Source organism: Spirosoma jeollabukense (assembly GCF_054777855.1).
This window is the reverse complement of sequence record NZ_BAAHAD010000005.1, coordinates 346029-403699: the sequence shown is the minus strand read 5'-3', so window position 1 is coordinate 403699 and position 57671 is coordinate 346029. Positions and strand designations below refer to the sequence as shown.

The following is a 57671-nucleotide window of genomic DNA, read 5'->3' as shown; positions in this document are numbered from 1 at the left end:
TAACGACGTATACGTTTAAACAGGATTATTACTTTATGATGGGCGACAACCGGCATAATTCGGAGGATTCCCGTTATTGGGGGTTTGTGCCCGAAGATCATATCGTTGGTAAGGCGGTATTCGTCTGGATGTCTATTGATCCGGTGCCCGCCGATATCTGGCACAAAGTCCGCTGGCACCGTCTGTTCCGGTTGATTGAATAAGCTACGTACCAGCGTATTAAAAAAGCAGAACTTTACAGAGGAGAGTTCTGCTTTTTTGTTTCGGGTTAAAACAGCGTCAGCATGTCTAACCGATCGACGGCTGCCTGGTGGTGGGCGTGGGCCATCTTCAGGCATTGCTGGTACGTGCCTAACATTGACCGATAAAGATTGAATCTTCTATCCTTTTGTGAATCATCCCCGAAATTTGCTTCAAGCAGGTTGACTAACTGCTGCAGGTTGACAACCGACTTGTCAATAAACTGGATATAGGCTCTGTAGCGTACTATTCGTTGACGGGTTACCTCAACCAGGAAGTTGTGCGTATCCATGGCTGGCGAAGGTAGTGGCGTTGACAGAATTGTTTCCCATTCCCGTTGCAGTTCTTGCATAGGCACTGCGAAGGGTCTTCCATCAAAAGCCTCTAGGGGCAGATCAATACGTTGTCCTTTATCAATAATGTACGCCCGGTGTATTTGCTGATTTGTAGCCTTTAACTGACTCACCAGTTCAAAAGCGTCTTCTAAGTCCGTATACGTTTGGAAGTGCCGGACTTTGCCAGGGGAATCGACAATACTCAGGAGAAGAAGGACCATCGTAGTTGATGAGCTAATGGTAAACCATTATCGTAAGGTTTATTTAAATAGATTGACTAACAGCCTGTTAAGGACGTAAATTTTGGCTACCTGGTCAAGAGAAACCAAGTGAATAGTGTGTGATACTATGTTTTAGGGCAACATAGACAGGCCGTAACGTAGTATCCTGAATTAGAGTCCTGCAGAATCAGACAATAACCATCCGGTTCTGCGGGACTAAATATAATGCTCAGTTAGCAGCCGGGAGTAGGTACAGGGTTGCCATGGGCACCATCACGCCCTTTTTGTCAGGGTGTGGTTTCTGCCCAAGAAGTGGGGACTGGGCTACGACGACCCGATAAGGCGCTGACTTGCGGTCGGCATTCATCAATGACACCCGGTGCTCAGTACCCGCCTGAAACGTGGGACCAAAAGCCGTATCAAAATCGACCCAGGCATCGGGGGCTAGTTGAGTGGTTAAGGTCTGGGTATTGTCGGTGTATAGCATGAGCCGAAGCAGTACTTCGGGGGCTAATAAGGTAGCGTTTTCGATCGGAATGTTCATATAATATAGTTGTTGTATTGTATTGCAAGTAAAATACAAATAGCTAAAAAAGCTAGCACTATTTTTGAACATTACGTCCGGAAACCAGGCTTCGAAAACGTATTGCCTAGCGCGTATGGTAATCGGATGCCAGTCCCTGATAGAGCCAGTTGGCTAATGCCTGCCGGTTATCGGCCAGCAAAAACCGACGCTGGTCCAGTTGGTTTTGAATGTTGCCGAGTTCAATAAAAACAGTCGGCGCGTGGCTGTTCTTGACAACATACAGGCTACTTCGGCTGCTTACCCGTCCGCAGTAGGGCCGGGCGGGCCGATAGCGTTTGTAATTCGTCTGGAATTTGCGATGGATATGCTGGGCTAGTTTTTGCCCGGCCTTACTGCCTGGATGATGATAGAAAAACACATCAACAGCCTGGCCTTTGCTTCGACTGTCGACATGAAGGGTTACAAATCGTTGATAGCCCTTATGACGGGCAAATTGCTGGTTTACAGCCGTGGTCGTTTGCCGGAGCCGGGTTGTTTGGTGATGCGATATTGCTTGGTTCGGGTAGGCAACTTCATCGTAGTCGATGGGTAGGAGGGCTCCATCCCGAATGCCATCATTGGGGTCCTGCACCAGCATATACACTGATGCGCTATGTTGAAGCAATACCCGGGCGAGCCGAATCGTGACATCATAGGCATACTCATCTTCGGCCAGTAACGATCTGCCCGCATGACCAACGGCCCCGGGGTCCGGGCCGCCATGACCGGAAGCCAGGTAGTAGACACATCCGCTCAGTTTTCTGTCCAGAACAGCTACGTGGGCATCCCGTTTTCCCAGGAGCGGCATGACCACTACGTTAGCTTTAGCTGTGACTTTCCTGGTGGAAGCAGTCGATTTTACTGACTTCGTCATTTTAACCGAATGAGCCGCCGAACGGGTTGCTTTGGCCGTAATCCCTGCCGAACGTTTACTGGCTGACCTTGAGTGGGCAGAAGCATGCCAGGTTGTTTTTTTTGCTTTGGCCTTGAACGGGGCAACGGCTGGATGGCCGGTAACGTCCTGAAAAGTAACTACAATCAGGAGGAAACAGGCGAATGAACGTAGTAAGGAGGGCAAAGGACTAGTCAAAGTAGAGAATGATCAGAATGGAACTATGGATACGTTACGTTAGTACTGCCAGTAGGAAAGCTGCCTTAACTGAATCTGGCAGCCACTTACGTCCCTGTCAAAACGGTAAACGAGCGTATTTCAGTACGTAGTGGCCTAAAGAAACGGCTACCTTTGTGTATGGATTACTTTAAAAACCTGCTTGACTTATTAAAGGCTGAACGAGAAGAAGACCGTAATCAGTATCGTAAACTTACCGAAACGACCTCCATTGCCGAACGCCGGGCCAACGGCCTAACCTGGTATCCCATCGCCATCCGGGGCTCCGAAATGAGTCGGGGCGACTATGTAACGGTCGAAGTGGAACGGACGACCCATCAGGATATTTCGCATCAACTGCGTTCGGGCATGCCCGCTCTATTTTTTAGTAACCACGACCCCAAGACCGACCGGGTCGAAGGTACGATTTCCTACCAAAGCGGTAATCGGCTTAAGATCACGCTGCTAACTGACGAACTGCCCGACTGGTCGCGGGATGGCAAGCTGGGCGTCGAAATGCTCTTTGACGACAAGAGTTATGACGAGATGCAGGAAGCCCTCAAAACGGCCAATGTCCTTAGTGAGAATCCCCAGAATCGATTAATTACTATTTTAACTGGCCAGAAGTCACCCACCTTTCATACCGATGTACCCAGGCTGTCGATTCCGAAATTGAATGAGAGTCAGCTTCGTGCGGTTGAAAACATCCTGGCCGCCAATGAACTGGCTATCGTTCATGGTCCGCCCGGAACGGGTAAGACTACGACGCTGGTGCAGGCCATAAAAGCCTTGATTCAGCAGGATCACCAGAAGATACTGGTCGTGGCCCCCAGCAATACGGCGGTCGATCTGTTAAGTGAAAAACTGCACGAAGAAGGGCTGAACGTATTGCGGGTAGGCAACCCCGCCCGCGTATCAGAGCGGTTGATGGCGCTCACGCTGGACCATAAAATGGCCGAGCACAGCCTGATGAAAGAAGCCAAAAAGCTGAAAAAGCAGGCGAATGAGTTCAAGAACATGGCGCATAAATACAAGCGCAGTTTTGGTAAAGCGGAGCGGGATCAGCGAAAAGCCTTATTCGATGAGGCTCATCGGATTATGAAAGACGTTGGGAATACGGAACAATACATCATCGACGATCTGGTGGCGAAAGCGCAGGTCATCACCGCTACGTTGGTGGGTTCTAACCAGTACATGATTCGTAATCTCAATTTTCATACGGTCGTCATCGACGAAGCCGGACAGGCTCTGGAACCTGCCTGCTGGATACCCATTCTGAAAGGGCAGAAGCTGGTTCTGGCAGGTGACCATTGCCAGCTTTCACCAACCATAAAGTCGGCCGAAGCTGCCCGAAAAGGACTGAGCACCACCTTGCTGGAAAAGTGCGTCACGTTGCATCCCGAAGCCGTTACGTTGCTGGAAGAGCAGTACCGCATGCACGAACACATCATGGGCTACTCGTCGCAGGTGTTTTACGACAATCGGGTAAAAGCCCATGCGTCGGTAGCGACTCATACGCTGTTCTCGGGCGACAGGTCAATCGCGTTTATTGACACCGCAGGGTGCGGATTTGAGGAAAAACTGGAGGGTACCAGTTCAACGAACCCGGAAGAAGCCGCGTTGCTGTTCAAGCACCTAACCCAGTTGGTAGCCGAATTGAGCCCATTTTACACCCCACAGAATTTTCCGAGTATCGCGATTATTTCGCCTTACAAACAACAACTGAACGTACTGAACGAGCAACTGCTGCATTCGCCTGAACTGGAACCGTACCGGGCCAACATCGCAATCAACACGATCGATAGTTTTCAGGGGCAGGAACGCGATATTGTGTATATCTCCATGACGCGAAGTAATGATGCCGGTGAGATTGGTTTTTTATCCGACGTTCGCCGGATGAACGTAGCGATGACGCGTGCCCGGAAAAAACTGGTCATTGTCGGCGACAGTGCTACGTTGTCGAGCCTTGCTTTTTACGCTGATTTTATCTCGTACGCCGAAAGCCACGACGGGTATCACAGCGCCTGGGAATGGATGTGATGGCAGCGAAACGGGCCATCTGCGAAAAGCATGCGCTTATACATTGGGGACTAATGCTTTCAGATTTGGGACATTGACACGATTAAACAGGTAAGGTTTGTTATGTTTACACGAGGCTCTTTACCTCAGCCTTCGAACGTTACCCGATTAATTTACTCCCATCCTTAAACGCAAATGGTCATTTTATGGCAACTCGTGTCCTGCATTATCTGACCTTGCTGGCCCTGGCTGGTGGGTTAGTAACCTGTTCTGATCACCGCTTTCCCGATCTTACGCCCGGCTCCACACCCGCGCATTTACGGGTTAAATCCCTGACGGAGGAACTGCCCAATTCCCTGCCTAAAGTGAGTGCCTTTCGGTATGACCTACAGGGCCGGCTCAGTTCGATCATATCCTATCAAACGCCCGACAGTAGCGTGGCTGAAGTAATCTACAATACCTACTCATACGATGCCCAGAATCGACTGACAGGGCTGGGCCGACAACAAGTTCCATACCCCCGTCCCCAGGGAGGTCAGTTCAATCTAACTACGGGGTATAGCTACACATACAATAGCCTGAATCAGGTGACTAGTATACTCGGACCAAATTATTTGTCATGGTATTATACGTATGACAATGCCAATCAACTGGCGGGAAGCACGGTCTCTTTTTCACACCCGCGGTTCAGTGTTGAGGGGGGCTATCTGTTCACCTTTACTGGAAAAAACCTTACGCAAACGAGAGGTTTTATTGGTATCAGGTATCAGGGGATGCCACCGGGACCGAATAATCCTTTGTCTGGCTTTAGCCCGACTACCTACACGCACGATGATAAAATAAACCCCTTCTACGGTGCGTTTGTGATTCCTTCAGCGGTAGGCGGGTTTGGCAATATTTTATTATCATCAGGTGCACTGATGACTAATGCGCTGTTTGGCGGATCGGACAACATACTTTCGTTAAGTCAAAACAACGTATTGTCTGAAACGCCACCGTCCGGGTCTACCGACAACACAATCACGTATCAGTATCAGTATAATGTGGCCAATCTGCCCACGGTGCGCATAAAGACGATCACGCCCAGTAACCCAAATTACCCTGTAACGACGGAGACGTTGCGCTTCGAGTATGAGACGTATTGACCCTGCATAAATTCTGATTCAGTTATTTCCAGTAAAGACACAGATTTTCAAACCTGTGGCCTTATGAATGCGTACCATCAAGTAAGGCACAAAATGGGCAAAAAGTATACTATTAAGCAGTGACTGCATACGCCTAAGTAAGAATCACTAATTTTGGCCTTATTGACTGAATTGGTTTGAATGCAGTTAACAGACTATTTTTTTTGTCATTTTAGCTGAAATAAAAGCCTAAAACGGCTTCTACCTCGTCTGTGTGAAAAATAGTCTGTTTTTTGTACTAATAACCTCCCTGAGTCTACGAATAATAGCTTGCAATGCCCAGGAAAAAACAACCGCGTCCTTCTCAATAACGCAGTACACCGATGAGAACGGATTACCCCAGAATAGCATAAAAGGCATTGTCGCCGATGTCCAGGGCTTCATCTGGCTGGCGACTGAAGGCGGCCTGGTGCGATTCGACGGGCAACGATTCTATACGTTCAGCAAACAGAACGGGGGCCTTCCCACCAAGCGCGTTTACGGCTTTCAACTCAGTCTGGATGATTCCACACAGTATGGGGCCAACCCGACAACGTTTTATGGAATCATCAATGAGAAATACGCCCTTAAACTTCATCAAAGCGTTCCCTCACTGGACTCTTTCTACATGGCTCAGCGTAGCCAGCTGCCTTTCTGGACCAACTACGAAGGAAACACCTTTGTATCGACAGGACTCCCTCTGGAAAGCGAGGCCCACACGCGTATGGACCATTGTATTATCCTGCTACCCAATGGAAAGGGGTGTTATGTCTGTCATCGACAGTCGGTAGCTTTTTATACGCACGGAAAAAAAAGCTACCAAACGCCGGTTCTACCCGATAACCACTGGACTTTTTTTACCCTTGGACAAACGCTTTACCGCTATACCCAAAACGGGGTCGTCTCCCGGATTGACCGGTCGGGTTCAACACCCTGTCACCTGGAAGGGGATATCACCCGGCAGGACGACTTGGATCAAAACCATGGAGAAATCTACTGGAATCCGGTTGCTAATCAAGCTTTTCTTTATAGCCACAAGCGACTTTATGCACTGACTTCGCAAAAAAACGGTCATGTTGCCACACGGTTGCTGCTGGAAGGCTTTGATTTTAAGGAAAAGGGTATAGAAAAAATTTATTATGATGCCCTCGGCCAACGTCTTTTTCTGGGCACCCTTACTCAGGGCCTGTTTGTTCTGACGCCCAAACCATTTCAAACCCTGACCGTACCCGGCGATCGGACCCAGAACGTAATGTATGCCCAAACTCCTTTTGGGACGTCTCAGGTGTTGACGCCTACTGGTCTGGTGCTGGGGCGGGATGGGCAGACGGGTGCGCCTGCCTATACCCAGTTGCCTTCCGTCAGGAAGGCCAATGTAGTTAATGATAAATATAGCCTGCTGATCGATCAGACCGGCTGCATCTGGCTCAAGCAGGGGCACACGCTGGTTCAACTGGACGCCAAAGGTGAACGATCGCTGCGGAGCTGGGATATAGGGGATGAAATCTGGACGATTTACCAGGGACCCCAGGGAGGCCCCATCTGGATTGGTACCAAATACAAGGGGATTTTCCGGATTAATCCATCCGACCCCACTGCCCGTCCAGAACGGGTTTGCTCAGATTCACCTCCATTAATTTCCTATTTTCAACTTGAAACACCCCGGCGCTTGTGGGTGGGCACCCAGCAGGGCTTATATAGCCTGGATGTAGCCACACGCCAGTTGCACCTGATTCCGGGAACTCAGGCGCTCTTTATTCGCAGCGTATATGTGCCGCGCCCTGACGAAGTGTGGTTTACCACCTATGAGGATGGTTTTTTTCTCTACCAGGCCCGTAAGCTTACCCACTTCCCCCTCGACGTGAATCAGTATCTGGCCACCAGTCATTACATCTTTGAAGACAGGCGGGGCTATTTCTGGCTACCGACCAACAAAGGCTTATTTCAGGTGGCCCGCCAGGAGCTGATGAACTATGTCCGAAAGCCGGGTCAGGAACGGCCTTATTACCATTATTATGCCAAAGATCAGGGCTTTCTAACCAATGAGTTTAACGGGGGTGGGCAGCCGGGCATGGTGCGACTCAAAAATGGCTACGTATCCATACCCTCCCTACGGGGATTGGTCTGGTTTATGCCCGAGCAGCTGATGTGGCCAGCTGTCAACCCGACCATACTGATTGACCGGGTTGACGCCAATGATAAACTCCTGAGCGTACGCGGGGATACGGTGCACTTGCCGCTGGAGCCTCAGCAGGTACATATTCAACTGAGCACCCCTTTTTTTGACAACCTGACGAACCTTCATCTGGACTACCGCCTGGCGAATGAACAACCCAGTGATAAGCCTTTTGCCTGGGTTAGCCTCAACAGCCAGTTGCCAACGATCCAATTGTCGAGCTTAGCCTCGGGGACGCACACCCTGGTGATCCGGAAAGCGAATGGGTTTGGTGCCAATCCATTTACCTATAAAACACTTCTTTTAGTTGTTCCACCCCTGTGGTATGAACGAAGCTGGATACTGGTGGTTGGCCTGGTGCTGGTAGGGGCTGCTTTCTATAGTATCATGCAACTCCGATTTCGGTATATTCTCCGTAAAAACAGACAACTGGAAGTGATGATTACTAAACGGACGGAAGAGGTACACCTTACGCTTAGTCAATTGAAAGAGTCTGAACAGGAACTGAACCGGCAACTGCACCTTCAGTCAAGACTGATGGCTTCGATCGCCCACGATATTCAGTCACCCTTACAGTTCGTAACCAATGCCGCCGGTCAGTTGAGCGATTTATTACCACACAATGCAAATTATGCCCTGCGCGAGATAACCGAGACAATAGCTGGTACGACGTCAACGATCAGCAGTCTTTTGAAAGAGTTGTTGAGCTATACAAAGGCAAAAGTGTATGAACGAAGGAAGGAAAATGAGTCTATACCTTTACAGGCGCTGGTGGAAAACAGATATGAAATCTTCAGAAGTATCCTGCGTGTAAAAAATATTACGTTCATGAATGAGGTGCCTGGCGACTGTCAGGTTAACTCAGACAGCCTCCTGTTGGGCATCATTATTCATAACTTGATCGACAACGCCACCAAACACACCGAGAATGGCCATATTCGTGTTTATGTTAGCCAAATCAGCGGAAAGTCTCATTTGGTTATCGCTAACACAAGCACGGCAATGGCCCCCAACATTATGGGCTGGTTCAATCAGGTGGATGCTGATAACGAAAGTGTCACTAACCTGTTGGCGATCAATAAAAGTGGAGTTGGGCTGCTGATCGTGAAGGAAATGGCTGCGCTAATTAAGGTTCGGGTTTTCGTTGAACAAACCCAGACAACCGATGTGCATCTGATTTTCAGCGAACCTACGCAGGCAGGGTTTACAGATGCTTGAAAATGTTAACCTTTTGGGTTAGTTCCATGATGTTGCTGACATCAAGCTTTTCGAAGATTCGTTTTTTATACGTACTAATTGTATTGCCTTTCAGGTTTAGGATGGCGGCAATTTCTTTCGTCCATTTCCCTTCAGTCATCAGGTGCGCTATCTTCTTTTCCTGTTCCGATAACATCTGAAGTGGGTTGTCCGGCAGACTTTTCTGTTGCTCGCCCAGCTTGCTAAGCCACAACTGCTGAATTTCAGCGCTGAAATATTTTCCTTTGCTAAGCAGGGCTCTAATAGCGACCTCAAAATCGGAATACGAGGCCGTCTTCGACAAAAAGCCGTCGGCACCTGTCTGTAGATAAGGCAACGCATATACCGTCTTGTCCAGGCCCGAATAGATCAGAATCAGTACGTTAGCCTGCTTCTCCCTGATCAGCTTCATCATCCTGGTATTCTCCGATCCGGGTATGTCAATATCCAGCACAACCACGTCTACTGCCTGCTGATCCAGGGTCGTCAGTACCTCGGGAAACGTTTCGCACAACAACACGTTTGCTTCCGGAAGAAATTGAGGAATATGATACTTGAGACTCACCCGGATAATCGGGTGGTCATCTGCAATGAGAAACGTCATTCGAGGAAGCAAAAGTAAACGGGCCAAATCTACAACAAATACCTGAGTGCCCTTTCAAGAGATATATCTACACTACGAATCGAGAAAACTCTACACTAATAGTACTGGGTAATTTCTAGGTTTGAGCCGACAAAGTAACAATAGGTTTTAAATCAGCCACTAAAGAAACTCTCTAGTAGATAAGTAAAGCGAAGTCTAAAAATCGACTGATTACAACTGCTTTAGATTATCATTCTTTCGGTAGCATCGATCTTAACCAAGGCTACAAAGTACATCTAGTTTACCTCTCCATTTCTTTCCAAACAAAAAGTAAACCATGAAAAAAAGTCTATTGTCAAAAACAATCGTTGCTGCTACGTTCGCAGTTATGCTATCTGCAGCCACTTCGGTCGTTGCTCAGGTCAAGATTGGCAGTAATCCAACCGTGATTGGTACCAATGAAAATTTGGAAGTCGAAGACGCCAGCGGGACCAAAACCGTCATTACGAAGGACAAAGGTTTTGTGGGTATTGGTACCAATGCGCCCATCGCCAGATTGTACGTGCATGAGACGATTGCGCCCGTATTTGGATCAACGATTGCCGCCTTTGGCAGACCCGGAAACAAACTTTTCTTTTTTGAAACATCAGCCACACTGGGTGCCTATAATGGTCTGGTGAAAGATGGGGATTCCCATGTTATTTTTTCGCCGGATGGTGATCCCTATGCGGCAGCCAACGCTGGCCTTGTCATAGGGCCCTGGAGCACAGACCAGACCTCCCCCGGCCTGAAAATCATGGAAAATGGCAATGTGGGGGTCGGCACTCCGGCACCCCCGGCGAAACTGTCTGTTTATGGGGGAATGGCCTATTTTGGGACTGATGCTGCCCCCAACATCGGGGCAATGACGCAGGGTAACAGCCCCTCAGATGGGATTATATTCCAAAATCAGAATGGAGCGGCCAGTGACGGAGCCATTGTCATTCAACGTAGTGGAGCCTCTAATTATAGTCCTATGTATGTTACCCGCAATGGGGCGCTTGGCTCAGGCGCTGGCTATCTAACAGTTTACTCGGTCAATGGAGCAATCGTTGGGTCCATTTCTACCAGTGGTACAACTACGTCTTTTAATACGACCTCTGATATACGCTTAAAGGAAAATATTAAAGCTACGCACTATGGCTTGTCGGATTTAATGAAGATTAGAGTAGCCGATTATAATTATAAAAACGATACAGCAAAAAAACGTACTACGGGATTCTTGGCGCAGGAACTCTACAAAATTTTTCCAGAAGCGGTTACTGTAGGTAGTGAAGACGTAACCCAGTCCCCATGGGTAGTTGACTACAGCAAAGTGACTCCGCTGCTGGTGAAAGCCATTCAGGACCTGAACGTTAAAGTGGAAAAACTAACGGCTGAAAACGTAACCCTTAAAGCACAAGCATCGGATATGGCTTCCCTGAAGGCAGAAATGGCTAGTATCAAGGCCCTGTTAGAAGTGAATAAAGAGGGAACACAAAAAGTAGCGACCAAATAGGGTGTTGGCCAGCTAACCAGCTAGTTAACAGTCCATCATCTTCTCATTGATAAAAATCGCTCAAATGACTAAATCATATCTTCCTCCTTCCCGCTGGCAGTGGGTCTGGATGAGCATACCCTTTATCCTGGTATTGCTCGTGCTGGCCTTATCCGCCCAGGCCCAGGAAGGCTCCCGAGGCAATACCACCATTTTCAATGGGGCCCAGATGACCTTCTTTGGTAATCATAACTTCCTCACCGGTGGTGGGGGAACCCAGCCGGGCATCGTCGGTACGGTACGTTCGGTTCCTTATGGTGTCCTCAACTTTGCCAGCACTGCTACGAGTCATGTAGGCGCTAACGATGCCAATCACGTCGATGGCTACGTGCGCAAGCTGGGCACCGGATCATTCATCTTCCCCACAGGCGATAATAGCCACTACGGTCCCTTCGGCGCTGCGGCTGATGGCACAACAGGCGCTTACTTTTTTGTCGATCCAACCTTGGCGGTTAGTTCCAATCTGGGCGGGGGCAACTACGGTGTTCTGCCCGCAGGCGGGCCCTTCCCCTCGGTGACCAAAGCGGTTTCATTATCGGCCGTGAGCACGAAAGAATACTGGGACATTAACGGGGCCAACGTCACGACCATTACCCTGACCTGGAGCACCGCCAGCGCTATTGGCACCCTAACGGGGAACGATCTTAGCAAGCTCACCATCGCAGGCTGGAATGGTACACAGTGGGTGGCTATTCCGTCAACGGTCGATGTAACGTCGGTACTGGGTGGGGCCAGTGGCCTGACCGCCGGGTCGATCACCAGCACCAGTACACTGGTCCCTGATACGTATACAGCCTATACGTTCGCGGCTTCTGCCATACTAACGGTTGTCGTGTCGGGTCAGGTCTGGAACGATGCCGATGGTAACCTTGCACTCAATGGGGCTGAAACCGGCACCAATGCCGGAGGTCCGCTCTACGTCAACCTGGTCGATGCCACCGGCACGGTAGTTGGATCCGCTGTCGTAGCCGCCAATGGTAGCTATAGCCTAACGGCTCCAGCCAGCACAACGGGTCTGAAACTGGTGCTGACCAATACTCCAACTGCCAACGCGCCGGGTACCCTCCCGATGGGCTGGGCCAACACGGGTGAGACAGTGGGTACGGGCAACACCGCTGCTCAGTCCACTACGTTAGGCGCAGTTGAATTAAGCACGGGCACCTGGCCTGTAACCAGTGCCAGCTTTGGTATCGAGCAGCTACCTACGGCGGGAAGCGGTACGGCCACGGCCAGCAACGCGGGGGGGGGCAGTCCTGTAACCGTACCTCCGAGTGCTTTCACCAGCACCACCGCCAGCACCGATACCGCACCGGGCAGTGTGACGGCTATCCGCATCACGGCATTCCCCAGCAATGTTACTAGCCTGACGGTCAACGGTACCGTTTATTCCTCGCTGCCTCCTGGAGGTATCGTAGTGCCCACCAATGGTAATGGTGCCCCGACGGTGCCGATGCTGGTGGACCCCACCACGGATGGCAGCCCGGTAAACATCGCCTTCAAGGCCATCGACAATGCCGGAAAGGAATCTGCCAATACCGGTACCGCTACGCTGACAACAACGGTGCCTCCGACAGCCACCAACGACGTAGCCACCAGCAGTGGCTCATCGGTGGTAATTAACATTCTGAGCAACGATACGCCCGGTGCGGCCCCGCTGAATCCTACGACGGTCAAACTGATCGATCCGGCAACTTTTTTACCCGTTACGACCCTGACGGTTGCCAATGAGGGGTCTTATTCAGTTGATCCGGCAACGGGTCAGGTGACGTTTACGCCCCTGCCCACCTTCTCCGGCGTCGCTACGCCCGTTACGTATATGGTCGCGGATCAGAATGGAGTGCTCTCCAATCAGGCCACCATTACGGTAACCGTCGATGCACCTTCAACGGTGTTCCCCTGCTCGAACAAAGCCTACCAGGTAACGGCTACGGGTGCTGGACCATCCTCTCTGTATGAATATGACCTGACAACCGGTACCCGCTCGCTGATTGCCACACTGACCCGAAATGTCAACGCGATTGGCTACAACGGGGGGGACAACCTAATTTGGGGCTTCGATACAGGCTCGGGCCAGGTGGTGCGCCTTGATGCTACGGGTGCCACGGCAGGCTTCACCATTGCCAACCTGCCCAACCAGGGCTACAACGTAGGAGACGTGCTCAACGGGGGCTATCTGTTCCTGTATACCAGTTCAGCCGCTCAGTATTTTGTCGTCGATATCAACCCGGCTCGGCCCGCTACGTACCTTAAGCTGGTCGATCCAACGGCTGCGTATGCCCTGGATACGGCTCCTTTTGGTACCGCCGTCACGCCCCACGCCGTCAACGACTGGGCCTACAGCCCCACGACGGGCTTGTTTTACGCCCTGACCGCACCAGCTGATGCCAACCCCCGCCAGATTGTTACGCTCAACCCCACCACGGCCGTTACGACCCTATCCGGTACGCCGGTCACGGGCAGCACCATTGCCAGCGAAGGCACCGCCTACGGCGCTAGTTTTGTGGATAACGCGGGTAATTTCTACGTCTTTGCCAACGGACTGGGTACGTTTTACCAGATCAATCTAGCGACCAACACAGCGACACTGCTGTCGAGTTCGACCCCTAGTTTTTCCAACGATGGGGCCAGTTGTAACCTGAGTCCCTTGCTGGTTCAGCCGATCCTGAATCCTGACGCCAACGTGACCTACGTGAATATACCCGTGCCAGGCAACGTGAACACCAATGACAAAGTACCAGTCGGTACAACCTATGGTACGCCGACGGCTTCGGGGGGTAATCCATCGGGGGGCACCATCACCCTAACGCCCGATGGCGTGTACAGCTTTACCGGCACCACACCGGGTAGCTATTCCTTCACCGTACCCGTCTGCGCACTGGGTCAAACGACGGCTTGCCCAACCCAACCGCTGGTCATTACGGTCAAGCCCAATCCGGGATCAAACACCCCGGCTCCGCCCGTGGCCAACACCGACATTACATCGGTACAGGGTTCACCCACTACGCCAGCGGCAGTTATCCTCAACGTACGGGCCAACGATGGCCCGGGCAATCCGGGGGGCAGCTTAGGCACGCCGACGATTGTTACGCCCCCGGCGCACGGCACGGTCAGTGTCAATCCTAACGGTAACATTGTCTACACGCCGACACCGGGGTACTATGGCGATGACAGGCTGACGTATCAGGTGTGCGAAAGTCCGAGTGGTCAGTGCACGACGGCTCAGGAAATCATTCACGTCCTGCCACTGGGCGACCCCAACTCCACCCTGGCCGCGGATGACTATGTCGCCACAACGGCCGACACGCCCGTGAGTGGTAATGTGAAGTTGAACGATACCGATCCGAACGGCAACACCCAGACCGTATCGCCCCAGACGACAACTACGCCAGCGGGCTCGTTGACGCTCAATTCGGATGGGAGCTATACGTTCATACCTGCATCGGGGGCATCGGGTCCGGTGAGTTTCACCTACACCACCTGCGACAACGGGAGTCCTCAGGCCTGTGCCAACGCGACGCTGTATATCCTGGTAGCGCCTGGCGTGCCCGATCTGGTTCCCATTATCTATATCCTGCCCACTACGCAGTACGGGACCACCAACTTTACGGTTGCGGTGGATGTCTACAATCTGCTGCCTTCGGCCAGTACGGGGCTCATTTCGGTCTACGTCTCGAAGGATCCGATGGTCGCCTTCAGCTTTAATGGCGGCTTGTCCCTAGTGGGCGGGAAGCTGGTGCAGAACAGTATCTGGACCTTCGATGGGACCTCTAACCCGAATGCGTACATCTTTACCACCAGTGAGGTGATCAATCCGGGCAGCAAAAAGTCGTTTGGTCTGACAGGGATACTGACGCCGGGCAATACGCAGGGTACGTTAAGCATCTCCACCACCATTGTGGGTGGCAGTGGGGGTGAAGTTCGGATTAACAACAATTCAGATGCTGAAAAAATAGACTACTTCAAGAAATAGTCTATCTATCGAAACGTGTAGTTCATAAGCCGGAGTCTTCCCGATTGGCAAAGGGAAGGCTCCGGCTTCGTTTTAATGACTATATAGTCTTCACCTCCATCGCGAACACTGATTCCTGTACCAACAGCGTTGACGGCTGGATTCAATCCCCGATTTCCATTTCCAGCAAGGCGTAACTCAGGCTTTTGCCGTGCGTGTCCATCGTTAAGGACGTAGTGACGCCCCCCGTCAGGGCTTGCTGACACACAAACTGGAGGGCTGGCAGGTTCGGTAGTTCATACCGGATCACATCACCCGCGACGATAGCCCGCAGGTGGTTTTTTACGGCGTCAGCGGTGACCAACTGGCGTAGCACTTCGTAATCTTCAGCTTTGTAAGGAATCAGCGACAGGGTCAGCGTATTGCCTTTGTCGCCTGCCCGGCTGTGGGCCAGGTCATAGAGCTTGCGTTTCATACGTGTAAGAGCGTGACTTGAGGAACTACTTTTGATCGGGAGAGAAGTGTCGAAACAATACCCACCACTTCATGAATGTACTTTCGGGCTCCGCCACCACCAGCGGGGCCGTTGGTATAAAGCGCTTCCACTTCCTCACCCACCAAGGCCGCCTGTTGCGCTGTGGTGGCTTTTCCCGCAACCCGCAACCGAATTTCATAGGGATCAGGGTAGTTGCCAAAGTTCGTCCGATGGACCGACGTACTGCCAATGTAATCGATACGTAGATCCGTAAACCGATCCTGTAGCCGCTCCTGAATGATTGATCCAGCCAGTTTTGCCCGGCCCAGCGCATTAGCTCCGGCGTAGGAAATTTCGCCTTCGCCAATAAACCCAGCGTCATACCCAATGCTTACTTTCAGCGTATCGGGTCGGGTTTGGCCTCGTCCACCCGAAGCGCTTACCTGATTGGGGCCAGCATCAACCAGTCGTACTTGGGTAAAATCAGCAATGACATCGGGCGTGATGTAGCGGCTCGGGTCCATGACTTCATACAACAACTGCTCTTTGGCGGTCGCAATACTCAGGAGGCCTCCGGTGCCCGTGACTTTACTGAACACCGCTGTGCCATCCCGCGTAACATCGGCAAACGGGTGACCCAGGTGCGCCATGTCGGGTACGTCTTTTCGGCCGGGATCAGCAAAATAACCACCCGTTAACTGACCCGCACATTCCAGCAAATGACCAATCACCGTCCCCTGTCCGATCTGGCCAGCCTCGTCCAGCGACCAGCCAAATTCATGCACCAGCGGGGACACAAATAGGGACGGGTCAGCCACGCGGCCCGTGATGATAATATTGGCCGAAGTTGCCAGGGCGGGCAGGATCGCATCGGAACCCAGATACGCATTGGCCGAAATCAGCGGACCGGAATCGGTCAGGGGCTTGCCCGTTTCTAGCGAAGTTTCGTCACCCGAAAGCTGATCGAATACGTCATCGCCCGTTACGGCAGCCACGCTTACCGACAGGTTCAACCGTCGGGCGATATCACAGATTTTCTCGGCGGCTGCCAGTGGGTTAGCCGCTCCCATGTTCGTGATCAGACGAACGTTATTAGCTAGTAAATGTGGTAACAGACTCTCGATTCGGCGTTCCAGCAAGGGGTCGTAGCCTTTGGCTGGGTCCTGGCGTTTGCGTTTCTGAGCCAGCGCAATGGTACGTTCGGCCAGACATTCCAGCACCAGGTAATCCAGTTGGCCCTGCTGAACCAGTATAACCGCCGGTTCGAGCCGGTCGCCGGAAAAACCAGCGCCACAACCAATTCTAATCCGTTCTTTCATAAGTGAATCGACCCGGTTAATAAAGCCGCCAGCGTCATCACTACCGTAGTGCCGAAGGCCCATTTAAGAATAAATTTCTGGTGATCGCCCAGGTCAACTTCGGCCAGCCCCACCAGCAGAAAGGTCGACGCTGTAAGTGGACTGACCGGAAAACCAACCGTCATTTGCCCCAGTAAGGCCGCCCGCCCGATTTCCAGCGGATCGATACCAAACTGAGTGGCCGTCTGACTCAGAATCGGGACGACGCCAAAGTAATAGGCATCGGGCGTAAAGAGCAGACTCGCGGGCATGCTCGTGATGGCCGTAAGCGTTGGCAGCCAGTTGGCATGCTGTTGGGGTATCAACGAAATGACCGACGTTGCCATCGCGTCGATCATGTTGGCACCCGTCAGGATACCCGAAAAAACACCCGCGGCAAAGATCATGCTGGACACCATAAAAATGTTGTTGCCATGACTCCTCACTACCTTCTGCTGGTCACTAAGTTTGGGGTAATTGATCAGCAGCGCGACCACACTCGCCACGATGAACAGGGCCGCTGCCGGTACCCAGCCTTTCATCAACGTAGTGATGAGGGCAACGGTCAGCACGGCATTCACCCAAAAGAGTTTCGGACGACGGAACTGCCGTTGTTCCTCCGTCAGGTTTTCCTGGTGAACGTAGCGGAGGTCAGCGACGCCCAGCCGTTTTCGCTCTTTCAGGCCAAACCAGTATGCGACAAACAACACCCAGGCAACCCCCGCTAAAATCGCCGGAATATTGGGGTTGAAAAGGTGGGGCGCATCGGTTTTTAAGGTCGAAATAGCCCGCGCCGACGTCCCCGACCAGGGTACCAAATGCATCGGCCCAACGCTCAACGCCACGATGCCCGACAACATCAACCGGTTGATACGTAGCTGTTTGTAAATCGGCAGAAAGGCCGACATTACGATCATGAACGTAGCGGTACCATCGCCGTCGAGGTGAACGATCATCGTTAAAATGGCCGTACCGACAATGACTTTCAGCGGGTCACCTTTCACGTAGCGGATGATGGCGGCAATGACCGGATCGAAGAGGCCCACGTCGAGCATCGTCCCGAAATACAATACGGCAAACATCAGCAGAATGCCCGTTGGGGCTACCTGCTTTATGCCCGTCAGTACCATCTCACCCAGCTCTTTCGGGCCGAACCCTGCCAGAAACCCCACGACGACCGGCACCAGAACCAGCGCCGTAAGTACCGATAGCCGTTTGGTGATAATCAACAGCAGGAAAATGCCGATTGTGGCGAAACCGAATAAGGAGAGCATGGTCCGTTTATTTTTTTAACACGTCACTTTGGGTCGCTTTGTCAATCTCCGCCCGGGCGTCTTCGGGAAGCATAAATCCTTCTTTCACCAGGTCGTTGGCCGCTTTTTGAACGGCCGCTACGTAGGCGTCGTGGGTGCCATAGCGTTCCTCCAGCGATAGCCGCGGGTCACCGGCTGCGATGCGTTCGGCTTTTGTGTTTTTGAAGGGAATAAACATACCATTCAGTGACGCCAGATCGCCTTCCCCATAACCCGATCGACGTAAACTCCAGCCCGTATACGTTCCCAGCGGCACCCGAATCGTTGTGTTTCGAATGCCCCCGATTTCGTTGCCATCCTGATCAACTTTAGGAACCAGCACTGTGTAGGCGTTCTCTTTTACCACCTTCGGCGGTTCCTGTAATATACCCGACAAGTATTTCTGCTGATAGCCCGGACCAAAATCCAGCACCGATACCTGATTGACCCGGCCATTATACGGTACCCCCGGAATCGCGGGCCAACCGCTGCTTTTCTGATCGGGGGCGACCAGCGTTTGGGCCGCAATGGTAGGGTAGGCGCTGGCAGGCGGTTGTTTTCCTTCCATCACCCATTGTTCCAGTGCAATCAACAACGCGCGAAGGGTGTACTGAACCGGGTTATGATCCGTCGTGAAGCCGCTGACCGGGTCAACGGCGCTGAAGGGTGAATGCTGAGTGCCGGCAAAAAGATAAATACGCACATTGTCCGGGATGACGAGGTCTTTTTTGCCGTACGAATCGGTAGTTGTCAGCGACGCTCTCGACTGCCGGTATTCCGTCGACGTCAGGGTCTGCATAATTTTAGGACAGGTATTCGTTTGTCCACAGGCCTCCAGCATGCCACCCGAGATGCCCGAAACCGGATCAGTCGTCGTGTCCCAGGTAAAGGGGGCGTCGGTACCCGGAAACCGATGATCTTCGTGTTGCATACCCCCACCGCCGGGTCGCCCGAAACGAATGTTCAGCGTGATACGTCGGGGACCGATGTGGGCGTCGATGCCATCGAAAACCGGCTGTCCTTTTTCGTCCTGATTGAAGCCCAACTGTAAAAAAGAGCGGATGAAATTACTGCACTGCGAAATACCCTGCATGACGGTCGCCCGGATGGGAATCGAGCGAAGGGTCCCCGTTAAAACCGGGCTCTGGCTGCCTGCTTCATCCGTTGTTTCGTGGCGCAGGAACGACGCAATATCACGGATGGAGGCAAAACCCAGCCCGAGTACCAGCGGATTTTTGGCCGTGTAGACCAGTTCATAAATGTAATTCGGATCGAAGCCATCCTTTAACGAAATCTTCGTTGAGCTGGGCGTGCCAGGAAATGGAGCGGTCGTGCAATCGGCAAAGGCCCAGTCGCTGTTCGGAACGGCCATCCGCTCGTCCGCTTCGTGAACCCGTCTGGTCAGTACGAGGCCGGTATTGTCGAGGCTCACGGTTTCGTAGCTCTTGTGTGTCATGCCGCTAAAGGCGCCACTGCTCAAATTCAACGTTTTGGTAGGGGTAACGACCTGAAGTTCAGCCCGGACTTTGCCCGTAATCTCGTTGCCATGCTCCGTAGCAATCGGCACCATCATCGTAAGGCGCTGACTGCCCGGTGAATCGTCGCTGGGTAGGACATCTCCCTGCCAAGCACTCCACAGGTAAACGTAGCCTCGTTTCAACAGCACCGTATCCGCCGGAGCCATGTTGCCCCGGTTTGGCAAACTCAGGAACAACAGGCCGTTGCTTTTGCTCATGTCGGTGGGACGTAGCATCACAAAATCTGATACGTATTCAACTAGGCCACGCGCATTTTTCGGCGCCAGCTGAATATCCTGAATGATTTTATTCTGGGACAGATTTGGATCGACTTCGCCATAGGCCTGCCCGAATACCCGTTCGTAACTCCCGACCGCACCCAGGGATTTTCCGGCCGCATAAGGTTCCGTTCGGGTTATAACCAGCTTTACAATCCGGGCCTGAGCCGAAAAGAACAAGCTTACTCCGCAACTTAAGCAGAACAGGAAACGGTGGATTTGGCGAAATGTCATGGTGTTTAACGTTATTTTCTGACCGGTTCTAAAGCGTTAAAACGCCATTGGCTTTCAGGATTTTGCTGAAAAACAGTAGTTGATAAGGCAGTGCATTTTCCCAGTAGTCCCAGGTGTGCCCACCCGGCCGTTCGGTATAATCGTGGGGCGTCTGGTTGGCCATCAACTGGCGGTGCAGGTCACGGTTCGTTTCGATCAGGAAATCATCCACGCCAATATCGAAAATCAGGGGCAGGTTATTGGCTTTTAGCTTGTCGGCGAGCGTTACCATCGTGTAGCCCGGATAGGGCGCATCGCCTTCTTTCGGCGGGCCGAGCAGTTTGACAAAATTCTCCGATCGGGATTTGGCAAAATCGGCGGGCACTTTCCAGGTGGCGGTGTTGATGTTCATCACTCCGCTCATGCTCCCGGCGGCCGCGTACAACTCAGGATGACGGCTGGAGATGAACATGGCGCCGTGCCCACCCATCGACAAACCCGCGATGATCCGGCCTTTCCGGTCGCGAACCGTTCGATACGTATTATCAATTTTGTCGATCAACTCTTTCGAAATGAACGTCTCAAACTGACTGGTTTTAACCAGTGGACTATCGAAATAATAACTGGTCGGGTCCCCTTCGGGCGTGACAATGATCAGGTTGTACTGATCCGCCAGGCGCTGTAACAGGGTTTTGTCAGGTGTTTTGGTTAACCAATCCCGGAAACTGCCGGTGCCGCCATGAAGCAGATAAAGCACGGGCAACGGTTGTTTTGCTTTCTTGTATCGTTCCGGTAGCACCACGGCCGTGCGGAGCGTTCGATTCATGCTGGCGCTCACTACGTCCAGGGTGTCAACTTTGGCGGCTAACGCGTGCAGCGAAAGCAGCAACGTCATAGAAATGAGTAAGGATTTGACGTAAGTTTTATGCATAATAGCAGTTATTGAGCAGTGGAGCCGTTGGCTTTCAGAACTTTATTGAAAAATAGGACGTGGTTTGGCAGCGAATTGCCCCAATAGTCCCAGGAATGGCCGCCGGGTCGTTCGGAATAGTCATGGGGTGTCTGGTTGAAGACCAGTCGACGGTGCAGTTCCCGATTCGGTTCGATCAGAAAATCGTCAACGCCACAGTCAAAGATGATCTTCAACCCGTTGGCTTTCATTTTGTCGGCCATGTTAATGACCGAATAAGACGCGTAGCGATCCGGCGATTGTTCGATAGGCCCCAGAATCTTTTCGAATTCAAGCTTTATGTTTTTGGCTGCATCGGGCGGCAGTTTCCAGCTATCCATGTCCAGATTCAGCGCTCCGCTCATGCTGCCAGCCGCGCAGTACAGATCGGGATGACGCGTTGCCAGATACAGCGCTCCGTAACCACCCATGGACAGGCCCGTAATGACCCGGCCTTTACTGGTGCGAACGGTTCGATACGTATTGTCAATTTTGTCGATGACATCTTTTGTCAGGTAGGTTTCAAACTGGCTGTCCTTAACAACGGGACTATCCAGATAGTAGCTGAAAACCTCACCTTCGGGCATCACAATGAGCAGGTTATACTGGTCGGCCAGTCGTTGCAGCAGCGTTTTGTCGGGCGTTTGATTGAGCCAGTCATTAAAGTGGCCATAGCCACCGTGGAGCAGATACAACACCGGATACGTTGATTTACTTTTTGCTGTTGTCTGGTAGGATGCGGGTAGTATAACAGCCGCCCGTAGCTTCTTTTTCATCGCAGCACTGGGAATGTCCAGTGAATCAACGGTAGCGGCAGACGCAAAAAAGGATAGAATTAGTAAGCTGGTCGTGAAGAAAAGGCCGAATAAGCGCATGATTGGCGAATTTAATGAGGCTGATGGATTTTTTGACGTCTGCTTGTCAAGGTATTCGGTTCAAAATAATCCACTGCATCACAGAATAAATAGAATCGGTCATAACCTCTGCAACTACCCTGGAATCGTATGTATGAGAACTTTTTTATCTTTACGTCAAAACTACGCAAAGAATCTTTATGTCAGAAAGGCATAAGTCCATTTTGTAGAATTTTATGATTGAATATAATCCTGAGGCCGCCCGATATTATCAGGATGTCTCTGAACAATGCATCCATTACCTGTCGATTGATGGGGTGATTTTTGGCTTTCATCAAAATCAGTTGAAGGTGCTGCTGCTACGTTGGAAAGGAACAGATGAATGGAGTTTGCCGGGGGGATTTATACGAAAAGCCGAATCGGTTGATGTGGCCGCGCAACGCATCATGCAGGAGCGAACAGGCCTGGATGCGCTGTATCTGCATCAGTTTCACGTCTTTGGTGAAGCCGTCCGGTACAATCAGGAAGAAACCTGGCGGAAAATAAACCTGCCGATTCAGAATGTGAACTGGTCTGAGCGGACGATTTCCCTCGGTTACTATGCCCTGGTCGATCACTCAAAGGTTGTTCCAGCCTCCGACTTTCTGACGGAAGAATGCCGCTGGTGGGGTCTGGACCAGATACCGGCCCTTCTTTTCGATCATAACCACATCATTGACGTAGCCCTTGCATCCCTACGGAAACAGCTTAATGGCCAGCCTATCAGCCACTTACTGCCCGAAGCGTTCACGATTCCAGAATTGCAGCGGCTTCATGAAACTATTTTAGGCTATCCATTGGACGCCCGTAATTTTTACAAGAAAATAATGGCGTCGGGCAGCCTGGAGCGACTTTCGGAGCGCCGGGCGGGAACACCCCACAAAGCGCCCTACCTGTATCGATTTAATCGCAGGCCTTTCGCTTAGAGCCGTGCCACGGCTCTAAGCGAAAGGCCTGAATCTGTAACTGATGAATTAATTTGCGCATATACGCATATACGTACCAACGAAAAAAGACACCGGGCTTAAACCCGGTGTCTTTTTTTACTAGGAAGCTGTTTAGGATTTATCTTCTACAGATTCACTATCTCGTTTTGTCAGTCTACTTTACCCCTAAATCCCCTAAAGGGGACTTTATTCAGGCACGAACTAAGTCCCCTTTAGGGGATTTAGGGGTAAAGCAGACTAGAAAGAATAATCCTAAACAGGGTCTATGCTAGCTTTTCTCAATACCCCGGGTTCTGGCCTTTGAGTCCAATGTTGGGGTTGTTATCGATCTCCTGCTGAGGAATGGGCAATAGCTCATGTTTGCCTTTCTGGAAATAGGCTAACGGTTCAGTCTTTAGCTTCCCATTTTTACGCCACCGCAGAATATCCTTGTTGCGAATTTCTTCGCCGTTCAGCTCCACGCGCCGTTCGTGCACAATGGCATTGAATACCTGATCTTTGGTCGACACAGGGTAGTTGGCCGTCGGGTAAGCCGGCATCGCGACACTCGGGCGACTGCGAACCATGTTTAGGTAATTAACGGCACTGGCAATGTTTCCCGCTTCATTTTCACACTCGGCCATGGCCAGCAACGTTTCGGCGTACCGCATGATCCGCTGGTTGATGCCGCCCGTTGTCGATGTGCCCGCTTTGTACATTAGCGTGAATTTCCGCCAGCTGATTTTCTGCTCCTTACCGTCGACTATCGAACTAAAGCCGTTTTGAACCGCATCGGTCAGAACAGATTGATCTTTGTTGTATTTATCGCCCGTCGTGTACACCGATTTTGCGTAGCGTGGGTCGGTTTTGGCATCGCCTTTGGTCGTTTTCTCGAACTCGGCCAACAGACTGTTCGAGGGGATAATGTTCCGCCAGCCGATGCCCGAATACTCCTGGGTTCGCACGGTTTCTTCACCCGCCGAAGCGCCATCGGCATCGGTATTCCAGTTGAATGTACCGCCCGAGGTCAGGAAGTTTACCTCCCAGATCGACTCTTTGTTGAACTCCGTCTCTTCAATGAAATTGTCGTTGTATTCATCAACGAGCTGGTAGATACCCGAACTGATCACTTTTTGAAGTTCAGTCTTCGCGTTTGTGTAATCACCCTGCTGCATATACACCCGCGCCAGCAGCATTTGGGCCGCACCCTTGGTCGCCCGCCCCTGATTGGCCGCATCATACGTAGCGGGCAAGGCGTCCTGAGCCGCTTTTAAATCTTCCACGATGAATGCGTACACCTCCGCTTCCGGTGCGCGGGCTCCCGCACCCGCAAGCGACGTCACATACTTCTTGTAAAGCGGAACCCCGCCCCACATGCTGACCAGTTCGAAGTAAGACCAGGCCCGAAGGAATTTGGCTTCTCCCACCGCCTGGGTAGCAACGGTTGGCGTCAGACCCGTAGATGCGGCTGCGTTATCAATCACGACGTTAGCCCGGTGAATGACCCGGTACGCACCAGTCCAGACGGAACTCACCAACGAGTTGCCAGTATCATGAACGCCCAGCAGGAGCTGATTGCGGGGTGTTTCGAGTTGACCACCGCCCGCGGCTACGTCGTCGGAGCGCAAATCATTGGTGAAAAACCACTCGCGGGCTACCAGATTCGTTGACTGAATTGCGGCATAAACACCATTGATGGCGCTGCGAATCTGGGCGTCAGTTTTAAAGTAACTGTCCGTCGTTACGGCGTTGGGATTGAGCTGGTTGAGGTCTTTGTCGCTACAGCCGATTGCCAGACTAAAGACTAAAATCCCGGTAAAAATATAGGACTTTTTCATAGTGAAGTTCATAATTTGGGTTCGTCAAAACCAGTTAGAAAGTAACTTGAAGACCCGCCAGGAATGTCCGGGCCTGCGGATAGTTTGCGTAGTCGATACCACTTCTGAGCAACGTACCGTTTCGGGAGCCAATTTCCGGATCGTAGCCGGTGTACTTCGTGAGCGTCAGCAGGTTCTGGCTGGATACATACACCCGGACCTTCGTTACGTAGCCTTTCGTCAGGCCGGTGAGCTTGGTCGTTGGGATGGAATAGCCGATCGTCAGGTTCTTGATCCGCATGTAGGAACCATCTTCGATAAAGCGGTCCGATGTGCGGCTGTTGTTGTTGGGGTCGCCACTGACGGCACGGGGTACGTCTGTGTTCGTATTGGTTGGCGTCCAGGCATTTAGAACAGCCGTCCCTGCATTAAACAACCGCAACATACCTTGCGTCACAACCTTGGTTCCGTTATAAATTTTATTTCCCTGAACGCCTTGTAGATAGAGCGTGAAATCGAAATTTTTATAGGACCCTGAGAAGTTGGCACCGTAGTTGAATTTCGGCAAATAACTGCCTAGATACTGGCGGTCGTTGGCGTCAATTTTTCCGTCGCCATTCAGGTCTTTAAACCGGATGTCGCCGGGTGCGGCTTTATCCTGGTAAAGCGTCTTGTCATTGCCGTCCAGGTTGTTAGCCGCGTTGATTTCAGCCTGATTCTGGAAAATTCCATCTACTTTATAGCCGTAGAACGACTGAATGGGCTGACCAACTTCGGTCTTGGTGATGTCGTACCCGCCGAAGTCAGCATTCAGACCGGCGTAAATTGACGCTGTCGGAGTTGCCAAACTTAACACCCGGTTGCGGGTGATGCCGATGTTTGCCGACACATTGCCCCGGAAATCACCTTTCGAGTAATTGTAGCCTGCCTGAAATTCATAGCCCCAGTTTTTCATGCTGCCGATGTTAGCGACGGGCGCCGTGGTGTACCCGATAGAGTTTGGAATGGGAACGGCCAGGATCAACCCATCGGTGAATCGGTTGTACACCTCGGCTGAGAAGGTGAACTTGTTGTTGAACAAGCCCAGGTCAACCCCTACATTAACCATATCGGTGGTTTCCCATTTCAACTCCGTATTGCCCAATGCATTGAAATACGAGCCCAGCGCGTTGGTGCCGCCAAATGGATAGGCGGTAGCGTCGGCCTGCACCACTGATTGCCAGGCATAGTTCGAAATGCCATTGAAGCCCGTTTTACCGTAGCTGGCCCGTAGCTTCAGTTCAGACAGCTGATGGAGCGACTTCATGAAATTCTCCTGATTGATCCGCCAGCCCACCGAGGCCGATGGGAAGTTGCCCCACTTGTTGCCGGGGGCAAACAGCGATGAACCATCCCGACGAATGGACGCGCTCAACAGGTATTTACCCTCATAATCATACGTAACCCGCCCGAGGTAAGAAATCAGATTCGTAATGCTCCGGGTGCTGGTGATGGAAGGATTACTGACCCCCTGAATGACGTCGAGATCGTTGTTGGGCCGGTTGCCCGATCCATTGATGCCTGAATTGAATACTTTTTGATTCTCGGCGGCTACCACGGCGCTGAAGTTATGTTTTCCAACGCTTTTATCGAACGAAAGCTGGTTCGTAAACACCTGGGAGATATTGGTACTTCGCGAATCCGAAACGGTAGCGGAGGTTCGCTGGCCATACCCATCCGAATAAATAGGCAAAAACGTAGTGCCCAGCGAATAGCCTAAATCGACGCCATAGTTAAAGCGATATTTCAGGAAACTGGTGAGCTTGACATCCGCGTAGAACGTAGCGAATGCTTTGAGGAACTTCGTTCGAATAAAATCGATGCTCAGCGCCCGGAGCGGGTTTTCAGGATCGGAGCCATCCAGGGCCGTTGGGGCACTGAAGCCACCAACTTTTGTCGGGTCGGTGGTTGGCCAGTAGGGCATCATGCGAATGGCGTGCATGACCTGCGACCGGTCGCCCGTTGGTTCGCCCCGCTGATTGCTGAAGGCAAAGGTCAGCGTTTGCCCGATGCTTAAGAACTTGGTTGCCTGATGATCGGAATTCAGCCGCAGGGAGCCCCGCTCAAAGCTGGTGCCCTTCATGATGCCGTCCTGCTTAAAATAACTGCCCGAGGCAAAAAAGCGCGATACGGCACCCCCGCCGGTCAACGAAATCTGGTGCTGGGTGATGGGGGCATTGCGGAAAATTTCATTCTGCCAGTTCGTTTCAGTTTGGGCGAACGTCTGGGTGGCACCGGTATAAATGGGCGTTGCCAGATTGCTTAGTCGCGAAGGTACCGGAATACCCGCATTGGTGGTCAGGGCCGTAGCGTATTGAACGTACTGATCGCGGTTGAGCACATCCACTTTACGCCAGGCACTCTGCGTGCCCGTGTAGGTATCCAGCGTGATACGTACTTTTCCATCCCGGCTTCCTTTTTTGGTGGTGATCAGGATAACCCCATTGGCCGCTCTTGATCCGTAGATGGCGGCCGAGCTGGCATCTTTCAGGACTTCCAGCGACTCAATGTCATTGGTGTTGAAGCTGTTCAGGTCGCCGGTTGGGACGCCATCAATGACGTAGAGCGGCCCCGATGCGTAGTTGATCGAACCCACGCCCCGAATCTGTACGATCGGCGAACTGCCTGGCCCACCATTGTTCACTACCGATACACCCGGTACCCGCCCCTGCAACGCGGCTGATACGTTGGGAACGGGCAACGCGGTTAACTCTTTTGGCGTTACCGACGATACGGCCCCCGTCAGTGACGACCGCTTCTGAGTTCCGTAACCAACCACAACGACCTCTTCCAGTGAACCTGCATCGGCTTCCAGCGATACGTTAATAGCCGCTTGGTTATTAACCGTTATCTCCTGTTTTTTGTAGCCAATATAGCTGAATACCAGAACGGCGCTCCCGTTCGGAACGTCAATTCGATACGTACCACGAACATCACTTGTGGTCCCTCGGCTGGTCCCCTTAATTTGGATATTTACACCGGCGAGCGGACTTCCTTTCTCGTCCAGTACGGTACCCGTAACGGGTTGGTCAACGGGCGCAGCGTGTGCCCAGGTAACTGAGGTGAGTGTGGCAACCAGCAACAGCTGATAGAGACCAGGCCGCAGGAATTTTCGGGCCAGGGCATGGAGTAAACATTGATGGAACATAGATTGGAAGGTTTAGTTGCTTGCAATGTGTCTCAGCAACACTATTTCAGGAAGTACGCATGGACGAGCGAGCCTGTTAACTAGTAAATAGTAACGTATTATGGTTTATCGCATCAGAATACAGCCGTAAATAGGGGTGATGAAGACAACCGGTTATATGGTTTTTGGTATAAGTTATTGGACTGTTTAAATTACTGTCTTTTTTTAATCTTTCTTTAACTTTCTTTGAAAATAGCTTAATCCGGCCAATTTTTTTACCGATAAAGCCTGATTAACTAGTTATCAATGAGATTTTTACTAGTTATGGCGCGACTGCTTATACCCCTAATTTTCTGCCTGTTTGGCGCTATTTCGTTCGGTTTTTCCCAACGGGTTGCCCTGCATCAGCCTGATCAATCAAAACAGGCTAATTATGCCGTTGGGGTACTCAGGAAAGCATTAGTGAGAAATAACTACGCCGTAACGACCGGCCCGGCTGATTATGTAATTGATCTGTCAATTGCTCGGGAGACATTAGGAAACGAAGCCTATGCAATAACGTCGCAGGGTAAGCGACTGACCATTACGGGCGGGGATGCGCGGGGCCTTATTTATGGGTGTCTGGCAGTAGCCGAAGACATGCAGAATGGCGTATCACTTTCGGCTATCAAAGCACAGAACGAAAAACCTCATTTACCGTTTCGGGCCATTAAATTTGACCTTCCCTGGGATACCTATCGACACAGCTACTCGCTCGATCAGCACGTAGAGACCTGCCGGGATGTAGCTTACTGGGAACGGTTTCTGGACATGATGGTGAAGAACCGCTTCAATGTGCTCAGTCTATGGAACCTGCATCCTTACACCTACATGATCAGGCCGACGAATTTCCCGGAGGCCAGTCCGTTCACGGATGCGGAACTGTCACAATGGCGAGAGCTGCACCGGGCTATTTTCCGAATGGCCAAAGAGCGGGCGATTGATACGTACCTGATTCCTTTCAACATTTTCGTGAGCCCGGAATTTGCCAAAGCGCATAACGTAGCGATGGATAACCTGGAACACAATTTTTTTGTGAATGGCGATACGTCGGCGATTGTCAAACGCTATACTCGGGAATGTGTCACGCAGGTGTTGCAGGAATATCCCGATCTGACCGGTTTTGGCCTCACCCTGGGCGAAGGCATGGGCGGCATGTCTCCCCAGCAACGCGAAGACTGGATGAAAGAAACGATCATTGAAGGCATGCGTCTGGCAAACCGGAAGGCTAAACTCGTGCATCGCATTCCCTTTTCCAGCACCACCGGCTCGCTGGGCATCACGAGTATCGACACCGAAAAACTCACCCGATGCGCCATTGACGAAGAAGGCGATCTGGATTTTCTGGAAGGCCCCATCTGGGCGGATCTCAAATACAACTGGTCGCACGCGCACTCGACTCCCAGGCTGATAAAAGTACATGGCGGTAAGTTGTATGATACGTATTTCAAGCCCGAGCCTACGAAATACAAGATTACCTGGACGGCCCGAAATGAAGATTTCTTTTGCCTGCGCTGGGGTGTCCCGGATTTCATTCGGGCGCACGTAGCCGCGAACAATCAGGCATATGTGGGTGGGTATTTCATTGGTTCGGAAACCTACATTCCGGCTAAGGATTACTTTACCAAGCCCGGTGGCCCGGTCGACTGGAAATATGCTTTTGAACGGCAATGGCTGTTTTATAAGCTGTGGGGCCGGTTGTTGTACAATCCGGCTACACCCGATGCTGTTTTCAGCGCCGAATTTACGCGCCGGTACGGGAAAGGGGCTGCTCCGTTGCTCGAAGCCTATGCCCTGGCATCCTCGACGCCGTTGCGGTTGGCGGCTTCATTCGATTTTACCTGGGATTTTTCTCTTTATAGCGAGGGAATGATGGCGCACGATGCCAAAAAGAACGTTTCCTACATTTCGGTCGAGCAGCAAATTACGCAACCAACCCTCGACCCCGCTTATGTATCGGTTACCGATTATGTGAAGACACAGCTAGCAGGCCAGTCGTTTGAGTCGACTAAAATTACGCCACCCATCCTGGCCAGCCTGCTGGAGCGGGATTGCCGGAAAGCGTTGCAGCTCGTGAAACCGATCAATACGTCCTCAAATCGCTCGTTGCAGTATGAGGTGGCTGATGTGCAGGTGTGGGCAAATCTGGGTTTGCATCTGGCCGAAAAACTGAAAGGAGCCGTTGCATTGCAGACGTATCGGTTAACTGGTGGAGAGGCCAATAAACAGGCTGCGATTCACCATCTGGAAGCTGCGCTGCGCTATTGGGATGCGGTGGTGGCCATCACCCGCCCGCTCTATAACGATATGCCGCTGGTGCATCTGACGGAGCAGAAAGGCAGTAGATGGGCGGAAAATAACAAACTTCGCTTTCATTGGGCAACGCTACGTCCGGCCGTTGTAAAAGATATTGAGATTGCCCAGCAGGCTCAATTTAGTGCCCGCAACTGAAGGAGACCAATAAAATAGTCGTTGTTAAACATTGGTTAAAAAAATAATTTCCTACCGATGTGAGGTAATAAAGTCCAAACTTGTCTGTATTAAGTACTACCCGCTTAACGGACGTTTGAATGCAACCCGTGCCTTTACATCCTGATCAACCCAAAGCCGACAGCATGCCTCTGCTGCTGGTGAATCATCAATCCGAACACATGGCCCAAGTGACGGACGATGAATTGATGCTTCGGCAACTGTTCGCGCAGGATGCCCGAAAAGGCTGTGCGTTGCTTTTCCGGCGCTACTATCCGAATCTGGTCAATCATGCGGTCCGGTTTGTGTATTCAAAAGAGGTGGCTGAAGATTTGGTGGCCGAAGTATTCACGGTTTTCTGGCAGGACCGCACCTTTGAGCAGATCACTACGTCGTATCGCGCCTATTTCTACAAAGCCGTTCGCCACCGGGCCTACAATTACCTGCGTTGGGAATTGCGACAGTCCGATTCGCTGGAACTGGCTGATGAGCAGTCTATTCCGGTATCGCTGCAACCCGATCAGATGTTGCATTACAGCGAGCTTCACCAGAAAATCGAGTCGATCATTCAGAGCCTGCCGCCCCAGTGCCAGCGGGCTTTTCTGCTGAGCCGTATTGAAGGGAAGAAATACGCCGAAATCGCGCAGGACCTGCAGATCAGCAACAGCGCCGTTGAAAAACTACTCATCCGAGCCCTGGGAAAGCTCCGTCAGGAATTGAAAACGGAGTGGTTTATCGCGCTGGTTTTGTGGCTTTCGATTGGTTCGGCCTCCACCTGGATGTAAGGTAATGTATACGCAACTTGTCTAACTGGCAACCCATACTATAGCTATGAACTCACCGCTTATAAAAAACATCGTCTTTGACTTTTTTGACGGAAAAGCTACGGCCATCCAGCGAAAATACATCGAAGCCTGGCTGGCCGATGAAGCGAATCAGGAAACCTATTTTCAGTACCTCGATGAGTGGGAAAGTCAGCGGCCCCAGTTCTCGCTCGATACGGACAAAGCCATGGCGTCGTTCGAACAGGTATTGCTCAATACGCATCCGCCTGCCCCGCAGCCGAAGATGATCAAACAAAGCCCGGCAACCAGAACGATCCGATGGTGGGGGTGGAGCATGGCTGCTTCGGTATTGTTGATGAGTCTGCTGGGTGGCTGGCTCTTTCGCGCACAATGGTTATATAAATCCTACAAAACCGCTTATGGTCAGACCACTACGTTCCAGTTATCCGATGGTACCTCGGTGACGCTGAATGCCAACTCAAGGCTACAGGTTCCCCGGTTTGGGTTTGGCAATGATACCCGCGACGTGTTTCTGGAAGGGGAAGGCGAGTTCAACGTAACGCACAAAGCCGATAACCAACGCTTCATCGTCAGAACAGACGGTAATTTTCAGATAGAAGTGCTGGGTACTGAATTCGTTGTGTATGCCCGCGAACGAGGCAAACGCGTGTTTCTGAACAAAGGCAACGTGAAGCTCGAATTGCCTCAGGGGCAGCAGCTTTACATGAAACCCGGCAACGTAGTGACGGTGGCCAATTCGGGGCGCTACCACCTGACGCAGAAGGCCCCCGCCCGGCCCTATCTGGCCTGGAAAGAGCATTGGTTTTATTTCGACAATACTACGCTCACCGAAGTCGCTGAGCAAATCCGGGAGCGATTCGGTGTACAGGTAGTGGTTACGGATACCGAACTCGCCCAACGACGGATTGCCGGCAATTTTAAAGCCGAAAAGGCCGACGATCTGCTGCAGATCCTGACTGAATTACTGAATCTAACTGTTGTGAAAACCCGCAACCATATCGAGTTACGAACATCTAAATAACCCTTTAAAATGTCGTGTTTACATCTACCTAAAATGGGGTTGGTTCTGGTTGGTTTGCTGGGTCAGCAACTGGCACTGGCCCAATCGGTTGTGCTGGCGCACCAGCAAAATAAAGCCATTCGGATGACGCAGGTGCTTCCGGCCGAGAGTCAAAAACTGAAAGAAGTGCTCACCGACCTGAGCCGCCAGTATCAGGTCAGTATTTTATTTGAAGAAACGACCGTGCAGGGCATTACGATTCCGGTCGATGCCCGGCTTAAAACGGGGAAATTGGAAAAGCAGCTACAAACGTTGCTGAAACCGTATGGGCTGATCGTCAAAAAAATTAACGAACAGGCGTACTACGTCATTAAAACGCCGACGAAAGAAACGCGTCAATCGGCGAATGCCGGTCAGTCGGAAGCCGCTAGCCTGCCAGCGGTAGAGGGTACGCTGTCGGCCATTCAGCCACTGGCAGCCACATTGCCCACAACGGTAGTGGCCGATATTCGGATTGCGGGCCGCGTAACCAGCGAAAAAGGGGAAGGGCTACCCGGTGTTAACGTCGTGATCAAAGGCGCTATACGCGGGACGAATACAGATGCCGATGGCCGCTACCAATTAAACGTTCCCACTGCAAATACTACGTTGGTATTCAGCTTTGTAGGCTACGCCACGCAGGAAATAGCCGTAGGTAGCCGAACAACACTGGACGTTCAGTTGCTGCCCGATAACAAATCACTGAACGAAGTGGTGGTCGTAGGGTATGGTACGCAATCGCGCAAAAACCTGACCAGCGCTATCAGCACCATCAAGCCGGAAGAACTGAACCGGGGGGCCATCAGTGATGTCGGGCAGCTGTTGCAGGGGAAAGTGCCGGGACTTAATATTTCGGCCAATGGCGATCCTAATACGCCGTCGGCGGTGGTGCTACGGGGCGCGTCAACGATCAACAGTTCGCAGGGACCATTCTACGTTATTGATGGCGTGCCCGGTGCTGATATTTCGATTATTGCGCCCGACGACATTGCGTCGATCGACGTATTGAAAGATGCCGCTGCCACCGCTATTTATGGAAACCGGGCTGCCAACGGCGTCATTATGGTGACGACGAAACGGGGTAAAAAAGGCCAGATGCAGATTTCCTACAGTGGCTACGTTGGTGTGGAGAAAGTGTCCAGCACGTTAAAGATGATGGATGCCACCCAGCTACGGGACTTCCTGACGAAAAACGGACAATCGTTTTCACCCAACGACGACAAGGGCGCCAACACCAACTGGCAGAGCGCTGTTGAGAAAAACTCGGCGATTTCGCAAAACCACAACCTGTCCATTAGTGGTGGAACGGAGCACAGTACGTATAGCGCCAGCATCAACTATCTCGACAAGCAGGGTATTTTGCAGGGGAGTTCACTGAAGCGGGTTATTGCCCGGCTGGCGGTTGAGCAGTACGCGTTTAACGACAAGGTGAAGTTTGGCCTGAACGTGACCAACTCAAACAGCGACGCCAACAACACGCCCCTGCGCAACAACGTACTGTTGCAGATGATCAACCACTTGCCCGTTTCGCCGGTGACGAATCCTGACGGCAGCTACTTCGAGAATTTTCAGAATACCGGCTATTTCAATCCGGTGGCCATGATCAACCATGCCAAGGACAATACGAAATACAATAACCTGGTAGGGTCATTTACGGCGCAGGTGAAACTTCCGTTCGGATTGCAGTATGACCTGAATCTGTCGTACCAGAACAATACGTCCCTCCACGGCGAATCCTACGACAGTTATTATACGCAATATAACAGCGCCAATTTTTACAACAACCCCGATCCACCGAACGTCCACAGTCTGTTGAATTTCGGGACGAACGGGTCGGCGCTACGGAATACGTACCAGACCACGCGGAACGTACTGGAAACCTTTTTAACCTGGAATAAGGAGTTTGGCGACCACAGCATCAACGCGGTGCTGGGGTACTCGTATCAGGGATCGGTTTCGGGCGATGGCTTCCAGACATCCAGTACCAACTTCCCGGTCGATAACATTGGTTACAACAATTTTGCCCTCAGTAACCCCTACGCGGTATCGTCCTATCGGGTCAATTTTGGCGCCGATGGTATCTATCAGGAAACGAAGTTGATCTCTGACTTCGCCCGTCTGAATTATAATTACAAAGACAAATACCTGGTGCAGGGGTCGATTCGCCGGGATGGCAGTTCGGTGTTTGGGGCCAACAACCAATGGGGTTATTTCCCGGCGGCTGGGGTTGCCTGGCGCGTGAATCAGGAGGATTTTATGAAAAATCAGAACCTGTTTGACGATCTGAAACTGCGGGCCAGCTACGGCGTAACGGGTAACTCGTCGGGCTTCAATGCCTACACGGCGCAATTCATTTCGGGAAGTCTCGGGACGTATTACTACAATGGCGTACAAACGGCAGCTTATGGCCCTACCCAGGCCGCGAACCCAAATTTGAAGTGGGAAAAAACAGCAACGACCAACATTGGGCTTGATTTCACCGTCCTGAAAGGCAAGCTGAGCGGTACAGTCGAATGGTACAACAAGGAGACAACCGGCATGATTTATTCATATCGCGTGAATCCCGTTCTCGTACCCGTGGGCAGTATTATTGCCAATGGGGGCAATATGAGCAATAAAGGGATTGAGGTGAGCTTAAGCGCCACACCGGTTCAGACGACGAATTTTAGCTGGTCAACGGGGCTGAATCTCGCGCACAATACCAACAAAATCACCAGCTTAACCAATCCGCTGTTTGTGGGTGGCGACTCGGTACGTACGACGCAGCCTGAGGGAGGTGGACAAACGGGTAGCACGCTGCAAATCCTGAAAGCGGGAATGCCGTTGGGTCAATTCTTCACGCTGCAATACGCCGGAAAAAACGAAAAAGGCGTTTCGCAGTACGTGAATCAGAAAGGCGACCTCACTACAACCCCAGTCATTGGGGCTGATTATAAGTATTCGGGCAGCCCGCAACCGAAACTGCTGCTCGGCTGGACCAATACGTTGCGCTATAAAAACTTCGACCTCAACGTATTCTTCAGAGGGGTGCTCGGAAATAAAATTTTCAACGCTACCCGCGCTGATCTGTTTCGGCCCAGCACCGCCCAGTTTACGAATATTCTGGTCGACGTTGCCGGCGAAACCGCCACGGATGTAAACTCCTACAAATACTCCAGCCGCTTTATCGAGGATGGTAGTTACGTCCGTCTAGACAACGCAACGCTGGGTTACAATTTTAAAAATATGGGTCAGTACGTCCGATCACTACGTGTCTATGCCTCGGTGAACAATGCGTTCGTCATTACCGGCTACAAAGGCATTGATCCTGAAGTCAACCAGGGCGGCATTGCTCCCGGCGTAGATGCCAACAATTTCTATCCGAAAACCCGGACCGTTCTGGTGGGTGTAAACGTATCCTTCTAAACAGCCTAGCCAAAAACACAATGAAAAAAATACTTTCTTCGGGCGCGTTTCTGGTACTGATCGTTTACCTGACGACCGCCTGCCATGATGTCAACGTACCGGTCAATACCGAGTTGACACCCGATATTTTCCCCCAGAATTCGTCGCAGTTCATTCAGGCATCGGGTCCGCCGTATGCCGCTTTTCGGGGTAATTTCTCCCTGGATTACTGGTTCATCCAGTCATTGTCTACCGACGAAGCCATTCTGCCTGCACGCGGAGGTAACTGGTATGACAACCAGGGCTATTTGATGCTGCACTACCATAACTGGACGAAAGATCATGGCACGACGAACAGCGTGTGGACCTGGTTGTCGACCGTTATTGGCACCACCAATCAGGCGCTGTCAATCTTAAATCAGACCATACCGGCTTCTTCGGCGGCCAAACCGACTAATCTGGCCGAGTTGAAAATGGTCCGGGCAATGGCCTATTTCATGATGATGGACCTGTATGGCAACGTACCGATCGACACAACCTATGGCGATTTCACCCCCCATCCCAATTTGCCCCGTGCTCAGGTATTTAGCTTTATTGAAAAGGAAGTAAAAGCCGCACTGCCAAATCTGAGCCGGGTTGTGGGGCAGGCTACCTATGGTCGTGCCAACAAATTCATGGGCTTTTCGCTGCTGGCCAAGATGTATCTGAACGCCGAATATTACACCGGCACGCAACGCTATACGGATGCCGTCGTTGCCTGCGACAGCGTTATCAACTCCGGCCTGTATTCACTGGAACCCAGAGCGTCGTATCTCCAGATGTTTTACCCGAATAACGGGCCAACAGCCAGGGAATTTATTTTCGCCATTCCCTACGATCCGGCGGCTGGTGCGATGCCAGGGACAAACGGGTTTATGTATCACGCCCGTTATGACGTACCGCGTTCGGAGACAAAAAAATTCAATTTGCCGTTTACGCCCAGCGCTCCCAGAAGTACGTTACCCGAATTTTACGTGAACTTTAAAGACCCCAACGATATCCGGAACGGGCAGTGGCTCACGGGTTTGCAATTTATGAACGATGGCGTGACGCCCGTAACCGTGACCACCACGAAGAAAGGATACGACCAATTCTATACGGGTTCCGATGGGGCGGCTGCGTATACGTATCAGGTGAATCTAACCCCGGATATTGTTCTTCGGCAGGACGTCGCTACGTTCGATTTGGGTAACGACGAAATCGCCTGGAACATGGGTTACCGTAATATTAAGTTCTATCCCGATGCATCCTCTACGTCGCGAAATCAAAACAACGATGTGCCGGTTTTCCGCTACTCGGATATTATTCTGATGAAAGCCGAAGCGATACTTCGCGGTGGTGCGCCAACCCAGGGTCAGACGGCACTTTCGCTGGTCAATCAACTGCGGGCCGCCCGTACTACGTCGGCCGCGTTGAGCAGCGTAACGTTAGAGGACATATACTCGGAACGGTGTCGCGAGTTTGCCTGGGAAACCTGGCACCGCAACGACATGATTCGATTCGGGAAATATGAAGGGAAATGGGGTTTCAAAACGGATGCCAGCGTAAACCGCCGGATTTTTCCCATCCCAACAGCGGCTTTCACCGTCAACCCCGCGCTGACGCAAAATCCTGGGTATTAGATTGAAAACCCCCTAAATCCCCTGAAGGGGACTTTACTCACTCACGAACAAAGTCCCCTTCAGGGGATTTAGGGGTATTAAGTTCTTTACTTATCGTCCCGGAATAAGTTTTTATGCTGGCTTGCCTCTACCCCTAAATCCCCTAAAGGGGACTTTGTTTGTGGGTGAGCAAGGTCCCCTTTAGGGGATTTAGGGGCTTTTTTGAGGATTTAGGGGCGTAGCGGCTAAAAAACTATTTTGGTAAATGCTTAGCAATTTTGCTTAATACTGTTGTCAAATTCTGCATAACTTCTTCGTTTCGGAATCGGATAACGGTAAGGCCAAATTCTTCAAGAACGTAGGTCCGGTTAGTATCATACTCTTGCTGATCGAGGGAGTCATGTACGCTCCCATCAAGTTCAATGACCAATCGGGCTGCATGACTATAAAAGTCAGCGATAAAATACTTGATTGGATGTTGTGCTTTGAAACGAAATCCGTTAAGCTTGTTCGTCCGCAAGCTTTCCCAAAGAACCAGTTCAGCAGGCGTCATTGCTTCTCGAAGCTTTTTCGCCTTCTCGAATAGCTGGGAAGGCGCTCCATAAAACATATTACTTGCCATTTACATACAGAATCATACTGTGTTATTCTTTGCGAATTAGTTTGAAGACGCTATACAATGGCTCTAGTCATCTTTGTAGATCAAAAACCCTAAATCCCCTAAAGGGCACTTTGTTTGCGAGTGAGCAAAGTCCCCTTTAGGGGATTTAGGGGTTTTTGATGTTACCCAACAATGTAAACCATGGAAAACATCTCTAGAAAATCATTCCTGCAAATTGCCGGACTTGCCACAATGGCTACGTTTTCACCGTTTCTGGCGAATGCATGGAATGGGGAAACGGACGATGATTTCTATAAAAAAATAGTCACGGCCAATACCAAAGAGGTAGCTAAACTGATAAAAAGTTTAGCGCCTGAAATCACCGACGTGAAAAGGCGGTCGGGCTATGATCTGGCAAATTTAGCTGCGGCTTTTTGCGAGCCAACGTCGGACTATTTCCAGAAAGCCGAACTGGTGCCGTACATGACAAAAATCATCCGGTTTCTGGTAAAGGCCCAACACGATGACGGCACCCTCGATTTTGGGAATTTGGCATCGCCACCCGATACGGCGTTTATTCTGGAACCGCTGTGTGCCGCCGGGACAATTTTGAAAACCAATACCAGCGCAACACTGGATGAAGTAAAAACGCTCCTCAAGCAGTTCGTCGTGAAAGCCGGCGAAGGCCTCCGGACGGGTGGCGTTCATACGCCCAATCACCGATGGGTTGTTTCGGCGGCACTGGCTAAAATCAACGCCCTGTATCCGAATCCTGCCTACGTCAAACGGATTCAGGAATGGCTTTCGGAGGGTGTTTTCTGCGATAGCGACGGCAATTTCCTGGAACGTAGCATGAACTACTCGGCCGTGATTGACCGGGCGCTGGTGACGATGGGCCGTTTGCTTCCGATGCCATCCCTGTTCGAACCAGCCCGCAAAAACCTGTGGCTGGTGTATTTCCATGCCGAACCCAACGGCGAACTGGTCACGGTCGATTCGCGACGGCAGGATCAATATGCGCCCATCAGCATCCTGAATTTTTATCACGATTATTACTACCTGGCCATCCGGGACAACAACCCTGAGTTTGCGGCCATCGCCAGCTACATAGAAACACTGCCCGGTTTTGAGGACCGGGTCCTCACCGATTTGCTGCTTACCTTTCTGGAAGAGCCGCTCTTTAAGAAAACGCTTCCTACGCCGAAAGCACCACCGGCTACGTTTGAAAAGTTCTTCAAAACGACCAACCTGGCACGTATCCGGCGGGGTACGACCACCACCACTATTTTTGGCGGGAACGACTTTCCGATCATCATCGCGTCCGGCCGGTCGAACAGTCCCAACTTTTTTGCGTTCCGAAAAGGGGAGGCTATTTTGACGTACATGCGCCTGTCTACGGATTTTTTCAGTACGGGCTATTTCCACAGTCAGGGCATTACGCAGGCCGGTGGCAAGTATGTGCTGCACCAGAAATTTGCCGCGCCTTACTACCAGCCCTTACCGGCCAAATACAAAAGGGCCGATGGAAATTATCAACTATCGCCCAGCACAGATGGCCGGTTCTGGAACAAAATGGACTTCGAACACCGACCCCAGAGTAACGTGAAAACCCTGGAAACGACCGTCAGTGTAGAAGAGAAAAATGGATCGAATGAGCTGACCATCAATGTTAAAGGAGTCGAAGGTGTACACGTAACCATTGAGTTTTGTTTTAAAGAAGGAGGGACGCTAACCGGGGTACAAAAACTAGATGGAACACCAGAGAATTATTCATTACCGAGCGGTTCGGGGGAATACAGTCACGGAAAAGATTCGATAAAATTCGGGCCGGGCATTTTCAAACACGCCAAGCTCCAGGGGCTGGAAGGAGAAATGTACAGTACGCATTTCGGGAGCTTACGAACCAGCGGCATGCACGTTTATTGTACGGGTCTTACCCCCTTTACCCATACGATGACTATTAGCTAGACGTAGTGGTTGCAGATTTTGAGCATTTGAAACGGCCCGTAGGGCCAAATAAAAATGAATGACCCACGCAGGGTCATTCATTTTTTGTAAATATTAAGGGACTGTCTAAAAATTAGTTTTTAAGCTGTTTCACCCCTAAATCCCCTAAAGGGGACTTTACTCATCGTTAAACCAAGTCCCCTTTAGGGGATTTAGGGGTGAAACAGCCTGATGAAAAGGAGATTTACAGACCTAAAGGAATATTTTTAGACACTCTCTAAAACTCGAAATTTACTTTTTCGCCGAGGCAATCAGATCGTTGGCCATCTTAACGTAATCGGCATTTTTGGCTTCGGTAGCCAGGGCTACCGTCTTCTCAGCACTGGCAATCGCACTGGCTTTTTCTTTTAATTTCAGTTCGATCCGGGCTTTCAGCAACATCACCCAGAAGGCTTTTGGATTTTGCTCGGTGGCTTTCGTCACCCAGCCCAGTGCCTGTTTCAGATCCTTATTGGTGTCGTAATAATAACTGGCGGCTTCAAAATAAGCGGGCTTATCGGATGCCAGGGAAGCCTCGATATTTTTTACGATCGTTTGATCGATATCCGCGGTGATGGCAACGGGAACGCGGGTTTTGTCCCACATAATTTCCAGCACTGCCGAGTTAGGCTGAATATCCGCGAGGTTAATGGTGAAGGTTTCAACTTTATACGGCAACGTAGTGGGTTTCACCTGAACCCGTACGACTTCGTTTTCTTTTTTATAATCACCCACATTGGCGCCCAGGTTCAGGTCTTTGGAAAGCATTACTTCCCAACTGGATTTCCCCGGAATTGTGAACAGCCCATAGGTGCCCGCTTTCACCTCTTTGCCTTCCAGTTTTACGTCCGTAGAGAACGTAATTTTAGAGGTTGCATTGGCACCGGTACGCCATACTTTGTCATAAGGAACCAGATCGCCGAAAATGGTACGTCCTTTGACCGCCGGTCTGGAGTATTCAAGCGTAATATCGCCCAGGGCGAAACTTTGTTTGGTGGTTTGAGCGGGACTGGCGGCAGGTACTTTAAGCTGAGCCTGAACGGTTGAAAGTGAACAAAGTGTAAACAGACTGGCTGCCGTAAGTAGCAGGATTTTTTTTCTCTTCATGATGAAGGAATGATGAAAGTTACGAGTTGTGAGATGGTCTTGTGAACCCCAAAGGTACAGATTCAACCCCATTGTTTGTCAAAAACCTTGGTTACTACGTAGTGCTTTGGTCGAATTCACCAAAGCCGCTTTCACCGTTAAGGAACTGATCGTCGCTTGGGCCATGATGGTTAACATGAAAATCTGAAGTGGCCAATGGCCCTGATTCAAATTAGGTTTCGTAAAATTGGGCTGGCAATCCGTTGATCGACATTGTGCAACACTGGTTTTAGTCCGGTGTACTATACATTCCGCTACACACATGACACGACCCTTTAGACCGCTTCAGACGTCTCCATTACTCACTTTACTCCTTATCGGGCTTCTCCTCCCCACTTTTTGGGGAGTAGCGCCCAACGTGTCTCAGCCGAACGTAGCGGCACCCATTCTGACGGGCGCTGACCAGATAAACCAGTATCTGCCGTACCTCAAAGGCAAGCGTATTGCCCTGGTTGTCAATCAGACATCTATCATTGGCACCCGGCCCAGCGTAGATAGTCTATTAAGCCGGGGTGTGCAGATTGTGAAGATTTTCGGCCCTGAACATGGCTTCCGGGGGAACGCCAGCAACGGCGCCAAAGTGGATAATGAAGTGGACGCCAAAACGGGCATACCAATTATTTCGCTGTACGGCAAAAATAAAAAACCGTCCCGAGAGCACCTGGCCGATGTCGACCTGCTGATTTACGACATTCAGGACGTGGGCGCCCGTTTCTACACCTACATCAATACGCTCGACCACGTCATGGAAGCCTGCGCCGAAAACAACAAGGAACTGATGATCCTGGACCGGCCAAATCCCAATGGATACGTAGTGGATGGCCCGATTCTGGAAGACCACCTGCATTCGGGCATTGGTATGCACCGCATTCCCATCACGCATGGAATGACTATGGCTGAGTTTGCCCAGCTTATCAACGGCGAAGGCTGGCTGCCAAACAAAGCTCAATGTAAACTGCGGATCGTGAAAGTGGCCAACTATACCCACGATATGCCGTATGAATTGCCGGTAATGCCCTCGCCCAATTTAAATTCCCAGCAGTCGATTCTGTTATATCCCAGCATCTGTTTGTTTGAAGGCACCATCATCAGCCAGGGGCGGGGGACGTATATGCCCTTTACGGTGCTGGGCGCTCCGGCGCTCAAAGGAAAGTATAATTTTTCGTTTCGGCCGGTTAGCCTCAAAGGCATGAGCGAAACCCCGCTTCATCAGGATATGGACTGCTACGGCCTGGATCTGCGGAAATACGATGTGGGCAAACTCCGTAAAAGCAAACAGCTTAACCTGGGCTGGTTGATGGAAATGTACAAAGCGTATCCAGACAAAGAACGCTTTTTTGATATGAGCCAGAGCAAGCAAATCAACAGCATCGATAAACTGGCGGGTACTGAGAACCTGAAAAAGCAGATCATCGCCGGTACGTCCGAAGCCGAAATTCGAAAAAGTTGGGAACCGGGTCTGTCCAACTTCAAAACCCTGCGCAAAAAGTACCTGCTTTATCCGTAGTAGCAGTCATTGGGCTCCTGAAAAAATCCTGTTTTAGAGTTTATTAAGCTAGCTCAGTCTGGGCCAGCTTTGACAAAGCTTAGAGCTTTGTCAAAGTTTAAAGCTCCCTTATTCAGGCATAAATAATCAGCTACTTGCGAATTTCTGCGTAAAAAAGGGTACGCAGACGCTTTAGACAGCAACTGCCTGTTTTTACGAACGATGAGAACTGCCCGACGAACATTGACCTATACCATGGCCTTGCTTGGTATAGCTGTCGTATCAACGCATGCTCAGCTACTTGTCCAGCGATTTGAGCCGGTCGGGTTTTCTCAGGTAACCATTACGGATGGCTTCTGGACACCTAAAATGGACAAGGTCGCCACGGCCACGCTACGTGCCTGCATTGTGCAAACCGAGGAAAAAACCGGCCGCATTCGCAACTTCGAAAAGGTCGCCCGCCACAAAAATGAAAAGCACGAGGGCATCTATTACGACGATAGCGATGTGTATAAGGCGATTGAAGCGATGGCGTATTCACTCAAAAATCACCCGGATGCCGCTATTCAGCAGAAAGCGGATGAATGGATTGACAAGATTGCCGCGGCTCAACTGCCGGATGGGTATCTTAATACGTATTATACGCTGACGGGTCTGGACAAACGCTGGACCGATATGGAACGGCACGAAGACTATTGCGCCGGACACCTGATTGAAGCTGCCGTTGCCTACTACAACACCACCGGCAAGCGAAAATTACTGGATGTCGCCATCCGTTTTGCCGACCATATTGATTCAACGTTTCGGGTCAAAAACCGCTCCTGGGTGAGCGGCCATCAGGAAATCGAGCTGGCACTGATGCGCCTGTACCACCTGACCAATCAGGAGCGCTACGTCAAACTCGCCGATTGGTTTCTGGCCCAACGGGGGCATGGATACGGCAAAGGCAAGATCTGGGACGAGTGGAAAAATCCGAAATATTGCCAGGATGACGTGCCGGTGAAGGACCAGAAAGAAATTACCGGTCATGCGGTCCGCGCTATGTACCAATATACCGGAGCCGCCGACGTAGCAGCCGCCACCAACGACCAGGGGTACATGAACGCCATGAAAACCGTTTGGGAAGATGTCGTTTTTCGGAACATGTACCTGACCGGTGGCATCGGGTCGTCGGGTCATAATGAAGGCTTTACGGACGATTATGACCTGCCGAATGAATCAGCTTACTGCGAAACCTGCGCATCAGTCGGTATGGTGTTCTGGAATCAGCGGATGAACACGCTCACGGGCGAAAGCAAATACATCGACGTACTGGAGCGTAGCCTGTACAATGGCGCGCTGGATGGGTTGAGCCTGAGTGGCGATCGTTTTTTCTACGGCAATCCGCTTTCGTCCGCCGGGAATTATGGACGTAGTGAATGGTTCGGCACGGCTTGCTGTCCGTCGAACATTGCCCGGCTGGTGGCGTCGCTGGGTGATTATATCTACGGTCGGTCGGAGGAAGGCATCTGGGTGAACCTGTTCGTTGCCAGTAACACGACCTTCACCCTGGGCAAGACGCCCGTACCGATACAGATGGCAACGAATTATCCGTGGGAGGGTGCCGTGAAAATCACTACCAATCCCGCCAAACCGGTTGAGTATGCGCTTCACATCCGGATGCCCGGCTGGGCGCAGAACGTACCGGCTCCTGGCAATTTATACCGCTACGTTGACAACAAAAGCGCGGCAAAAATTGAGGTGTTGCTAAACGGGAAACCCGTAACGTATCAGGAAGAAAAGGGCTATGCCGTCATCAATCGGAAATGGAAAAAAGGCGACGTTGTGGAGGTGAGATTACCCATGGACGTCCGTCAGGTTGCCTCCCGCAAAGAAGTGAAAGCGGATCAGGACCGGGTGGCCCTGCAACGTGGCCCGCTGGTGTATTGCGTGGAAGGCGCTGATAATGAGGGCAAAGCCTGGAACATTCTGGTGCCGGATAACGCTACGTTCGCGACGCAGTCGTATCGGGTTCTGGACGAGCCAGTGGTTTCCATCAAGGCCAGCGTATCCGTTGCGGAAGCCGCTCCCGACGGCCTGACCGTGCAAATGAACCCCAGAACGATTCTGGCCATTCCGTACTACGCCTGGGCGAATCGGGGGAAAAGTCCAATGCAGGTTTGGTTGCCCAGCCGGATCAAAGACGTAAAAATCACAGAGTAAATTTTTCTGACCGGCTGTCAATCCTGGCAGAAACCCCTTTTTTACACATCACTGCATGCATATCAAGCTTAGGTTATCCGTTCTTTTGCTGCCGCTTGCCTTTACCGCGTTGGGGCAGGTGACAAAGATGACGCCAACTGGACACTACATAACTAGTCGGGCACCGCTCCGTCAGAATCCATATCTGGAATTGCCGTTAGGGGCTATCAAACCGCAGGGATGGTTGCGGGAAATGCTGGTCCGTCAGAAAAACGGGGCCACCGGAAATCTTGATAAACTGTATCCGCTGGTCATGAATGAGCGGAATGGCTGGCTGGGGGGCGATGGCGACCAATGGGAGCGGGGACCGTACTGGATCGATGGATTGTTGCCACTTGCCTATATTCTGGATGACAAAGAACTGATCGCCAAGACAAAGCCCTGGGTGGAATGGGCCATCAGGAGCCAGCAGCCGGATGGGTATTTTGGCCCGTCGAAAGATTACCCGCAGGAACCCGGTATCCAGCGGGACAATAGCCGCGACTGGTGGCCAAAGATGGTCATGCTGAAAATTTTGAAGCAGTATTATTCGGCAACGGGCGACAAGCGGGTGATCACCCTGATGACAAATTACTTCAGGTATCAACTGAAAGAACTTCCGCAGAAGCCGCTCGATCACTGGACATTCTGGGCGCGCTACCGGGGTGGCGACAACCTGATGAACGTGTACTGGTTGTACAACATTACGGGCGATAAATTTTTGCTGACGCTGGGCGATCTCCTTCATAAACAGACATTTGACTACACCAACGCCTTCCTGAACACCGATATGCTGGCCAGGGAGGGCAGTATCCATTGCGTCAACCTGGCGCAGGGAATCAAAGAACCGATCGTTTACTACCAGCATCACCCGGACAAAAAATACCTGCAAGCCACTGTAAAAGGATTTGGTGATATCCGAAAATTCAATGGGCTGGCGCACGGACTTTACGGGGGCGACGAAGCATTGCATGGGAATAATCCAACCCAGGGGTCTGAGTTGTGTTCGGCCGTGGAAATGATGTTCTCGCTGGAGAGTATGCTCGAAATTACCGGAGATGTAGCCTATGCCGATCACCTCGAAAAAATTGCGTTTAACGCCCTGCCGACTCAGGCTTCGGATGATTATATGAGCCGTCAGTATTTTCAGCAGGCCAATCAGGTCATGTTGACCCGGCACACCCGCAATTTTGACGTGAATCACGGCGGGACCGACCTTTGCTACGGTCTGTTGACGGGCTATCCCTGCTGTACGTCGAACATGCACCAGGGCTGGCCAAAATTCACGCAGAATCTGTGGTATGCCACCGCCGACAAAGGGCTGGCGGCCTTGATCTACGCCCCCAGCGAGGTGAAAGCCTACGTAGCGAATGGGACAGAAGTGTCGTTTAAAGAAGAGACAAATTACCCCTTCGAAGAGTCGATAAGGTTTACGCTACGTACCGGCGATGCGGGAACGCCTGTGACATTCCCGTTTCATCTTCGCCTACCCGCCTGGTGCAAAAAAGGATCGATAAAGATCAACGGTAAAGTCTGGCAGGAGGCTTCCGGTAATCAGATTGTTAAGATCAATCGGGCGTGGAAATCGGGCGATGTGGTTGAACTAGAGCTGCCCATGCATATTTTCAGAAACACCTGGTACGAAAATTCAATATCTGTCGAACGGGGGCCGATCACCTACGCGCTGAAAATTGGGGAGGAGGCCAAAAAGATCAAAAACGACAAAGATCCCATCGATTATGGGGACTCATACACGGAGATACGGCCGACAACACCCTGGAATTATGGCTTGCTACGGGTAGCTGAAAACAAGCTGGACGAGCAGTACATTTTTGAAAAGAAAGGCCCGGTTTCGCTCTATCCCTGGAATCCGGAAGGTGCCCCACTGCTCATCAAAACGAAGGCGAAGCGCATTCCTTCCTGGCAGTTGTACAATGACATGGCAGGCCCCATTCCGTATAGCATTACCTATGGGCTGGAAACGGCGAAGGAGGAAGAAGAGATTACCCTGATTCCCTATGGATGTACCAATCTGCGGATTTCCCAGTTTCCGGTTGTCGGCCGGTAACCGGGGCTTTCCTGGTTGTTTAAAACAAACGTACCGACGTCTATGGACGTCGGTATGTTATGAAAACTACAAAAACTCGGCTTGCCATACCCCCAACCCCCTGAAGGGGGCTTTGCTCACTTTCAGATTAAGCCTCCTTCAGAGGGTTGGGGGTCAACGAACTGACAAAAATAGTTTTTGAAAAGGCTAAGCCAGAGCTACTTTAGCCTCAAAAATAGAATCGCTGATTCGTCGGCAAATCACGCCTAGTTCAGTCGCCAGGCCTGCCTCTTCGATCTCTTTCTGCCAGCCGGAGAGGTGCTTTCCCGACGAGCGAAACTCAGGCGTAAGTGTCAGGCTAGTCAGGGCACGTACTAAAAGTGCCTTGACTGATGTCCGCATTTTGGTGATCGATTTATCGCTTAGCGACTGCCCGCGTTCAGCAATGACTAACGTCTCAAAGCCGCGTGCCTGCAGGCTGTACTTCTCACCCAGGCTTCTCACCACCAGGTTGCGGTAGGAACCGACATAGGATCGAAAATCTTCATCGCTCATAAATTCTGTTTTTGCTTAAATAGGGATTGATTGACTAAAGCTAACGAAAAAGAAAGCAATAGGCGGAAAAATTTAAGTAACCTGCGATAAAGGTTTATTTTCAATCCTCATTTCTGCCGAATCAACTCATAAAGACTCGCGCAATATTCTCCGAAATCTCAGGGTAAACCAGACCTGTTTTGTCCTTACCAGTAGGCAAACCTAGTTCCTGTTAATCTCAAACGTACCCACATGAAGGCGAAAAATAACTTGCTTCTTTTGTTGATAGGCGGAGTGTTTCTCCTATCAACAACCGCCTGGATTTCCTCGAAAGACACCTTTGTGACAAATTTCAGCAAACCCGCGCCTAAAGTTCAGCGCTATCTATACGTAGTGACGCCCGGCGTTCGGAACTACCTGGGTTATGGTGGGCATGGCATCCAGGTTTTTGATATTGACAACAATCACAAGTTTGTGAAATTCATCAAAACGGGCGGACTGAGTAAAAATGGGAAACCGTCTAACGTGAAAGGCGTTGATGTGAGTCTGGCTACCAATTGCATTTATATCAGTACGTTAGAAGCACTTCAATGCATCGACCTGACGACCGAAAAGCTGGTGTGGGAGAAAGAATATGAAGGGGGCGTCGACCGGATTTCGATCTCGCCCGATGGTATGACCATTTACATGCCGTCGCTGGAAAAAGAATTCTGGACCGTCGTGGAGGCCAAAACCGGCGAGGTAATCAAGAAAATTGTCACGAACTCGGGGGCTCATAACACCATTTACGGGCCCGATGGAAAGTTCGTTTACCTGGCTGGCCTCAAGTCGACGATGCTCAACGTGGCCGATACCCGCACGCACGCGGTAACCAAACAGGTTGGCCCGTTTGCCGCCGACATACGCCCGTTCACCATCAATGGCGCGCAAACACTCGTGTATGTCAACGTCAATGGCTTGCTTGGCTTTGAAATCGGCGATCTTATCACCGGGAAATTTCTCCATCGGGTCGTTGTCGAAGGGTTCAACATTGGCGAGGTAAAGCGGCATGGCTGCCCAAGTCATGGGATTGGAATGACCCCCGACGAAAAAGAAATCTGGTTGTGTGATGGAGCCAATAACCGTATCCATGTTTTTGACAATACCGTGATGCCACCCGTTCAGAAAACGTCAATCCTGGTGCGGGATATGCCCGGCTGGATTACCTTTAGCGTGGACGGGAAGTACGCTTATCCATCCACGGGCGATATCATTGATGTGAAAACCCGGAAAATTATCACAACCCTGGAAGATCAGGATTATAATGCGGTTCAAAGTGAAAAAATGGTAGAAATCCATTTTAGTAGTGGCAAAGCCGTAGCCGCCGGTGATCAGTTTGGCCTTGGCCAAGTGAAAAAAGTGGCTAAGAATTAAGCCTTGGCTAGCAGTTGAAAACACATTAGATTTTTGTCCTGCTGACGAAGGAAGCATCTTAAAATCCCCTTACTATTCAGTAGAAAAGGTTAAGATGTTTCCTTCGTCAGCAGGACAAAAAAACGGTCAAAACACGCTGAGCTAATTCAGTTTGCCTGATTAATTTCTCTTATCTCCCTACGAATCAACCCTTGGAATGAGCAACAACCCATTTACGATTCGCGATAACCTGAAGGAGGTCTATAGCGATGTATATACCCCCGAAGCTCTTTCGGCTCTTTCGGCTCTGGCCCCCTATAATAAACGTATTAAAGAGGTCATGGCCGCCCGGATGCAGCGACGAGCCGCCCGGATGCAAAACAAAACACGGATCACGTTCCTTGATCCAGCCAGTACCATTCCTGGAACAACCATTACCGTGCAGGATGCGCGCGATGGTAATTTTGAGGGTTCAGCGATCCCCCATGATTTGAAGCGCCAGTGGATTCAGGGAACCGGACCAGCGGCAAAACCCAATGCGCCGGTCGAAAACAGCATCCGGAACGTAGCGTATGCGTTGTTATCCGGGGCTGATGGCTGGATGTTCGATGGAGAGGATGCCCTGGGACAAGTGACAACTATGTCGCTCGACAACCAGCGGAATTTGAAACTGGCCATTCATAAAGACCCGCTATTTCTAAAAGTAGCCGAGAAGGTATCGGAAGAAATCAACTGGTGGTCGACATCGTTTTTGGGACGGGATATTATTACGGACTGGGAGAAACAACTGGATTTTACGACCAAGATTTTTCGGGCACGTGGTCTTCACCTCGATGACCGCCACATCCGTGATGCCGATGGCGTGGCGATGGCCGCTTCCCTTGTGGACGCCACACTATACGTAGTGAATAATTATAAGGCAATCCAACAGGCCGGGTCATCGATTGTCCTGTACCTGCCCAAAATCCAGACGGCCGAAGAGGCTGGCGTATGGAGTGCGCTGCTCGATGCGCTGGAAACCCAGCTCGGCCTGGACACTGGAACGGTTAAAGTGTACGTACTGGTCGAGCAACTCGAAGCGACGCACCAGCTTATGGAAATTCGGGCGGCACTGGGCAAACACTTTGTGGGCTACAATACGGGTCGTTGGGATTACATCAACAGCGTGTCGGATGCGATGGCGTGGGACAAAAGCTTTATCAATCCCAACATCGAAGCCATCACCATGACCTATGGCTACATGCGCAATTACGAAGACCGTGTTCGGCGGGCTGTCAACACACCGGACCGTAACGGTAATTTCGCCCTCTGGCAGGGTGGGATGGAACCCAACATACCGGTTGGTTCGGAAGAAGGCGTTTCGGCCAGCATGAAAAAAGCCGTGGCCGGTGCCGAACGGGAACAACGCGAAGGAGCCAGCGGCAAGTGGGTCGCACACTGGAAAATGGTACATATTGTCCGGCCGGTCTGGGAAAAAGTGGGGGAGGCCAACCAACTGGGCCGGGCGTTTCCGCGGCTTACCTACACCCAGCAGGACGCCGACGGCCTGATCCTGATCGAACCGGCCCCCACGGATATCCGGGGCGCGCGCAACCTGCTCAGCGTTGCCTTACAGTACGGCAATGCCTTCGGCCAGGGCATGCAGGCAGCCGCGCTCAAACCTGCCGATTTCTTCGGGAATGATGATATTCTGTACCTGATGGAAGATATGGCAACGGGTGAGATCCGCTTGAGTATTCTCTGGGAGTGGATGCATAAAGGGGCCATTCTCACGGAAAGTGATAGCGAAACCGGTACTGAAGCGGGGGATGTTTTTACGGAAGCGGTGTACGAACGGTTACGGGATGAGGAGTACGAAAAACTCTTGAAGGCGGGTACTAAGGATGTCTTCGATTCGTCGAAAACCACTACGTTGCCCATCGCCCGCGAGATTGCGGATGTCTACATGCTGAGCGACGTAAAACCGCCTTGGTTTATTGATTTGCTGAATATTAATCTCAATAACCTCGACCTCGACGTAGCAAAGCGCCGGATCAGGTTATACATGGATACCCTTACCAACGAAGGCAAGCGTATCACCGAAAATCTTGATTTTTAAGTTGATAGCAGTATGAGTTTCGCTTCGAGCCGTGCCACGGTTCAAAACCGTGGCACGGCTCGAAGCGAAACTCATACTGCTATGTAGCGGAGAAACGATACGCATCGTTTCTCCGCTATTTCTATTCATTATTGAACCACCAAATTCTCAGGTTTGGGTTGGGGCTCAGGTGTTTTTACGGCAATCAACGTAATGATGGCGGATAGGAAAAGGGAGCCTGCCATAAAAATATACGACGCGCCGAAGCCGCCGGTTGTACCGTTCAAATAGCCCACGATGTAGGAGCCGATAAACGACCCCAACGCGCCAAAACTGTTGATGAGCGCCATGGCCCCACCCGCTACGTTCTTGGGTAGAATTTCGGGGATAATAGCGAAAAACGGTCCGTAGGGGGCGTACATGGCACCACCGGCAATGATCAGGAGTACAAACGATAGCCAGAAGTGGTCGGTGCCAACCAGGTAAGAGGCATAGAAGGCCAGCGCGCCCAGTAGCAAAAACGGCCAGACGAATAGCTTCCGGTTCAGGGTCTTGTCGGAAAAATAGGAAGCACTTAACATGCCGATAATCGCCAGTACGTACGGCACCGACGACAGCCAGCCGGTTTTGACAATGTTCATGTCGGGGGCGGCATTCAGGATGGACGGCAGCCACATCACGAAGCCGTAGACGCCGATGCTCCACAGGGCGTATTGCAGACTCAGGAGAATGACAATTCTGGATTTAAACGCCTGCGCGTAGTTCTTGACGGGTTTAATGCCCTGCTGCTCCTTCTGTAATTCTGCTTCTACATCCTGTTTCTCGGATTCGGTCAGCCAATCGGCGTCTTTTGGTTTATCGGCTACCAGACGCCACCAGAAAAAGGCCCAGATAATGGCCGGAAGGCCTTCCAGAATAAACATCCAGCGCCAGCCTACGGCTTTGATCAAATAGCCGGACAGCACCGACATCCACAGGATCGTGGCCGGATTACCGAGGATCAGGAACGTATTGGCCCGTGAGCGTTCGGCTTTGGTAAACCACCGACTCAAAAAAAGCAGCATGGACGGCATTACCGCGCTCTCGACCACCCCCAGCACAAAGCGAATCACAATCAGCAGATTCACATTGCTGATAATGCCGGTGGCCATGGCGAGGCCACCCCACAGAATCAACGACCAGAAAATCAGCTTTTTGGCGCTTTTATTTTCAGCGTAAATGGCGCCGGGCACCTGAAAGAAAAAATACCCCAGGAAGAAAAGCGATCCCAGTAACGAGGACATCGACGGCGTAATGTGCAGATCGCTCGCCATGCCACTGGCGGCCCCAAAGCCAAAATTTGCCCGGTCGAGGTACGCCAGACTATAGGTGATAAAGGCCACGGGTATCAGGCGATACCAACGGGATTGTGCCAGGATTTTTTCCATGCTAACGTATTTTTATGAATAACAAAGAGGTTTGTTGCGCAGATATACGCAGTAACGTAGCGTCAATTTATCCGCAAAGAGCGCAAAGAAATTAATTCAGCTACTTATCATTCCTGGTAGTTAAATCAACCAGTGAATGGTTAATCGTATGTCATCTGGATGTATCGAACGAGGCTCTTGCCTTCCCCCGATACACTCAGGCCCACGCGTGGTGCCCGGTCCCAGCGGGGCAGATACGAACCATCCAGCGGAGCTTCATTAATTAACTGCATTTTGCCCGCTTTTTCAGACCAGCCAAACTCGCAGAACTCACCAAAACGACTACGAAGCTGTAAGGTAACGGGAGAAAGATTGTCTGGAAGTACCTGTGTTTTCAGCACTGTCCGAGTCCCTTCTTTGACCTGCCAAAGTTCCAGCAACCCTTTCTTAACCCCAAATCCTACGGCATTGCTGTCGTCGCCGTACAGGCAAATGCTTTGAAGAACATCGGCTTGCGGACTGACCTCGGCCCGTAATGTATACGTTCCTTTTTTAATGACAGCGCCCAGAAAGCTGCCTGTTGGGTTGCCTGACGTATTGGCCAATTGCAACGTTCCATCCTTGACGCTGAACGTTGGTTTAGGCAGGCTAACGTCCCACACCCAGAAATCGTCAGGCATGGGTTTACTGAAATCAACGGTCAGGTTTTGCCCTTTTTTCTGAATCGCGCCAAATGGTGATTCGGCCTGAGCGGGCGTCGTGGTCCCATACCGGAAAGCAGGCCACTGAGTCTTGTCGTCCCAAACCAATTCGCTCAACACGCCCTGGCGGCCGGCGAAGGTGAAATCCGTACCGTTGTAGGCATGGTGCAGGTAAAAATAGCGATTGTCGGGTGTCGTTACGACGGTTCCATGACCGGGGCATTTCCAACTGTCGTCACTGAACAGCACCGGGTTTTTAGCATATTTCTCCCACGGCCCCTGTAGCTTTTCGGCGCGGGCCAGCCCCACCTGATAATTGCAGCGGGCACCGCAGCAGGCATTGCCGGAGTAGGTCATGTAGTAATAACGCCCCCGCTTGAAAATAGCCTGGCCTTCCGCTCCACCCGCTTCCCAGTTGTTACGTTCGGCCGTCAATAAGGTAAAGGCTTTGCCCGTCACTTTTAAGCCATCAGGAGAAAGCTCGGCCCCGAGAAGTTCGATGGCTTTGCCCTTGTCCAGGCCGTACGCTTTCCAGGTAATATACAGTTTGCCTCCGTCTTCAAGAACAAACGCGTCGATGGCTTCGGACGTCCATTCGAGCAATAAACCATGATCGGTGAAGCCCTTGCGAAGGTCTGGGGTGGAGGCAACGCCGATGTACGAGCGCTTGTCAGCTTTCCGGCGGGCGGTGTAATACACGTAGTACGTACCGTTGCGATAAAAAAGCTCAGGTGCCCAGAAACTGCCCATTGTCCAGGCGGGTGGCGTAGTGAAAACCGGACCAACGTAGTCCCAGTTGACCAGGTCTTTTGAGGTGTAAATCGGATAGGCCGGTCCCCACTCCGACGATGTACCGGCTGCGTAATACGTATCACCCACGCGAATGATCGACGGATCGGCAAAGTCGCCCGTGATGACCGGATTTCGATACGTAGTGGTTGGGCCGGGCGGACGGCTGGCTGGTTGCGCCAGGCACTGAATGGTAAGCAACAAGGCAAAAACAAGGGCTGAAATACGTAGCATCAGGTTATTTATGTCGGGACGGTTTTTGGGCAAGATAGCCTTTCTTGCCATGAAACCAATTAGCCGCTTGGCCGGTGAGCCAGAGGTAATAATCAGTATCAAGGTCAGCGTCAATGCCCACAAATTTACCATCGCCATTTAAAGGTAATTCACCTTCTTTGCGGGTTTTAAAAATGGCCGTTCCTTCGTCAACCTCGTCGAACATAGCTACGTACAGACTTTGGGCTCCAGCCTGCTTCGCCCCAGCCACCTGCTGCCACAGGAAATCGCCTTTTAGTCGTGGAATCTGGTTATAGACGTTGGGACTGTTTTTTAAATTTCCCCAGCTAAAACCCGGAAAAACCAGTGGTACATAATCGACTTTGTTTGTCTTGCACCAGGCAATGTCATCCACCAGCGTACTCCCCGAAACGGATGCATAAGTCGTTGCATTATAGCGGCCTACAGCCCAGGGCATGATGATGTCGGCGCTTTTAATGAGCGGATGAAGCCAGTCAGATGGTTCCGTATCTTTCGTCATTGTTCGCCAGTAATATGGCACACCCAGCAGAATCGAGTATTTTTTAGCGGGGCTGTTAAGCTTACCCAACAGCCCCTGAATATCGGCAATGGTGTATCTGCGATTGTCGTTAAAACCCACACCCCAGATCGCCAGCAACGGTTTGCCGTTGTGCCGTAGATAAGTCGGATTTTTTTCGTTGTTGAACAAATCAAAAAGCTGCTGAACGTCATGCCAATCCTTGATCAGTACCTCCATATCGGCCGATGTTGCCCCGCTAAGGTCGTACATGATGCACAGCGCCCGCTTGTATTTTTTCGACGCTTTCAGTGCATTTTCCAGTACTTTGTTGAAATGCCATTTGCCCTTCTCCGACTTTATCTCCGACAGAAATCGCTGCATGAACACGCCGTCGATGCCATACTGGCGCATCCACTTAAAATGCAGATCGACGCTGGCTTCATCGTAAGGGCTATAGACGTAGGCATTCTCGCCGTTGGCGTAGCGAAACGGCGTTTTATACGTAGTGGGGTAGTCTTTTACATCTGGCCAGAAGTCGATGGAGGCATAACCCGGCTCGAATTTGCCCTGTTTCTGGTAGTGATGCCACCCCCGTTCTGATAAATCGCCCTGGGCGGCAAACCACCCCTGATAGCCCGCCATCACCAGCCCTTTGTAGCTCGTGTACAAACAGCCCGTTTCATCATACTTGACAGCCTGGCTTTGGGCATTATAAGCTAGAAGAATAGATAAAAGGATGGCCAGGTAATTGATATGTTTCATGCTAGGATGTCTCAAACAGGTCTAGTTTTCATGAGCGAATTTGTCATTCCGATGCAGGAGGAATTTTTGAAACAACACACACTAAGATTTCTCCTGCGTTGGAATGACAAATTCGCTCATCTTTTAGCGGGTTTCGTTACCCCGAACAAGTCAACATATTATGGTTTCAGTAACGTACCGTCACTCTTGCGAACTGTCCAGCGGGATTTGGTACCGATCGGATATTTGGCAGCTTCCTTTTCGTTGATATCGATGCCCAGACCTGGTGATTCACTGACCTGGTAGTAGCCATTCTTGATGGTCGGGCAACCCGGAAACACTTCCTTCACTTTGTCATTGAACATCTGCGACTCCTGAATGCCGAAGTTCCAGACCGCAATGTCGATGCTGTTGTTGGCCGCATGGCCCACCGGCGACGTATCACCCGGCCCGTGCCAGGCCGTGCGGACGTTGAACCATTCGCCCAGACGAGCCACCTTCATGGCGGGTGTGATGCCGCCAATCTGCGAAATGTGAATTCGGATGAAGTCGAACAACTGGTTGGCCATTGGCTCCTTAAATTCATTGATATTGTTGAACAATTCGCCCATCGCAATCGGTACGGAAGTCGTCTGACGCAGGAGCTTGAACCAGTTCATGTTCTCCGGTGAGAACGGATCTTCGATGAAGTACGGCCGGTATTCTTCCAGCCCTTTGATCATGTTAATGGCGTCGATGGGCTCCACCAGTTCGTGCATATCGTGCAGGAGTTGAATGTCCTCCCCACAGCGCTTGCGCACCATGTCAAACATCTTGGGTACCCGTTTCAGGTACGTCCGTTGATCGGAGAAATCATCTGTTTCTTTGGCGAATCCGGCGGCTTTGAAGTCGGGTTTGATGTCGGCCATGGCACCCACACCCCCATAGCCACCCTGTTGAATGCGGATGTGCCGGAAACCCATCTCCATAAACTGCTGCACTTTGTCGGCCACGGCTTCGGGCGTTGGTCCGCTGGCGTGGGTATACGTATCCACCGCCATGCGGGCTTTGCCACCCAGAAGCTGATAAACAGGCATATTGGCCCGTTTGCCTTTAATATCCCACAGGGCTTGATCCAGACCGGAAAGGGCATTGTTAAGGACAGGACCGTTACGCCAGTACGAACTGACATAAGCCGATTGCCACATATCCTCAATGTTGTCGACGTCCTTACCGACGCAAAAGTCATTCAGATACGTATTGATGGCGGGCACCACGACTAGAGCCCGTTGCGTAAACGTAGCGCACCCCAGCCCGTACAAACCAGGTTCGGAGGTTTCCACTTTCACAATCACCAGATTAGAGCCACCCGGGGCTGTCGTGATGGCCCGCACACCCTTGATGGTAACGGGTGCCGTACCTTTGGCGTAGGCCGGGGTGGCGTAGGTTTCGGCGCGGGCTTTCGGGCTCTCGAACAGACCAAATAGTCCGGCTGTTGAGCCTAATCCCAGCATTTTAAGCGCGTTTCGGCGGCTGGATTCCAGATGTAGTTCTTGGTTTTTCATAAGGGTTTATCGAATGACTGATTGGAGATTAACGTAAATTGATAGGTTATTTCACCCCGTATTCGTAGGCGATTTGCCAGCTAAACGTCCTGCCCGGTGCTACGTTCAGGTTGATATAAGGCTCGGGGCACACGGTCGTTGACGAAGACCAGAACACGAGTTTGGCAATTTCCCGGTCGCCCGTTACGTTCACCGTGGCGCCCGTTTTCGTATTTCCGACAGTTAGTAAATACGCCACGGGTTTTCCAGCCGTCAGGTTAGGGAAATACGCCTGTTCCCGTTTCCCTAAATCACGGAGATAGACCAGTTGATTGTCCTGGAGTTTCACTAGATCGCCAACCCCTTTCCCGCCCTCGGCTGACAGGTTGTTGGTGGGTAACGTGACCACATAGCCGGGACCCGCCGGTTGCTGGTCAATTACGAAAAAGTTGTGGTTATACACCATCGTTTCGATGGCACGACGGCCCGTATTTTTCAAGCTGTGCGTGATTACCAGTTCGGGTTTGCCTTTGGTGAGCGTCAGCGTTTTCTGGTATTCATATCCGTAGTTGGTATCAGAAAGCGTATGGCTATACTGGACCTGATTTTTCGTCTTTTTTAGTTTCCAGGTACCGGAATTGGCGATTTCGTAGGGCTTGTATGAGCTATAGGGCTTCTCATCGGGCTTGGTAAGGCTTCCTACACCAATTTTGATGAACGTATCACCCGCTTTTGCATCAGAAAAACCCAGCGGTTCAAACTCCTCAACCGGTCCCATAATGGCGTCGTGCGTTGTTGGATGATACGTATCAAACCATTTGCCGTGATACGTATGTCCTTTGTAGTCCAAGCTGGCC

At 51.3% G+C, this 57671-nt stretch carries 38 protein-coding genes (2 of these 38 cut by a window edge); 18 read left to right on the top strand and 20 right to left on the bottom strand.

Annotated elements, in window-relative coordinates; translation table 11 throughout:
- Window positions 1-203, top strand: partial view of a signal peptidase I gene (lepB, locus tag ACYVEA_RS20995; RefSeq protein ID WP_461115395.1) — the 3' end only. 967 nt of this gene lie to the left of the window's left edge; the window shows 203 of its 1170 coding nt (coding positions 968-1170); the start codon falls outside the window, past its left edge; it ends in the stop codon at window positions 201-203.
- A gap of 65 nt (window positions 204-268) precedes the next feature.
- On the opposite strand, the gene ACYVEA_RS20990 is transcribed toward lepB, so the two are convergent.
- The 3 genes from ACYVEA_RS20990 to ACYVEA_RS20980 all read right to left on the bottom strand — a co-directional run bounded on the left by ACYVEA_RS20990 (window position 269) and on the right by ACYVEA_RS20980 (window position 2451).
- Window positions 269-796: a hypothetical protein gene (locus ACYVEA_RS20990; protein WP_461115394.1), complete on the bottom strand. Its 528-nt coding sequence runs from the start codon at window positions 794-796 to the stop codon at window positions 269-271.
- 229 nt (window positions 797-1025) lie between these two features.
- Window positions 1026-1340, bottom strand: a complete 315-nt coding sequence (locus ACYVEA_RS20985; protein ID WP_093822445.1) for a hypothetical protein — start codon at window positions 1338-1340, stop codon at window positions 1026-1028.
- A gap of 106 nt (window positions 1341-1446) precedes the next feature.
- Window positions 1447-2451, bottom strand: a complete 1005-nt coding sequence (locus tag ACYVEA_RS20980) for an N-acetylmuramoyl-L-alanine amidase family protein (protein WP_461115393.1) — start codon at window positions 2449-2451, stop codon at window positions 1447-1449.
- A gap of 159 nt (window positions 2452-2610) precedes the next feature.
- Here ACYVEA_RS20980 and ACYVEA_RS20975 point away from each other — a divergent pair, with 159 nt between their 5' ends.
- From ACYVEA_RS20975 to ACYVEA_RS20965, 3 genes are all read left to right on the top strand, one after another.
- Window positions 2611-4509: an AAA domain-containing protein gene (locus ACYVEA_RS20975; RefSeq protein WP_461115392.1), complete on the top strand. Its 1899-nt coding sequence runs from the start codon at window positions 2611-2613 to the stop codon at window positions 4507-4509.
- A gap of 185 nt (window positions 4510-4694) precedes the next feature.
- Entirely contained in the window at window positions 4695-5633 is a 939-nt protein-coding gene (locus ACYVEA_RS20970; RefSeq protein WP_461115391.1) for a hypothetical protein, read from the top strand.
- A 253-nt stretch (window positions 5634-5886) separates the two neighbouring features.
- A complete protein-coding gene (locus ACYVEA_RS20965) occupies window positions 5887-9045 on the top strand; it encodes a ligand-binding sensor domain-containing protein (protein ID WP_461115390.1) in 3159 nt (1052 codons plus the stop codon).
- Here ACYVEA_RS20965 and ACYVEA_RS20960 read toward each other — a convergent pair.
- Window positions 9032-9667, bottom strand: a complete 636-nt coding sequence (locus tag ACYVEA_RS20960; protein WP_461115389.1) for a response regulator — start codon at window positions 9665-9667, stop codon at window positions 9032-9034. The genes ACYVEA_RS20965 and ACYVEA_RS20960 overlap by 14 nt on opposite strands.
- Before the next feature lie 316 nt (window positions 9668-9983).
- On the opposite strand from ACYVEA_RS20960, the gene ACYVEA_RS20955 reads away from it, so the two are divergent.
- Together ACYVEA_RS20955 and ACYVEA_RS20950 are read left to right on the top strand one after the other, a co-directional pair.
- On the top strand, window positions 9984-11183 hold the full coding sequence (locus tag ACYVEA_RS20955; protein WP_461115388.1) for a tail fiber domain-containing protein: 1200 nt from the start codon (window positions 9984-9986) through the stop codon (window positions 11181-11183).
- Window positions 11184-11247: 64 nt separating this feature from the next.
- Complete coding sequence (locus tag ACYVEA_RS20950; RefSeq protein WP_461115387.1) at window positions 11248-15192, top strand: Ig-like domain-containing protein; 3945 nt, start codon at window positions 11248-11250, stop codon at window positions 15190-15192.
- 142 nt (window positions 15193-15334) lie between these two features.
- Here ACYVEA_RS20950 and ACYVEA_RS20945 read toward each other — a convergent pair whose 3' ends face one another.
- Genes ACYVEA_RS20945 through ACYVEA_RS20920 form a run of 6 tightly spaced genes read right to left on the bottom strand, consistent with a single transcriptional unit; the run spans window position 15335 to window position 22107 of the window.
- Window positions 15335-15646, bottom strand: coding sequence for an AtuA-related protein (locus ACYVEA_RS20945; protein ID WP_461115386.1), 312 nt, complete (start codon window positions 15644-15646; stop codon window positions 15335-15337).
- On the bottom strand, window positions 15643-16965 hold the full coding sequence (locus ACYVEA_RS20940) for an acyclic terpene utilization AtuA family protein (RefSeq protein WP_461115385.1): 1323 nt from the start codon (window positions 16963-16965) through the stop codon (window positions 15643-15645). Before ACYVEA_RS20940 ends, ACYVEA_RS20945 begins: the two co-directional genes overlap by 4 nt.
- Entirely contained in the window at window positions 16962-18257 is a 1296-nt protein-coding gene (locus ACYVEA_RS20935; RefSeq protein ID WP_461115384.1) for a CitMHS family transporter, read from the bottom strand. The genes ACYVEA_RS20940 and ACYVEA_RS20935 overlap by 4 nt, the downstream gene beginning before the upstream one ends.
- 7 nt (window positions 18258-18264) lie before the next feature.
- Window positions 18265-20304: an alpha/beta hydrolase domain-containing protein gene (locus ACYVEA_RS20930; protein WP_461115383.1), complete on the bottom strand. Its 2040-nt coding sequence runs from the start codon at window positions 20302-20304 to the stop codon at window positions 18265-18267.
- A 28-nt stretch (window positions 20305-20332) separates the two neighbouring features.
- The gene (locus tag ACYVEA_RS20925; RefSeq protein ID WP_461115382.1) at window positions 20333-21214 is read right to left on the bottom strand and encodes an alpha/beta hydrolase; all 882 of its coding nucleotides are present in this window, start codon (window positions 21212-21214) and stop codon (window positions 20333-20335) included.
- 8 nt (window positions 21215-21222) lie between these two features.
- The gene (locus ACYVEA_RS20920) at window positions 21223-22107 is read right to left on the bottom strand and encodes an alpha/beta hydrolase (RefSeq protein ID WP_461115381.1); all 885 of its coding nucleotides are present in this window, start codon (window positions 22105-22107) and stop codon (window positions 21223-21225) included.
- Window positions 22108-22322: 215 nt separating this feature from the next.
- On the opposite strand from ACYVEA_RS20920, the gene ACYVEA_RS20915 reads away from it, so the two are divergent.
- The gene (locus tag ACYVEA_RS20915) at window positions 22323-23051 is read left to right on the top strand and encodes an NUDIX hydrolase (protein WP_461115380.1); all 729 of its coding nucleotides are present in this window, start codon (window positions 22323-22325) and stop codon (window positions 23049-23051) included.
- Between the two features lie 299 nt (window positions 23052-23350).
- Here the strand turns inward: ACYVEA_RS20915 and ACYVEA_RS20910 are convergent, their stop codons facing one another.
- Together ACYVEA_RS20910 and ACYVEA_RS20905 are read right to left on the bottom strand one after the other, a co-directional pair.
- Complete coding sequence (locus tag ACYVEA_RS20910) at window positions 23351-24889, bottom strand: RagB/SusD family nutrient uptake outer membrane protein (RefSeq protein ID WP_461115379.1); 1539 nt, start codon at window positions 24887-24889, stop codon at window positions 23351-23353.
- A 34-nt stretch (window positions 24890-24923) separates the two neighbouring features.
- Window positions 24924-28055 carry a SusC/RagA family TonB-linked outer membrane protein gene (locus ACYVEA_RS20905; protein ID WP_461115378.1) on the bottom strand — a complete coding sequence of 1044 codons (3132 nt, stop codon included), beginning with the start codon at window positions 28053-28055 and terminating at the stop codon, window positions 24924-24926.
- Between the two features lie 285 nt (window positions 28056-28340).
- Here ACYVEA_RS20905 and ACYVEA_RS20900 point away from each other — a divergent pair, with 285 nt between their 5' ends.
- The 5 genes from ACYVEA_RS20900 (at window position 28341) to ACYVEA_RS20880 (ending at window position 37432) form a co-directional block, all read left to right on the top strand.
- Window positions 28341-30524, top strand: coding sequence for a glycoside hydrolase family 20 zincin-like fold domain-containing protein (locus ACYVEA_RS20900; RefSeq protein WP_461115377.1), 2184 nt, complete (start codon window positions 28341-28343; stop codon window positions 30522-30524).
- Window positions 30525-30643: 119 nt separating this feature from the next.
- Window positions 30644-31327: an RNA polymerase sigma-70 factor gene (locus ACYVEA_RS20895; protein WP_461115376.1), complete on the top strand. Its 684-nt coding sequence runs from the start codon at window positions 30644-30646 to the stop codon at window positions 31325-31327.
- A 46-nt stretch (window positions 31328-31373) separates the two neighbouring features.
- Window positions 31374-32369 carry a FecR family protein gene (locus tag ACYVEA_RS20890; RefSeq protein ID WP_461115375.1) on the top strand — a complete coding sequence of 332 codons (996 nt, stop codon included), beginning with the start codon at window positions 31374-31376 and terminating at the stop codon, window positions 32367-32369.
- A gap of 9 nt (window positions 32370-32378) precedes the next feature.
- The gene (locus tag ACYVEA_RS20885; RefSeq protein WP_461115374.1) at window positions 32379-35792 is read left to right on the top strand and encodes a SusC/RagA family TonB-linked outer membrane protein; all 3414 of its coding nucleotides are present in this window, start codon (window positions 32379-32381) and stop codon (window positions 35790-35792) included.
- A 20-nt stretch (window positions 35793-35812) separates the two neighbouring features.
- Window positions 35813-37432 carry a RagB/SusD family nutrient uptake outer membrane protein gene (locus ACYVEA_RS20880; protein WP_461115373.1) on the top strand — a complete coding sequence of 540 codons (1620 nt, stop codon included), beginning with the start codon at window positions 35813-35815 and terminating at the stop codon, window positions 37430-37432.
- Between the two features lie 232 nt (window positions 37433-37664).
- Here the strand turns inward: ACYVEA_RS20880 and ACYVEA_RS20875 are convergent, their stop codons facing one another.
- A complete protein-coding gene (locus ACYVEA_RS20875) occupies window positions 37665-38033 on the bottom strand; it encodes an endonuclease domain-containing protein (RefSeq protein WP_461115372.1) in 369 nt (122 codons plus the stop codon).
- Between the two features lie 180 nt (window positions 38034-38213).
- Here ACYVEA_RS20875 and ACYVEA_RS20870 point away from each other — a divergent pair, with 180 nt between their 5' ends.
- Window positions 38214-39980 (top strand): hypothetical protein, encoded by a 1767-nt coding sequence (locus tag ACYVEA_RS20870; RefSeq protein WP_461115371.1) that lies wholly within the window; start codon window positions 38214-38216, stop codon window positions 39978-39980.
- A 270-nt stretch (window positions 39981-40250) separates the two neighbouring features.
- Here the strand turns inward: ACYVEA_RS20870 and ACYVEA_RS20865 are convergent, their stop codons facing one another.
- Window positions 40251-41105, bottom strand: coding sequence for a DUF2911 domain-containing protein (locus ACYVEA_RS20865; protein ID WP_461115370.1), 855 nt, complete (start codon window positions 41103-41105; stop codon window positions 40251-40253).
- 301 nt (window positions 41106-41406) lie between these two features.
- Here ACYVEA_RS20865 and ACYVEA_RS20860 point away from each other — a divergent pair, with 301 nt between their 5' ends.
- The 3 genes from ACYVEA_RS20860 (at window position 41407) to ACYVEA_RS20850 (ending at window position 46918) form a co-directional block, all read left to right on the top strand.
- Window positions 41407-42651 (top strand): exo-beta-N-acetylmuramidase NamZ family protein, encoded by a 1245-nt coding sequence (locus ACYVEA_RS20860; RefSeq protein WP_461115369.1) that lies wholly within the window; start codon window positions 41407-41409, stop codon window positions 42649-42651.
- 201 nt (window positions 42652-42852) lie between these two features.
- Window positions 42853-44832 (top strand): glycoside hydrolase family 127 protein, encoded by a 1980-nt coding sequence (locus tag ACYVEA_RS20855; protein ID WP_461115368.1) that lies wholly within the window; start codon window positions 42853-42855, stop codon window positions 44830-44832.
- Window positions 44833-44887: 55 nt separating this feature from the next.
- Window positions 44888-46918, top strand: coding sequence for a beta-L-arabinofuranosidase domain-containing protein (locus tag ACYVEA_RS20850; RefSeq protein ID WP_461115367.1), 2031 nt, complete (start codon window positions 44888-44890; stop codon window positions 46916-46918).
- A gap of 186 nt (window positions 46919-47104) precedes the next feature.
- On the opposite strand, the gene ACYVEA_RS20845 is transcribed toward ACYVEA_RS20850, so the two are convergent.
- Complete coding sequence (locus ACYVEA_RS20845) at window positions 47105-47452, bottom strand: hypothetical protein (RefSeq protein WP_461115366.1); 348 nt, start codon at window positions 47450-47452, stop codon at window positions 47105-47107.
- Window positions 47453-47683: 231 nt separating this feature from the next.
- Here ACYVEA_RS20845 and ACYVEA_RS20840 point away from each other — a divergent pair, with 231 nt between their 5' ends.
- Together ACYVEA_RS20840 and ACYVEA_RS20835 are read left to right on the top strand one after the other, a co-directional pair.
- Window positions 47684-48844: a YncE family protein gene (locus ACYVEA_RS20840; RefSeq protein WP_461115365.1), complete on the top strand. Its 1161-nt coding sequence runs from the start codon at window positions 47684-47686 to the stop codon at window positions 48842-48844.
- Between the two features lie 196 nt (window positions 48845-49040).
- Window positions 49041-50921, top strand: a complete 1881-nt coding sequence (locus tag ACYVEA_RS20835) for a malate synthase (RefSeq protein ID WP_461115364.1) — start codon at window positions 49041-49043, stop codon at window positions 50919-50921.
- 128 nt (window positions 50922-51049) lie between these two features.
- Here the strand turns inward: ACYVEA_RS20835 and ACYVEA_RS20830 are convergent, their stop codons facing one another.
- The 5 genes from ACYVEA_RS20830 to ACYVEA_RS20810 form a co-directional block, all read right to left on the bottom strand.
- A complete protein-coding gene (locus ACYVEA_RS20830; protein ID WP_461115363.1) occupies window positions 51050-52327 on the bottom strand; it encodes an MFS transporter in 1278 nt (425 codons plus the stop codon).
- Between the two features lie 140 nt (window positions 52328-52467).
- Complete coding sequence (locus tag ACYVEA_RS20825; protein ID WP_461115362.1) at window positions 52468-54081, bottom strand: glycoside hydrolase family 43 protein; 1614 nt, start codon at window positions 54079-54081, stop codon at window positions 52468-52470.
- The gene (locus ACYVEA_RS20820) at window positions 54035-55312 is read right to left on the bottom strand and encodes a glycoside hydrolase family 71/99-like protein (RefSeq protein ID WP_461115361.1); all 1278 of its coding nucleotides are present in this window, start codon (window positions 55310-55312) and stop codon (window positions 54035-54037) included. The genes ACYVEA_RS20825 and ACYVEA_RS20820 overlap by 47 nt, the downstream gene beginning before the upstream one ends.
- A gap of 158 nt (window positions 55313-55470) precedes the next feature.
- Window positions 55471-56835 (bottom strand): enolase C-terminal domain-like protein, encoded by a 1365-nt coding sequence (locus tag ACYVEA_RS20815; RefSeq protein WP_461115360.1) that lies wholly within the window; start codon window positions 56833-56835, stop codon window positions 55471-55473.
- 46 nt (window positions 56836-56881) lie between these two features.
- Window positions 56882-57671 carry the 3' portion of a hypothetical protein gene (locus ACYVEA_RS20810; protein WP_461115359.1) on the bottom strand. Its footprint extends 188 nt past the window's final position, so only the last 790 of its 978 coding nucleotides appear in the window; its start codon lies beyond the right edge, outside the window; its stop codon occupies window positions 56882-56884.

Coding starts and splice junctions, on each gene's coding strand:
- ACYVEA_RS20990 (WP_461115394.1), bottom strand. CDS start 796: ATGGTCCTTCTTCTCCTGAGTATTGTCGATTCCCCTGGCAAAGTCCGG.
- ACYVEA_RS20985 (WP_093822445.1), bottom strand. CDS start 1,340: ATGAACATTCCGATCGAAAACGCTACCTTATTAGCCCCCGAAGTACTG.
- ACYVEA_RS20975 (WP_461115392.1), top strand. CDS start 2,611: ATGGATTACTTTAAAAACCTGCTTGACTTATTAAAGGCTGAACGAGAA.
- ACYVEA_RS20970 (WP_461115391.1), top strand. CDS start 4,695: ATGGCAACTCGTGTCCTGCATTATCTGACCTTGCTGGCCCTGGCTGGT.
- ACYVEA_RS20960 (WP_461115389.1), bottom strand. CDS start 9,667: ATGACGTTTCTCATTGCAGATGACCACCCGATTATCCGGGTGAGTCTC.
- ACYVEA_RS20955 (WP_461115388.1), top strand. CDS start 9,984: ATGAAAAAAAGTCTATTGTCAAAAACAATCGTTGCTGCTACGTTCGCA.
- ACYVEA_RS20950 (WP_461115387.1), top strand. CDS start 11,248: ATGACTAAATCATATCTTCCTCCTTCCCGCTGGCAGTGGGTCTGGATG.
- ACYVEA_RS20945 (WP_461115386.1), bottom strand. CDS start 15,646: ATGAAACGCAAGCTCTATGACCTGGCCCACAGCCGGGCAGGCGACAAA.
- ACYVEA_RS20940 (WP_461115385.1), bottom strand. CDS start 16,965: ATGAAAGAACGGATTAGAATTGGTTGTGGCGCTGGTTTTTCCGGCGAC.
- ACYVEA_RS20935 (WP_461115384.1), bottom strand. CDS start 18,257: ATGCTCTCCTTATTCGGTTTCGCCACAATCGGCATTTTCCTGCTGTTG.
- ACYVEA_RS20930 (WP_461115383.1), bottom strand. CDS start 20,304: ATGACATTTCGCCAAATCCACCGTTTCCTGTTCTGCTTAAGTTGCGGA.
- ACYVEA_RS20925 (WP_461115382.1), bottom strand. CDS start 21,214: ATGCATAAAACTTACGTCAAATCCTTACTCATTTCTATGACGTTGCTG.
- ACYVEA_RS20920 (WP_461115381.1), bottom strand. CDS start 22,107: ATGCGCTTATTCGGCCTTTTCTTCACGACCAGCTTACTAATTCTATCC.
- ACYVEA_RS20915 (WP_461115380.1), top strand. CDS start 22,323: ATGATTGAATATAATCCTGAGGCCGCCCGATATTATCAGGATGTCTCT.
- ACYVEA_RS20910 (WP_461115379.1), bottom strand. CDS start 24,889: ATGAAAAAGTCCTATATTTTTACCGGGATTTTAGTCTTTAGTCTGGCA.
- ACYVEA_RS20905 (WP_461115378.1), bottom strand. CDS start 28,055: ATGTTCCATCAATGTTTACTCCATGCCCTGGCCCGAAAATTCCTGCGG.
- ACYVEA_RS20900 (WP_461115377.1), top strand. CDS start 28,341: ATGAGATTTTTACTAGTTATGGCGCGACTGCTTATACCCCTAATTTTC.
- ACYVEA_RS20895 (WP_461115376.1), top strand. CDS start 30,644: ATGCAACCCGTGCCTTTACATCCTGATCAACCCAAAGCCGACAGCATG.
- ACYVEA_RS20890 (WP_461115375.1), top strand. CDS start 31,374: ATGAACTCACCGCTTATAAAAAACATCGTCTTTGACTTTTTTGACGGA.
- ACYVEA_RS20885 (WP_461115374.1), top strand. CDS start 32,379: ATGTCGTGTTTACATCTACCTAAAATGGGGTTGGTTCTGGTTGGTTTG.
- ACYVEA_RS20880 (WP_461115373.1), top strand. CDS start 35,813: ATGAAAAAAATACTTTCTTCGGGCGCGTTTCTGGTACTGATCGTTTAC.
- ACYVEA_RS20875 (WP_461115372.1), bottom strand. CDS start 38,033: ATGGCAAGTAATATGTTTTATGGAGCGCCTTCCCAGCTATTCGAGAAG.
- ACYVEA_RS20870 (WP_461115371.1), top strand. CDS start 38,214: ATGGAAAACATCTCTAGAAAATCATTCCTGCAAATTGCCGGACTTGCC.
- ACYVEA_RS20865 (WP_461115370.1), bottom strand. CDS start 41,105: ATGAAGAGAAAAAAAATCCTGCTACTTACGGCAGCCAGTCTGTTTACA.
- ACYVEA_RS20860 (WP_461115369.1), top strand. CDS start 41,407: ATGACACGACCCTTTAGACCGCTTCAGACGTCTCCATTACTCACTTTA.
- ACYVEA_RS20855 (WP_461115368.1), top strand. CDS start 42,853: ATGAGAACTGCCCGACGAACATTGACCTATACCATGGCCTTGCTTGGT.
- ACYVEA_RS20850 (WP_461115367.1), top strand. CDS start 44,888: ATGCATATCAAGCTTAGGTTATCCGTTCTTTTGCTGCCGCTTGCCTTT.
- ACYVEA_RS20845 (WP_461115366.1), bottom strand. CDS start 47,452: ATGAGCGATGAAGATTTTCGATCCTATGTCGGTTCCTACCGCAACCTG.
- ACYVEA_RS20840 (WP_461115365.1), top strand. CDS start 47,684: ATGAAGGCGAAAAATAACTTGCTTCTTTTGTTGATAGGCGGAGTGTTT.
- ACYVEA_RS20835 (WP_461115364.1), top strand. CDS start 49,041: ATGAGCAACAACCCATTTACGATTCGCGATAACCTGAAGGAGGTCTAT.
- ACYVEA_RS20830 (WP_461115363.1), bottom strand. CDS start 52,327: ATGGAAAAAATCCTGGCACAATCCCGTTGGTATCGCCTGATACCCGTG.
- ACYVEA_RS20825 (WP_461115362.1), bottom strand. CDS start 54,081: ATGGCAAGAAAGGCTATCTTGCCCAAAAACCGTCCCGACATAAATAAC.
- ACYVEA_RS20820 (WP_461115361.1), bottom strand. CDS start 55,312: ATGAAACATATCAATTACCTGGCCATCCTTTTATCTATTCTTCTAGCT.
- ACYVEA_RS20815 (WP_461115360.1), bottom strand. CDS start 56,835: ATGAAAAACCAAGAACTACATCTGGAATCCAGCCGCCGAAACGCGCTT.